Genomic DNA, 56032 nt, shown 5'->3' on the forward strand with positions numbered 1-56032 from the left:
AGGTGTTTCTATTCATCGTCGCTCCTGCAAAACATTTAGAGGTCTGTTAGAGCGCGCGCCAGAGCGAGTGATTCAAACGGCCTGGACCGCTTCGGCTGCTGATCCAGTAGCGAATCAAGAGCAAAAACGGGTATTTCCGGCTGATCTAGTGGTTTCCGGCTTAGATCGTCCTGAGTTAATGCGTGAGTTGTTTGAGATTCTTACTAGACAAGGGGTCCACGTGATTGATCTGCGTAAATCCGCAAAAAAAGGTGTAGCGCAGATCCTTTTGACGGTTGAAGTGAAGGACTCAGAGGTCTTGAGGGCGGTTCAAAATAGTCTTGAAGAGGTCAAAGGGGTCACCCAAGTGCGCCGCCGGTGATAAACTCTAGGGCTGTATAGGCTCGTAGCTCAGCTGGTTAGAGCACCACCTTGACATGGTGGGGGTCGTTGGTTCGAGTCCAATCGAGCCTACCAACGAATAAGACCCAAAAAGGACCTTCATTTAGAGGTTCAAAGAGGCGCGGATGCCACAAAGCTACCGCGCTTTCTTTTTGGGAAAGATGTCATGTATGTAGTTCAGTAAATAAGATGGGGTCATCATGCCTGTAGTTACTCTGCCCGATGGATCAAAACGTGAGTTTGAGGCACCAGTTCGTGTTGCGGATGTTGCTCAAAGCATTGGTAGCGGACTTGCAAAGGCTGCTCTTGGTGGAATAGTAGATGGCAAGATGGTTGATACAAGCTTTGTAATTGATAAAGATAGTCAGCTAGCCATCATTACCGACAAGAGTCCTGAAGCCTTGGAAATAGTGCGTCACTCTACAGCACATCTATTGGCATATGCCGTTAAAGAATTATTCCCAGATGCGCAAGTCACTATAGGCCCTGTGATAGAAAATGGTTTTTACTATGACTTCTCTTATCACCGTCCGTTTACACCAGATGATTTAGTTGCTCTCGAAAAGAAAATGACTGAGCTCGCTAAAAAGGATGAGCCAGTAACCCGCACCGTAATGCCACGCGATGAAGCTGTTGAGTTCTTCAAAAAGCAAGGTGAAAACTACAAAGCAGAATTGATTGCTAGCATTCCACAGGGTGAAGATGTTTCGCTATATGCTGAAGGTAAGTTCACTGATTTATGCCGCGGCCCCCATGTGCCATCAACTGGAAAGCTGAAAGTATTTAAGTTGATGAAGCTTGCTGGTGCTTACTGGCGAGGTGATAGCAAGAATGAGATGTTGCAGCGTATCTACGGCACTGCTTGGTTGCGTAAAGAAGATCAAGATGACTACTTGCATATGCTGGAAGAGTCTGAGAAACGTGATCATCGTCGCCTCGGTAAGCAACTTGATTTATTTCATTTTCAGGAAGAAGCACCAGGATTGATTTTCTGGCATCCAAAGGGTTGGTCTATTTGGCAAGAGGTAGAGCAATACATGCGCCGCGTGTATCAACAAGAGGGCTACCAAGAAGTAAAAGCGCCGCAAATTTTAGATCGTGGTCTTTGGGAAAAATCTGGCCACTGGGAAAACTATAAAGAGAACATGTTCACTACCGAGTCGGAGAATCGTGCTTATGCATTAAAGCCGATGAACTGTCCTGGTCACGTACAAATTTATAACTCTGGCTTGCATAGTTATCGTGAACTGCCATTGCGTTTTGGTGAGTTTGGCCAATGTCACCGCAATGAACCATCTGGGGCCTTGCACGGTTTAATGCGTGTGCGTGGTTTTACACAGGATGATGGTCACATCTTCTGTACAGAAGATCAGATTCAGTCAGAGGTTGCTGCCTTCGATAAGGCTGTGCGCGCTGTTTATCGAGATTTTGGCTTTACTGAGGTGGCTGTGAAGCTGGCTTTGCGCCCAGCTAAGCGAGTTGGTGATGATGCTATTTGGGATAAAGCCGAAGAAGCTCTTCGCGGGGCTTTGAAGGCTTCTGGTCAAGAGTGGGAAGAATTGCCAGGTGAGGGTGCTTTTTATGGTCCCAAAATCGAATATCACTTAAAGGACTCTATTGGCCGTACTTGGCAGTGCGGCACGATTCAGGTGGACTTTTCGATGCCGGCGCGTTTAGGTGCTGAGTATGTGGCGGAAGACAATAGTCGCAAGACGCCAGTAATGCTCCATAGGGCAATTGTGGGCTCTTTAGAGCGTTTTATCGGCATTTTGATCGAAAATCACGCTGGAAACATGCCAGTTTGGCTGGCTCCGACTCAGGCGGTAGTCCTCAATATCTCCGGAAATTCTGCTGCATATGCACAACAAGTGCAGCAATTGCTGAAAAAACAAGGGTTTAGAGTCGAATCGGATTTGCGGAACGAGAAAATTACGTATAAAATACGCGAGCACGCATTACAGAAGATCCCATTTTTGCTTGTTGTAGGGGATAAGGAATCAGAAAGTAATTCGGTGGCCGTTCGTGCCCGTGGCGGAGTGGATTTGGGTGTAATGCCTATTGATGCCTTCGTTGCCCGACTCCAGCAGGATATATCCCAGAAAGTCGGACCCGAGCCTAGCTAGGGTTGGAACGGTTTTTATTGTTTTTTTTAAAGGAATTAAGAAGATCGCTACTGAAAAATTGCAGCGCATTAACCGGGAAATTACTGCTCCTGAAGTGCGTTTGATTGGAATTGATGGGGAGCCCATCGGTGTAGTTAAGTTGAGTGAAGCCTTGGCTGCGGCAGAAGAGAAAGAGACCGATTTGGTTGAAATTGCTCCGACGGCTGTGCCACCAGTGGTCCGCATCATGGACTTTGGCAAATTCAAGTACCAAGAAGCCAAGCGACAGCATGAAGCAAAGCTGAAGCAAAAGGTCATTCAGGTGAAGGAAGTGAAGTTCCGCCCTGGTACCGATGATGGTGACTATGGTGTAAAGCTGCGCAACCTAATCCGCTTTTTGGAAGATGGCGATAAGACAAAGATTACGCTGCGGTTTCGGGGTCGTGAAATGGCCCATCAAGAAATCGGAGCAAGAATGTTGGAACGTTTGAAGTTGGACTTGCAAGAGTATGGCCAAGTTGAGCAGTTTCCAAAAATGGAGGGTCGCCAGATGGTGATGGTGTTAGCCCCCATTCGTAAGGCTAAGTAACTGGGGATTTAATCAGACCTGGTTCTTATGTAGGGAGGCATCAGCAGTGAATAACTGAAGGTGCTGGTAGTTTGAAGTGCTTCTGGGTACAGGAAGAGTAACCGTCGGTTGCCACCTATGTTGCACAAGTAATTGAAGGGGTGCTTTATGCCCAAGATGAAGAGTAAGAGTAGTGCTAAAAAGCGCTTCACGGTCCGCGCAGGCGGAACGATCAAACGAGGTCAGGCCTTCAAACGCCACATCCTCACCAAGAAGACCACTAAGAACAAGCGTCATTTACGTGGTTCCGCTGAAGTTGCGAAATCTGACATTAAGTCAATTCGCTCCATGCTTCCATACGCTTAACCTCAGACTAGATTAGGAGAATTCAATGCCAAGAGTCAAACGTGGGGTTACTGCAAGAGCCCGTCATAAGAAAATTACCGATGCAGCTACAGGTTACCGTGGCCGTCGTAAGAACGTATTCCGTATTGCTAAGCAAGCGGTTATGCGTGCTGGTCAATATGCATACCGTGACCGTCGTAACAAGAAACGTGTTTTCCGCGCTTTGTGGATTGCTCGTATCAATGCGGCGGTTCGTCAACATGACATGACCTATAGCGTATTCATGAATGGTATGAAGAAAGCTGCGATCGAACTCGACCGCAAAGTTCTTTCTGATATGGCCATTGCTGACAAAGCTGCATTTGCCGCTTTGGTTACTCGGATCAAGTCCGTAGTAAACGCTACAGCTTAATTCTTAGTTTCTAAACTAAGCTGCAATGGTTTCTCTCGACCACATTGTCGAGGATGCTAAACGTGATTTCCTCGGGGCTGCCGATGCGGCGGCTCTTGAGGACGCGAAAGCCAAGTATCTCGGTAAGTCAGGTGTTCTCACTGAGCGTTTAAAAGCGCTTGGTGGAATGTCGCCTGATGAGCGCAAGAGTGCTGGCGCCCAAATTAATCAAATCAAAACCCAAGTAGAAGCTGCATTACAAGAGCGTCGCCAGGCATTGGCTGATGCCGTATTGATGCAGCGTTTGGCGGCTGAGTCTATTGACGTTTCTTTGCCTGGTCGTGGCCAAGCAGTAGGTAGCTTGCATCCAGTGATGCGCACCTGGGAACGCGTTGAAGAGATCTTTCGTTCGATTGGTTTTGATGTAGCGGACGGTCCTGAAATTGAAACCGATTGGTTTAATTTCACTGCATTAAATAGTCCCGAAAATCATCCTGCGCGTTCGATGCAGGATACTTTTTATATCGATGGCAAGGATGCTCATGAGAAGCCCTTGTTGCTCCGTACGCATACCAGCCCCATTCAAGTGCGTTATGCGAGTGAGCACGTAAAGAAGTACGCCAACGCCGATGTCATGCCACCGATTAAAGTGATTGCGCCTGGCAGAACCTATCGCGTAGACAGTGACGCTACCCATTCGCCTATGTTTCATCAGGTCGAGGGATTGTGGATTGCTGAATCTGTTTCGTTTGCAGATCTCAAAGGTGTCTATACCGATTTTTTGAGAACTTTCTTTGAAACAAACGAGCTGCAAGTTCGTTTTCGCCCATCTTATTTCCCATTCACTGAGCCATCAGCAGAAATAGATATGGCCTTTGGTAGCGGTAAGCTTGCTGGCCGTTGGTTAGAAATTTCCGGAGCAGGTCAAGTGCATCCAAATGTATTGCGTAATATGGGCATTGATCCAGAACGCTATACAGGCTTTGCTTTTGGTTCTGGTTTAGAACGCTTAACGATGTTGCGCTATGGCGTCGATGATTTACGTCTCTTCTTTGAAAACGATTTACGTTTCTTAGCGCAGTTTCCTGCATAACAACATCAACATTACTGAATTTTAGATCGCGCTATGCAATTTTCTGAATCTTGGCTACGTCAATATGTAAATCCATCGCTTGATAGTAATGCGCTTGGTCATGCCATGACAATGGCTGGCCTAGAAGTTGAAGAGCAACATTCTGTTGCGCCAGCATTTACGAAGATTGTGATTGCGCAGATTCTGTCTGCCGAACAACATCCTGATGCAGATCGATTAAGAGTCTGTAAGGTTGATGCTGGCACTGGTCAAGAATTACAAATTGTATGTGGTGCGCCTAATGCGCGTGCTGGCATTAAGATTCCTTGCGCTATGGTTGGCGCTGAATTACCCCCAGCGGAAGCGGGTGGCAAGCCATTCATAATTAAGGTAGGCAAACTACGCGGCGTTGAAAGTCAAGGCATGTTGTGCTCTGGACGTGAGTTGGGCTTAGGCGATGATCACGAAGGCATCTTAGAGTTGCCTGCAGATGCGCCTGTGGGGAAAGATATTCGTGAGTATCTAGATTTGGATGATCAAATCTTTGTAATTAAATTAACCCCGAATAAAGCCGATTGCCTTTCATTAATGGGTATGGCGCGAGAAGTTTCCGCTATCACCGGTGCTGCTCTTTGTGCTCCAAAGTGGACTCCTCCAGCGGTAACAATAGAAGATAAACGTAAAGTGAACGTAGAGAGCAAAGAGCTGTGCGGGCGCTTTGCTGGTCGGGTCATTCGTGGAGTGAATCCAAAAGCCAAAACGCCTGAATGGATTGTGCAGCGCTTAAATCGAGCAGGTCAAAGAAGTATTTCTGCCTTGGTGGATCTCTCGAATTATGTGATGTTAGAGATGGGGCAGCCAACCCATGTGTTTGACATCGATAAATTAAATGGTGAAATTACTGTTCGTTGGGCTAAATCAGGCGAAACACTTGAGCTTTTAAATGGTCAAACAGTCACTTTGCAAGGGCCAGATTCCGCAGGCAAATTACAAGATGCTGGGGTGGTTGCAGATCAGAATGGTCCAGTAGCACTCGCAGGCATTATGGGCGGCAATCATTGCGCAGTATCTGACGATACTAAAAATATCTATGTTGAAGCTGCTTACTGGTTACCATCTGCGATTCAGGGTCGTGCCCGTCGCTTTAACTTTAGTACTGATGCTGCTCACCGATTTGAGCGTGGTGTTGATCCGCAGAACACGGTTAATTGCCTCGAATATCTTTCCGCCTTAATTCTGGAAGTGTGTGGCGGTCAAGCTGGTCCAGTAGATGACCAGATTCTGAATATTCCAGAGCGTAAGCCAGTAAAAATGCGCTTAAGTAGGGCGGAAAAAGTCATTGGAATTCCATTGACTAGTGAAATTGTTGCAGATGTATTCAAACGCCTAGGGTTTGACTTCAAACAAGAGGGTGATGCTTTTGTTGTGACTCCCCCGAGTTATCGTTTTGATATCGAGATCGAAGAAGATTTGATTGAAGAAGTCGCTCGGATGTACGGCTTTGAAAATATTCCCGATCAGCCACCAGTAGCATCTTTAAAGATGAGTGCTAAAGCGGAAGCGAAACGTGGGATTCATTTAATTCGTCAGCGCTTGGCATTACAAGGCTATCAAGAAGCCGTAAACTTTGGTTTTACTGATCTTGAGAGTGAGCAACGCCTTGCTGGCGCCCAAGAGCAAGATCTGATTAAGGTTCTAAATCCGATTGCAAGTCAATATGGCGTCATGCGCAGCACTCTATGGGGTGGTTTGTTGGGTAACCTCAAGGCGAATTTGAATCGCGGAGCAGGGCGTGTTCGTCTATTTGAGACTGGACGTGTATTTAAGCGTGATGCCGCTGCGCAGGAAGCGGATGGAAAAGTTGCTGGATTTCATCAACCGCAAAAGATTGGTGGCTTAGCCTATGGATCTTTTGTGCCAGAGCAATGGGCTAATGCAAGTAGAGCAGTGGATTTCTTTGATGTAAAGGGTGATCTTGAGCGCGTACTTGATCCACTTCATTTTGTAACTGAGGCCGCACAACATCCTGCTTTACATCCAGGCCGCTCAGCTCAGGTCTTGCTTAAATCTGGAAAAAATACTGTTGCCATTGGTTGGGTTGGTGAATTGCATCCAGGCTTACAGCAAGCATATGAACTGCCACAGGCGCCAGTTTTATTTGAATTGGATTTGGAGCCAATTCGTCAATTGGGTCTACCAGTTCCTGAAGAGCTCAGTAAGTTTCCTGCAGTTCAACGTGATTTAGCGTTAGTGGTGAAGCAAAGTGTTTCTGCACAATCTTTACTAGATGCAATGGCTGCAAGTAAACAAAATTTTGTACGCAATATTGAGCTCTTTGATGAGTTCAAACCTAAGGCCGGCTCTAGTAGCATGGCGGATGATGAAAAGAGCTTGGCATTTAGAGTAACCCTGTTGAATCCTCAGGAAACTTTACAAGAACCTCAAATAGATGCAGTAATGGCTGCTTTATTGAGTGCCGTTGAAAAAAAATGCGCAGCACGCTTGCGCTAGGTTTAGTATTAGATATAAATCAAATAAATAGTTACAAAAGAGACTGGCGATGACTGAATTGATTTCTAACGACACCGTTACAAAAAATGAGCTTTCTGAAGCGCTATTTGATCAGGTAGGTTTGAATAAGCGTGAAGCAAAAGATATGATCGATGCGTTTTTTGATCGTATTGGCGAATCGCTTGAAGCTGGCGTGGAAGTGAAAATCTCTGGTTTCGGCAACTTTCAGTTACGCAATAAATCGGCTCGTCCTGGCCGAAACCCAAAGACAGGTCAGATGATTCCGATTGCTGCTAGACGCGTAGTTACTTTTCACGCAAGTCAAAAGCTTAAAGATGTAGTGGAGTCACATGCTCGAGAAAACCGAGTTTGAAGCATGCTCAGCACTGCTGAGCTCTCAACTTCCTCCCATACCTTCTAAACGCTACTTCACTATCGGTGAGGTGGCTGATTTGTGCGGCGTTCGTTCTCATGTATTGCGCTATTGGGAGCAGGAGTTTTCTCAGTTAAGTCCTCAAAAGCGCCGTGGTAATCGTCGCTATTATCAACACCACGAGGTGGTTTTAATTAGAAAGATTCGTTCCCTTCTTTATGAGGAGGGCTTTACTATCAGCGGTGCGCGTAATCGACTTGAAGAGGCTCGTGGGGATCTTCGTCTACGCGAAGAATTGCAAGCTGTCCTGCAGATTCTCTCCAAATAGTTACTGCTACAATTTTGTCTTTCGTCGGGGCGTAGCGCAGCCTGGTAGCGTACATGCATGGGGTGCATGTGGTCGGAGGTTCAAATCCTCTCGCCCCGACCAATTCAATTCCTCCTACCTCTAAAAACTTTTCTATGGCAAGCACTGATAAATCTGTTGAATATTTTGGTCTCAAGATTCCATTTTTGGCGCATCTAGGTGTGGTTCCTGAGTACGCAAAAGATGGCAAGTCACGTATTAGTCTAGAAATTAAGCCGGAATACGAAAATAGCTTCGGAATTGCCCATGGAGGTGTAATCATGACCCTACTTGATTTTGCTATGGGGGCAGCGGCCAGAAGCACTACCGATATTCCTTTGGGGGCTATGACCATTGATATGACAGTCAGTTTCCTACGCCCCAGTATTGGCAAAATCGTGGTTGAGGGCAGTATTTTGAAGCCAGGAAAAACGATTAACTATTGTGAGGCTATTGTTTTAAACGAAGACGGTGAAATTACCGCTAAATCTAGTGGCACTTTTATGCTCAGAAAATCAAAAACACCTTAAATAAATATAAAATTTATAATGATTATGTATTTTAATTAATATAAATCTTATATCACTAATAACTTAAGGTTAATATCTACGATATAAATTCCTTAATTAGAAAATTTATATATAATATTATGGCGTTATTAATTTTTAATAACCTTAATAAATAAACCATTATTCGGAGAGATAAATTAATATGCCTTCTTATAAAGAGCTTTTAGCCCAACGCGAACAGTTGGATAAACAGATTAAAGAAGCTATTGCCCTTGAAAAGGCAGATGGTATTGCAAAGGCAAAAGCGATTATTGAGCAGTACAACCTCACTGCAGGCGATCTATTTAGTCGAAAAGCAGGAGCCAAAAGCGCTGGCGCTAAGGTAGCCCCCAAGTACCGCAATCCTTCTACGGGCGAAACTTGGACTGGTCGTGGTAAGGCTCCAAAATGGATTGAGGGCAGGGATCGTAGTAGCTACTTAATCTAAGTAATTGTTTTAAATAGATTTAATAAAAAGGCCGCGAATAAGCGGCCTTTTACTTTGAGATATTTTGCGCGTGATTTTTAGGCACATTTTCTGGCTAGTGCCTCAAGGAATAGTGGCTCAAGTAACTCGTGTCTACTCCCATAGGGCCAGCTTTCCGCAGACTCTGGGTTGGTCGCAGGGTAGCCAATAATCAGAGGATTTTGTTCAATTAAGCCGTTTTCAAGCTCTTTTTGGATGCTTTCACTAAATGGGTGATTACTTCCTGAGTTCTCGTCGGCAAGCGCCACTACTCCCGGGTGAAGCTTTATAAAACCTTCATCAACTAGGATAGGTATTCGCTGTGTGTCCTTGTTTTTACTTAAATAATGAATTAAATGAACCTGTTCGACAGGAGGGATTAGGGCGTCCAAAAAGATCAAATCGGGCGCGATAGATACAGCCTTCATGAGACCCTCTAAGCTATCTACCGCCATCTCCATATCCACCTTCAATTGCCAGTCAGCTATAGATTCTAGGAGCTCTTGACCATTTTCCGATCTGCGAAAGATTCCCATTGCTACACAGTTTTGAGTGGTTTTCTGTCTCATCGCTCTTTTTCTGCGCTGTAATTGCTGTTCAAGGGAGCTAGCTAATATTCGCCTATGTCCGCCACGAGTTTTCCAGGCAATTAATTCTCCTAATTCAACCATTTTCTGGACAGTGCCTAAAGATACTTGCAAAATCTTGGCGCTTTGTCTTGTGCTGAGATATTCCATTTCTGGGGTAATTGCTTTCATATTTCCCTTAATTTCATTTATCTGTTTGAAGATTTAGAGAATAAAAATCAAAGTCATTTGAATCTGTCGGGAATGTTTTAAACCAAGGTAGGAAAGTTCTTATTAATTCATGCTTAATAGGGAGATACCCCGAATTGCCTAAAAATCAGGGAAAGCCCTTTATGTGCCAATGGGCATTCGTGTTAAATTACTGTCGTAGTACCAGTATTTGCACAGATCAATTCGTGAGACGGTACAGCCGTTAAGCGGATGGTTATAACCACAGTTTTTATTCGGGAAACCCGATGAAAGGTGAGCATCATGATGCAGGACCAAAGAGATAATTCGTATCTCTTCGGCGGAAACGCCCCATATGTAGAGGAACTCTACGAATCCTACTTGCACGATCCAGCTTCTGTAGCTGATCATTGGCGAGATTATTTTGATAACGTGAAACAGGTTCCAGCGGTCGACGGTTCATCTCGAACTGACATTGCTCATGGACCTATTGTTGCTTCTTTTGCTGAGCGCGCAAAGCAAGGTCCAATCAGAACTATTTCTGATTCGGCTGACTCAGAAATGGGCCGCAAACGCGTTGCTGTTCAGCAATTAATTGCCGCGTATCGTAACGTCGGTAATCGCTGGGCAAATTTAGATCCATTAAAGCGGACAGAGCGCCAGGATATTCCTGAGTTAGATCCCGCTTTCTATGGCTTTACTGATGGCGATATGGATATCGTCTTCAATACAAGTAATACATTCTTCGGTAGAAACGAAATGTCTTTGCGCGATTTGCTGCAGGCATTGCGTGAGACATACTGCGGCACGATCGGTGTCGAGTTCATGTTTATCGCCGACCAGAAGATTAAGAAGTGGTGGCAAGAAAAATTAGAATCCATTCGTTCAACACCACAGTTCAATGTGGATGAGAAGCGTCAGATTTTGGATCGAGTTACAGCCGCTGAAGGTCTAGAACGTTACCTCCAAGCCAAGTATGTTGGTCAGAAGCGTTTTTCTCTTGAAGGTGGAGAGAGTTTCATCGCTTGTATGGATGAATTGATTCGCGATGCAGGCAACAAAGGCGTTCAAGAAATTGTTATTGGTATGGCCCACCGCGGTCGTCTCAATGTGTTGGTAAACACTCTAGGCAAGATGCCAAAAGATTTGTTTGCTGAGTTTGAGCACAAAGGACCAGAAACATTACCAGCTGGTGACGTGAAGTATCACCAAGGTTTCTCAAGTGATATTTCTACTCCTGGTGGACCCGTTCACTTATCTTTAGCATTTAACCCCTCCCATCTTGAAATCGTGAACCCAGTAGTAGAGGGTTCTGCACGTGCTCGTATGGAGCGTCGTGGTGATATGTTGGGCGAGCAAGTGATGCCAGTATTGGTGCACGGTGATGCTGCGATTGCAGGCCAAGGAGTCATGCAAGAAACTTTGGCGATGTCTGAAGTGCGCGGATATTCCACCGGCGGCACAGTACATATTGTGATTAATAACCAGATTGGTTTCACAACATCAGATCCGCGCGATTTGCGCTCTAGCTTGTACTGTACTGACATTATGAAGGTAGTGGATGCTCCAGTTCTGCATGTGAATGGTGATGATCCTGAAGCGGTGGTATTGGCAACCAAGTTGGCTGTTGAGTTCCGCATGAAATTCCACAAAGATGTGGCAATTGACATCATCTGCTTCCGTAAGCTTGGTCACAACGAGCAAGATACGCCTGCGATGACTCAGCCATTGATGTACAAAATTATTGCCGCACATCCTGGTACTCGAAAGGTCTATGCCGATAAGTTAGAGGCTCAAGGTGTATTGCCTGCCGGCACTGGCGATTTGATGGTGAAAGAGTATCGCGCTGCCATGGATGAAGGTAAGCAGACATCTGATCCAGTATTAAGCAACTTCAAGGGTAAGTTTGCCGTGGATTGGTCTCCATTCTTGAACAAGAAGTGGACTGATGAGGCAGATACTGCAATTCCATTAACAGAGTGGAAGCGTTTGGCTGAGAAGATCTCGACCATTCCTGAAGGTTTCAAAGCCCATCCATTGGTTGAGAAGGTCTATAAGGACCGCGCCGCTATGGGTAAAGGTGAAATCAATGTTGACTGGGGTATGGGTGAGCACATGGCTTTCGCATCCTTGGTTGCAAGTGGTTACCCAGTCCGCTTATCTGGCGAGGACAGTGGACGCGGTACTTTTACCCACCGTCATGCGGTATTGCATGAGCAAAATCGTGAGAAGTGGGATACCGGCACGTACATAGCGCTTCAACATGTAACCAAAGATCAAGCGCCGTTTGTGGTGATCGACTCGATCCTTTCTGAAGAGGCGGTACTAGGTTTTGAATATGGTTATGCTGCTGCCGAACCAAATACTTTAACGATTTGGGAAGCTCAGTTCGGTGACTTTGCTAACGGTGCTCAAGTAGTTATCGACCAGTTCATCGCCTCTGGTGAAGTGAAGTGGGGTCGTGCAAACGGCTTGGTAATGATGTTGCCGCATGGTTATGAAGGTCAAGGCCCAGAGCATTCTTCTGCACGTCTTGAGCGTTTCATGCAGTTATGTGCCGATACAAATATGCAAGTGATTCAGCCTACAACTGCATCGCAAATCTTCCATGTATTGCGTCGTCAGATGATTCGTCAGTTCCGCAAGCCGCTGATTTTGATGACTCCAAAATCATTGTTACGCAATAAGGAAGCTGCTTCACCTTTATCTGAATTTACTAAAGGTGGATTCCAAACAGTTATTGGTGAGCGTGATGAGTCAATCGATGCCAAGCAGGTCAATCGTTTAGTGATGTGCTCAGGTAAGGTTTATTACGATTTGGTGAAACAACGTGCCGAGAAGAAGATTGGTGATGTTGCCATTATTCGTTTGGAGCAGTTATATCCATTCCCGCATAAAGCATTGACTGCTGAATTGAAGAAGTATCCTAAGCTAGAAGAGGTTGTATGGTGTCAGGACGAGCCACAAAACCAAGGTGCTTGGTTCTTTGTTCAGCACAATATCTTGGAAAATATGTCTGATGGCATGAAGTTGGGCTATGCAGGTCGTCCTGCATCTGCATCTCCAGCTTGTGGCTACGCTCATCTCCACCAAGAACAGCAAAAGTCTTTACTCAATGCGGCATTTGCCAAATTAAAAGGTTACGTGATCACGAAGTAATCGTCTTCATAACTAAACATACACATATATAAATAGGATTAATCATGGCTATTTTCGAAGTTAAAGTTCCTCAACTCTCTGAGTCAGTTGCTGAAGCAACTTTGTTGCAATGGAAAAAGAAGGTTGGCGACGCTGTTGGTCAAGACGAGATTTTGATCGAAATCGAAACAGATAAGGTGGTTCTTGAGGTTCCAGCCCCTTCAGCTGGCGTGTTGACAGAAATCATCGTTGCTGATGGTGGCACCGTAGTTGCTGAACAGTTAATCGCAAAGATTGACAGTACTGCTGTTGCAGCGGCTGCTCCAGCTGCTGCTGCGCCTGCTCCAGCAGCCGCTCCTGCTGCAGCCCCAGCTACTGCTCCTGCCGCTAAAGCTTCAAGCGCAGCCGCAGCTCCTTCTGCGGCAAAAATTTTGGCAGAGAAAAACATTGATGCCGGCCAAGTTGCTGGTTCAGGACGCGATGGCCGTATCACCAAAGGCGATGCATTGAATGCTACTGCTGGTGGTGCTAAGTCTGCTGCATTGCCAAGCGCGCCAATTCCGACTGGTGATCGCCCAGAAGAGCGTGTACCAATGAGCCGTTTACGTGCTCGTATTGCTGAGCGTTTGCTCGAGTCTCAAGCAAACAACGCAATTTTGACTACATTTAATGAAGTCAATATGGGTCCAGTAATTGCATTGCGTAACAAATATAAAGACCAATTTGAAAAGACTCATGGCGTGAAACTAGGTTTCATGTCTTTCTTTGTTAAAGCTGCTACCCATGCTTTGAAGAAATTCCCTTTACTCAACGCTTCTGTTGATGGCAATGACATTGTTTACCACGGCTACTTTGATATTGGTATCGCTGTGAGCTCACCACGTGGTTTGGTAGTTCCGATCCTGCGTGACGTTGATCAAATGAATTTAGCGGACATCGAGAAGAAGATTGCTGAGTTCGGCGTTAAAGCTCGCGAAGGTAAGTTATCTATTGAAGAGTTGACTGGCGGTACATTCTCCATTTCTAACGGTGGTGTATTTGGTTCCATGCTTTCCACTCCAATTATTAACCCACCACAATCCGCTATCTTGGGTATTCATGCTACTAAGGACCGCGCTGTTGTTGAAAATGGTCAAGTAGTAGTTCGTCCAATTAACTACCTAGCATTGTCATATGACCACCGCATCATTGACGGCCGTGAGGCTGTGCTTGGATTGGTTGCTATGAAGGATGCGTTGGAAGATCCTTCACGTCTTCTCCTTGATTTGTAAGAAGGGAAGATCATGAGCCAAGCTTTTGATGTACTCGTAATCGGTGGTGGTCCTGGTGGCTACATTGCCGCTATTCGCGCAGCGCAACTTGGATTTAAAGTGGCTTGTGCTGAGTCGAATGCCTATGACGATCCTAAAGGTGAGCCACGTTTGGGCGGTACTTGCTTAAACGTGGGTTGTATTCCTTCTAAAGCATTGTTAGCCTCTTCTGAAGAGTTTGAGAAGATTAGTCATCACGCTGCCGATCATGGGATTAAAGTAGGTGCTGTGAGCATCGACTCTAAAAAGATGATTGCTCGTAAAGATGACATCGTTACCAAGATGACTGGCGGTATTCAGTATTTATTCCGCAAGAACAAAGTAACCTTGTTAAAAGGCCATGCGTCTTTTGAGGGTAAGGGCGCTGAAGGCTACCAAATCAAGATTGACGGTAAAGATAAAGAAACTGTTACAGCAAAAAACGTCATCATTGCAACAGGCTCTAAAGCCCGTCATCTTCCAGGTATCACAGTTGATAACGTATTAATCTGCGATAACGAAGGTGCTCTCAAGTTTGATTCTGCTCCTAAGAAATTAGGCGTAATCGGTGCTGGTGTTATTGGTTTGGAATTGGGTTCCGTATGGCGCCGTCTTGGTGCTGAAGTAACCGTTCTTGAGGCAATGCCTTCATTCTTGGCTGCTTGCGATTTAAGCATTGCTAAAGAAGCGCAAAAATTATTTGCTAAGCAGGGTTTGAGTATTAATACTGGCGTAAAAATTGGTGATGTAAAAGCCGATAAGAAAGGTGTTGTTGTTAATTACACTGATAGCGCTGGCAAAACTGCTAAGTTGGAATGTGATCGCTTAATTGTTTCTGTGGGTCGCGTACCAAATACAGACAAATTAGGTTTAGACAAGATTGGTCTCAAAGTCGATGAACGCGGCTTCATTCCAATTGATGACCATACCTGTGCAACTTCAGCGCCTGGCGTATATGCGGTGGGTGATGTAGTGCGCGGCCCAATGTTGGCTCATAAAGCGGAGGACGAAGGTGTCCTCGTGGCTGAAGTCATCGCTGGTCAAAAACCACATATCGATTACAACTGCATTCCTTGGGTTATCTACACTGATCCTGAGATTGCTTGGGTTGGCAAAACAGAGCAGGCACTTAAGGAAGCTGGCGTTGCTTATAAAGCAGGTCAATTCCCATTTGCTGCAAATGGACGTGCATTGGGCATGGGCCGTGCTGATGGTTTCATCAAAGTTTTGGCGGATGCGAAGACCGATGAAATCCTAGGCGTACATATCATTGGCGCTAATGCATCAGACCTCATTGCTGAAGCAGCGGTTGCAATGGAATTTAAGGCAGCAGCAGAAGATATTGCTCGTATCTGTCATGCACATCCAAGTTTGTCAGAAGTGATGCGTGAAGCAGCATTGGCGACAGACTCGCGTGCATTAAATATGTAATTGAAAACCATTGAGTTTTACCAACAAGAGTTAAAAGCGCGCGGGTATCAAAGCGATCCCGCGCAGCTTCGTGCTGTTGAACGCTTGCAGAAATGCGAAGACGAATGGATTGCTTACAAAGAGATCCGCAGCAACAATTTAAAAAAGAAACTCTTTAAACCAACACTTCCTCGTGGCCTATATCTGTGGGGCGGGGTAGGGCGTGGCAAATCATTCTTGATGGACTGCTTTTATGCAGCTTCCCCGCTAGAAAAAAAGATTCGCATTCATTTTCATGAATTCATGCGTGAAGTGCATCGTGAATTGCATGAACTTTCTGGCTTATCCGATCCTTTAGATGAGTTATCCAAGAGAATTGCCAATCGCTATCGCTTAATTTGCTTTGATGAATTTCACATCAACGATATCGCTGATGCCATGATTCTCTATCGCTTGCTGAGCGCACTCTTTGCAGATCGTGTGCAGTTTGTAATGACCTCTAACTATCGTCCAGATCAACTGTACCCCAATGGTTTGCATCGGGATAGGTTATTGCCAGCCATTAAGTTGCTCGAAGAAAAATTAGATGTTCTCAATGTGGATGCCGGCAATGATTACCGTCGTGTTCAAATGGCCCAAGTCGAGGCTTATCTCACGCCAGTGAATGCAGAAACTCAAGCCATCTTAGGTCAAATGTTTCAAACATTGATTGGTAATCAAAAAGAAGCTCGTAATCCAGTGCTGCATATCGAATCTCGTGAGTTGCGTCCTCTGCATATGGCCGATGGCGTAGTGTGGTTTGATTTCAAAACCCTCTGTTGTGGCCCTCGTTCACAAAATGATTACTTAGAGATCGCTAACCAGTTCCATACGGTAATTCTTTCAGGGGTTCCTTATATGCCCCCTAGAATGACAAACGAGGCGCGACGGTTTATTTGGTTAATCGACGTTTTATACGACCATAAAATCAAATTGATCATATCGGCAGAGGTTCCTGCTCCTGATTTGTACACCGAGGGTCAAATTACCGCGGAATTCTCCAGAACCGTGTCGCGCTTGATCGAGATGCAGTCCCGTGACTACTTAGACGCTCCGCGCCGAGTAATTGACACCAGCTTGACCTAAAATAGGGAAATGAGCAGCTTTTCCCCCTTTAACGCCGACTTGCATTGCCATTCAGTGATCTCTGATGGCACCTTAACGCCTGAAGAATTGGCCGAACGAGCAAAGGCGAATGGAGTTCATTTATGGGCACTGACCGATCATGATGAATTAGGTGGGCAACAGCGCGCCCGAGAAGCAGCTAAAGCATTAAAAATCGACTATCTAGCAGGTGTAGAAATTTCTGTTACCTACATGGGCGAGACTATTCATATTGTTGGTCTCGGAATTGACCCACAACACCTAGGAATCATTGAGGGCTTGCGTCGCACACGTGAAGGTCGTGGTAATCGTGCGCATCTTATGGCTGAGCAATTGCTCAAAGTTGGCATTCCTGGAGCATATGAGGGCGCACTCCATTTTGCTGGTAATCATGATTTGATTTCCAGGACACACTTTGCGCGTTTTCTTGTAGAGCAGGGCGTCTGCAAAGATACCGAACATGTATTTAAAAATTATTTAATTGAAGGTAAGCCAGGTTATGTGCCTCATCAGTGGGCTAGCCTAGATGATGCTGTTAAATGGATAAAGGCGGCAGGGGGTGTTGCGGTAATTGCTCACCCTGGCCGTTACAGTAGGCTCAATGCCATGCAGATGGATGAACTTTACAAGCACTTTAAAGATATTGGGGGGCTGGCAATTGAGGTGATTACCGGCAGTCACAGCCCTGATCAATATAAAACCTTTGCTAAGATTGCTCAGCAATACGGATTCTTAGCCTCGCGCGGTTCTGATTTTCATGACCCTAACGAGAGTCATATTGATTTGGGTAATCTGCCACATTTACCTGACCACCTTACACCGGTATGGTCTGCTTTTCATTAAACGATTCATTACATAGAAAAAATACAGATGTTTGCTGAACGTGTTCTCTCTGGCATGCGACCTACCGGTAGCTTGCATCTCGGTCATTACCACGGTGTTTTGAAGAACTGGGTTCGCCTGCAGTCCGAATATCCCTGCTTCTTTTTTGTGGCAGATTGGCACGCCTTAACTACCCATTACGAAACACCGGATGTGATCGAGCAATCTGTGTGGGATATGGTGATTGATTGGTTGGCAACTGGTGTTGATCCAAACCAAGCTACCTTATTTATTCAAAGTAAAGTTCCAGAGCATGCCGAACTTTTCTTATTGCTTTCCATGGGAACCCCGCTGGGCTGGCTTGAGCGGGTGCCTACCTACAAGGATCAAATTGAAAAGCTAAAGGAAAAAGATCTCCAAACTTATGGTTTCTTGGGTTATCCATTGCTTCAGGCTGCAGATATTCTGATTTACCGTGCGCAGTTTGTACCAGTTGGCGAAGATCAAGTTCCGCATGTGGAAATGACTCGAGAGGTTGCTCGCCGTTTTAATTATTTATATGGACGTGAACCAGGTTTTGAAGAAAAGGCTTTAGAGGCCGTCAAGAAGCTTGGTAGCAAGCGCGCCAAGATGTACACAGAGTTGCGCGTTGCTTTTCAGGAACGCGGTGATGATGAGGCCTTAGAGCAAGCAAAAGCCTTACTTCAAGAAGCGCAAAGTTTGTCCATGGCCGATCGCGAGAGACTTTTTGGGTTTTTGGAGGGGGCTCGCAAAATCATTCTTCCAGAGCCGCAAGCATTGCTGACTACTGCATCGCGTATGCCAGGAATAGATGGTCAAAAAATGTCGAAGTCCTATGGAAATACGATTAGCATTCGTGAAAATCCAGAAGACGTGATGAAAAAAATTCGGACCATGCCAACGGATCCTGCGCGGGTTCGTAGAACAGATGCTGGAGATCCCGCTCGTTGCCCTGTGTGGCAGTTACATACCGTCTATTCCAATGAAGAAACTAAGCAATGGGTGGATAAGGGTTGTAAATCAGCCGGGATCGGTTGTCTTGAATGTAAGCAGCCAGTAATTGATGCCATTTTGGCGGAGCAACAGCCTATGTTTGAGCGTGCCCAAAAATACTTGGATGACCCAAGCCTATTGCGATCCATTATTGCTGATGGTTGCGACAAAGCTCGTAAAGTTGCTCAAGAAACTATGCGCGAGGTCCGAGAATCAATGGGTCTTGCCTACGATTAAGGAATCATCTTGTCTGAAGCGCATGAAGTGATTCAGAATGCCTCCGCTTGGGTAAAGCGTTTTGCACCGCTAATACCTCAGGATGGGTTGGTTCTTGATCTTGCATGTGGCTCTGGGCGTCATGCCTTGCTATTGGCTGGTATGGGCCACCGAGTGTTAGCGGTTGATCAAGACGTAGGGGCGGTTGATGCTTTAGGAAATCCTTTAATTGCTTCAAGAAAGCTCGATCTTGAAGGGGAAGAATGGCCGCTTTGGGATTGTGAATTTTCCGCTATCGTGGTGACCAACTACCTATATCGGCCCCATATTGACCGGCTTCCCAAAATGCTTCAAATAAATGGTGTTTTGATCTACGAAACCTTTGCTCAGGGCAATGGTGATTTTGGCAAACCCTCAAACCCCAATTTCCTCCTAAATCCTGGGGAATTGCTAACTTTTGCCTCCCGCCATGACCTCAAAGTGGTGGCTTTCGAGGATATTTATGTTGACCACCCCAAACCAGCCATGGTTCAGCGCCTGTGTGCTGTAAAAGGTGAGTTAAAACAGCGCATTCCGTTACAATTTCAAGGTTAAGACAGCTAATAATTGGTGCATATTCAGTGACAAATACAGCGCATTCCAAAGGTAGTAAAAAGCCTATTGCTGGCAGCATGCCGGCTATCGTTACGCCGATGTTTGAGGATGGCAGCTTGGATTACGCCAGCTTGCGTTCTCTATTGGATTGGCATGTAGCCGAAGGTACTGACGGAATTGTGATTGTTGGAACCAGCGGTGAATCTCCAACAGTATCAGTTGAGGAGCATTGTGAGCTTATTCGTGTCACTGTAGAGCAGATCGCCGGACGAATTCCAGTAATTGCGGGTACAGGTGGTAACTCAACGATTGAAGCTATTGAACTAACCCAGTTTGCTAAAAAAGTGGGTGCTGATGCCAGCTTGCAAGTGGTTCCGTATTACAACAAGCCAACTCAAGAAGGCATGTTTGCTCATTTCAAAAAGATTGCAGAATCAGTAGACTTGCCGGTAATTTTGTACAACGTACCAGGCAGAACAGTTGCGGATTTGGCTGGGGATACTGTTGTGCGTCTTGCTGGCGTTCCAGGCATTATTGGAATAAAGGAAGCAACGGGCTCTTTGGAGCGTGGCACTCTATTAATTAATGATCTGAAGCGCGCTGGTCACGAAGAGTTTTCAGTGTTCTCTGGAGATGATTTAACCGCGGCGATGTTGATGCTGATGGGTGGCAAAGGAAATATTTCTGTTACTGCGAATATCGCTCCACGCTTAATGCATGAGTTATGTGTGGCCGCTATGTCTGATGATGTGAAAAGAACCCGCGAGATTCAATATCAGTTAATTGCAGTACACAAGGCGATGTTTACAGAGGCCAATCCAATTCCAGTGAAATGGGCTCTGCATGAAATGGGCAAGATCACTGCAGGTATCCGTTTGCCATTAACACCCTTAAGCAATTCCCTACGTGAGCCCCTCAAGGCAGCGTTGAAACAGGCCAACTTATTATGATGAATTTGCTTCAATTCTCCCGTCGATACTTATCGATTTTGGCATTGGTCTTTCTTGCTTCTAATTTCTTGGTGGCCTGTAAGTCTGTAACTAGTAACGATACTGTGGACTATAAGAGTGCTGGCGCGGTACGAGGACCTAATTTAGCCTATCCCCCCGATCTGATTACTGCTCAGGCGGATCGCCGTTATATCGTCCAAGATGGCACAGCAACAATGTCTGAGTACAACGCGGCTGTTAAGAAATCTGCTCAGATGAGAAGTAATGTCATGACAGGTATTCCTGGCATGCGTATTGCCCGTGATGGTGAGCGCCGCTGGTTGGTGGTTGAAAAGCCAGCGCCTGAGTTATACCCACAAGTCAAAGACTTTTGGCAAGAGAATGGCTTTTTGTTGGTTGTAGATTCACCATCTACTGGCATTATGGAGACTGATTGGGCTGAGAATCGCGCGAAAATTGCGCAAGACTGGATTCGGTCAACCCTAAATAAGGTTCTAGATTCGATTGCCGATACTGGTGAGCGCGATAAATATAAAACCCGTCTTGAGGTTACAAAACCTAATGAGACAGAAATTTATATTACGCAAAAGGGTGCATTAGAGAAATGCGTCTCAGACACCACTGGAAACTGTTTATATACCATTTGGACCCCTCGGCCAAATGATCCAGAGTTAGAGGCGGTATTTTTGGCTCGCCTTATGGAGCGTTTGGGTATGACTCAAGAGCAGGCAAAGGCAATGGTTGCTGCTCCATTAGGGCCTAAAACACCTAAGGCAAAACTTGTTGATGATGGACCCAATAAAGCACATATTGATTTGTTAGTTGGTTTTGATCGCTCATGGCGTGATGTTGGTTTAGCCTTAGATCGTTCTAACTTTACTGTCGAAGATCGTAATCGCTCAAATGGCGTTTACTATGTACGCTATGTCAATCCAAAGGATGTGGGGGACAGCAAAGGTTTCTTCTCAAACTTGTTTAGTAGCAAAGATGATTCCAGCCTGAAGGCGAAGAAGTACCAAGTGGTACTGAAGAGCACTGGCGAGAATTCTGTAAGCGTGTATGTGCAGGATGCAGATGGAAAGCCTGAAAACACGCCAGCTGGAGTGCAGTTGTTAACTATCCTAACTGAGCAGCTCTCTAGATAAGTGAAATTTAATAAAGAGCTTAATTAAGGATTAATTACAGATCTTGAGCAAATAAAAAAGCCGCTTAAAAGCGGCTTTTTTATTGAGCATGAAGAAGATTACTTCTTAGCGTCGGCAGCTGGAGCAGCAGCAGGAGCAGCTGGAGCAGCAGCAGGAGCTTCGGCAGCTGGAGCAGCAGCAGGAGCAGCTGGAGCAGCAGCAGGGGCTTCAGCAGGTTTTGCTTCTTCTTTTTTACCGCAAGCGGCCAAAGCGATTGCTAACATTGCAACGAGTACGAGTGACTTCTTCATTTGTAAATTCCTTTAAAAAAATTAACAACAATTACCGGTAATTGTTTTTTTGGACCAACCAAGGGATTAACCCTAGGTGATTTCCATTAAAGATTATATCCATCTCTGCATTTAGTCGTGAAAAATTAGCCAGCCAGCCAAATAAGCCTCAAAGAGTGTCGAATTTTCAAGGTTTTTTAGATTCTTAGCCTTAAGTTGTTTGCGCCCAGCTAAGATCTGCCACGCCTTGACGCTAGGTAAATCTTGTTCTTCGCACATATTCTCTCCGTTGCAATAGACTTTTTTCCCAAGGCTCAAAATGCGGGTTTGTGGGTGGGGGATTAGCATTTGGGATTGCAGCATTTTTTTAAATTCTTCAGCGCTGCAGGGTGTCGCTGGGGGGCTAAAGATCGCTTGTTGTTTAGGTTCGGAAAGATAAGCGGTAATGCCTGGCAGAAAGCTGTCTATGCGGTCTAATTTCAAATCTTGTAGCTTTAACTTGAGCTGCTTGATAAGCTCATCAGGCAATTGCTCTGCGAAATGGGTTGCCTTTTGTTTGGGGTCTGCAAATTTGTTTTCTAGCTCTGGGATGTCCTCTAGAGATTCAGCGAGGCGCCATAGACCCTCTTGAAGCAATTCTTTAAAGCTGGGCGAGCGAAACCCAACGGACCAAGTTTGACAGCCTGCATCAAGAGCAACGCCATCATGGGCCACATGTGGGGGCAGATAAAGCATATCGCCAGGCTCGAGAATCCACTCTTGTTCGGGTTTAAAGTTCTGCAAAATCTTGAGTGGTAGGTGGGGATTTAGGCTGAGATCCTGTTGTTCTGAAATCCTCCAGCGCCTTCTGCCAGACATTTGAATCAAGAAAACATCGTAGGAATCAAAGTGCGGGCCAACACCGCCTCCAACGCCTGCAATACTGACCATCAAATCATCTAGGCGTGCATCTGGAATAAATCGAAACCAAGAAAGAATTTTTGCCGCAGCAGGGTGATGCGCTTCCATGCCCTGAAACAGCATTGTCCAGTTAGGCTTTTCGATGTTGGGGATTTGTTTTTTAAAGAAGGGACCGCTTTCAAAACTCCAAGGTTTGGATCTTACTAAGCGCGATTCGACCTCATCTAGTAGAGCAAATTTGAGTAATTCCTTTGCGGGAATAGGGCTATCCAATAACGCTCCCTGCGAGGATGAGAGCTTAAATGCCGGTACTGCGCCGCGAACGAGCAAAGGCTTTTTATGCCAATAACGCGCCATGAACTGATTGGGGCTAATCTCCCCAAATAAGGCCCAGGGTTCATCCAAAGGGAGTTTGAACGGGGCTTGAGGTGGCTCGTAGGGTGTGCTCAAGTAAAATGAGGTCATAAAGAAGTAAGCGCTTAAACTGATTAAAAAAGAATGTTCGACAAATTCCGCATGAAGATTGAAAAAAATACCATCGTATCCCTTCGCTACAAGTTAACCGATGCGCAAAATAATGTCATCGAAGAACCAGATTCTCCGATGGTATACCTGCACGGTGGATATGAAGGCACTTTTCCTAAGATTGAAACCTTGCTTGATGGTCAAGATGTTGGGTATGAAGCCACTATTCAGTTGGAGCCAAACGAGGCATTCGGAGAATACGACCCTGAGCTATTAAAGATTGAGCCGCGGACGCGTTTTCCAGAGCCGCTAGAGGTTGGTATGCAATTTGAAGGTGTACCTGATGCTGAAGACGATGCAAATGCCGATGACGCCGATGCAGAAGATGAGCCTTTGATATACACAGTTACCGATGTCGCGGACAACCAAGTGGTATTGGATGGCAACCATCCATTGGCAGGTATGGCACTACGTTTTTGGGTTCAAGTAGAAGATGTTCGCGCTGCCACTGAAGATGAAATTGAAAACCGTCATCCAGAAGGTGGCGAGAGTTTTTCCTTTGGCATGCCCAATGATGATGGCGACGATGAGGATGATTTCCCTAGTAACTCAATTGGGTCGGGTGATGCAGGGCCACGCACTCTGCATTAATAAAAACTTAAACTGAATTCAAAACTAATCTAAAGTTAAATAAGACTCAAAACTAAAAAGGAATAGCAAATGCTATTCCTTTTTTATTTACACTTTGCAGAATTTTATTCCTCAGTTCCTTTATTCCTTCAGCCATTCCTTAATAGCATCTAGATCTCGCTTCGTATCGCTAGATCCTTCGTCAGTGCTCGCAGGTGTGTTGCTGAGCTTTGCCAAAGCTTTCTCAAGAGCAGCAATTTTGGCCTCTTGCTCGATGGTTGCATCTATTAGACCTTTAAGGGCCATAGACACCGGATCATCTACGTTTGGTGTTACACCATAAGCCTGAAAATATTCTTTGGCTTTAATGTCGGCGCTTTGAGGTAAGTCTGGGTGCAAGATACGTGCTGGAATACCAACAGCAGTTGCGCCTGCAGGAATTTCTTTAAGTACAACCGCATTCGAGCCAACGCGAGCGCCGTCACCTACAGTAAAGCCACCGAGGACTTTTGCGCCAGCACTCACCACCACTCCCTTACCAAGAGTGGGGTGGCGTTTAATGCCTTTATAGAGTGAGGTTCCGCCCAAAGTGACGCCTTGATAAATCGTGCAGTCATCGCCAATCTCAGTGGTTTCACCAATGACGATTCCAAGGCCATGGTCTAAGAAAACTCTGCGACCGATCTTTGCTCCAGGATGAATTTCAATACCCGTCAGAAAGCGTGCAAACATGGAGAGTAAGCGAGCAATCCATTTGAGACCCATGTTCCACAGAAAGTGAGAGATGCGATGCAACCACACTGCATGAAGACCCTGATAGCAAGTAATGACCTCTAGGCGATTTCTCGCTGCGGGGTCTCTGGCAATAATGGAGTCGACTTGATCGAAGATGGAATTAGACATGACTTGATTTTAACGGGATGTGTCTATTTTCTCAGGAGCATCTGCTTGGCGATGCCGCGCAAAAGGTCAATTTCTTCTTTATGAAGGCGACTGCGAGCAAAGAGGGCTTGGATGCGGGGCATTAATTTTTTGGGATTTGCAGGGTCTAAGTAGCCGATTGCCTCTAAACCTTGGCGCCAATGTTCCAACATTGCGCTGACGGCTGCGGGATCAGCAAAATCAGCCATGCTTTCTTGTCTAGGCGCGGCATTGTGATTGTCTAGGCTTTGGCAAAGCGTTGATCTGAGGGTATAGGCGCACACCATGAGAGCCTGGGCTAGATTTAAGGATGGATAGGCGGGATTCGCCTCTAACCAGACTCGGTGGGTGCACAAAGATAGATGCTCATTCTCTAAGCCAGTTCTTTCAGGTCCGAAGAGGAGGGCAACCTTTTTGTTTTCGCCAACCATTTCAGCGATTAAAGAACGGGCATCCTCCCAATTAAGAGCAGGGGGACCAAATTCTCGATCTCGGCTAGTGAGACCCAATACTAGCGAGCACCCTTTAACTGCAGCGGCCAAAGATACGTCTTCGGTCGCGCTTTCTAAGATGTCTGCGGCACCACTTGCTAGGGCGATAGCCTCATCGTGGGAAGCAATTCCCTTGATCTTGGGGTTAATGAGGCGTAAGTCACTAAAACCCATGGTTTTGAGGGCGCGCGCTGCCGATCCAACGTTGCCAGGATGGCTGGTTTCCACCAAAGTCCAGCGAATTAATTGAAATTGTTCGATATTCATCAATGCCTAGAGGGTTCAGCGTGGCGGAAAGTGGAGAAGATATAAATGGTGGGTAATGGGGTTATTGGCCCTAATCGTTTAGAATCAACCTGTTAGCTTCGTATTGTCATGCAATTTACCTCAATTGTTGGCGTTACAAGGGGCTTGTTCTTATTTAATTTGTCCATCAATACTATGCATCCCATGTTAAATGTGGCCGTGAAGGCCGCCCGTCGCGCAGGAACGGTCATCAATCGCGCCTCTTTAAATCTAGAGCGTCTGCAGGTAGATCGTAAGCAACATAATGATTTTGTAACCGAGGTGGACAAAGCTGCAGAAGCAGCCATTATTGAAACGCTCAGCGAAGCCTATCCAACGCATGGTTTTCTAGCTGAAGAGACTGGTGAACGCAATGTTGATGCAGAAAACGTTTGGATCATTGATCCCTTGGATGGCACAACCAATTTTATTCACGGCTTTCCGCAATATGCAGTGTCCATTGCGCTGTCTGTTAATGGAGTCACCCAACAAGCTGTTGTCTATGACCCAACACGCGATGAGCTGTTTACGGCTACACGTGGTGCCGGTGCGTATTTAGATCGTCGGCGTTTGCGCGTTGCCACCCAAGATCGATTAGCAAATGCCTTGTTGGGCACTGGTTTTCCTTATCGCGATGATCAGGACTTAGAAAAATATTTAAAGATTTTTGGTGAGATGTCACGGCAATGCGCAGGCTTACGCCGCCCTGGCGCTGCATCTTTGGACTTGGCTTATGTGGCTGCTGGTCGCTACGATGGATTCTTTGAGAGCGATCTTAAGCCTTGGGATATGGCTGCTGGTGCCTTATTGATTACCGAGGCTGGAGGGCTAATCGGTAATTATCGTGGAGAGGAGGGTTACCTTAAGAGTGGTGAGGTGATGGCGGCAAATCCACGCATCTTTGCTCAGATGGTGCAGACGCTCTCCAAATATTCAGCTCGCTAACGAGTTTATAAAAGCTTGTAAATTCAGCAGGTGGTCTGATTTAGTTAGTGTTTAATCAGATCGAGATAGCGAACTCCGTCACCATTAATCAGCAGGGCGCTGGCTCTGGGGCGCCCACTTTCTGGATGATCCAAATCCCAGTCAGACAAAACCCAACGTTGCCATACTTGTGCGCCTAGAGATTCTTCATGATGGGCTGGTAGATGTGTATGGCCATGGATCAATCGATCGCCTGATTGATCTCTTAATACAGCAGCGCAAGCAGCACGTGTGACATCCATTTTGTGGAGATGACCTGGAGGCTGTTGTTGGTATTGATTGTGGCTATTACTTCGGAGGTGCTGAGCAACGCCACGGCGCCAATGCAGTGGCAAGCTTAAAAAGATTCTTTGTATCCAAGGCTTTCTGACCCAGCTACGAAATATTTGATAACCAATATCTGCGGTGCATAAAGCATCACCATGAGCCAAGACCCATTTTTGCTGTGCAATTTCTACGGATGAGGGATCGCTTAGTAGTGTCATCCCAGTCTTTTTAATAAAGCTGTGACCGATTAAAAAATCCCGATTGCCGTGAAGGTAATAAGTTTTTACTTTAGTAGAAAGATTGGCGATCGCACGCTGAACCTCTTGCTGAAAAGGTGAGTGCATTACAGCATCATCACCTACCCAATACTCAAATAGATCACCCAAAATAAATACAGCCTCTACTGTGGGCGCCTCTTTTTCGCAGAAGTCAAAAAAACGTTGCGCCGTCAAGGGCATTGACGGCGTCAAATGTAAGTCTGAAATGAGCAGTGCGCTCGCGTATTGCGGAATCATTCCTCGAGGACGGTAGCTTTCTCGATGACAACATCTTCTGTGGGAACGTCTTGATGAAATCCAGAACTTCCAGTTTTTACTTTACGAATGGCATCAACCACATCCATACCATCAGTCACCTTGCCAAAAACCGCATAACCCCAGCCTTGCGCATTCGGTGCCGTGTGATTTAAAAAATCATTGTCATTCACATTGATAAAGAATTGTGAAGTGGCAGAGTGAGGATCGCTAGTGCGTGCCATAGCCACTGTGTAACGATCGTTCTTCAAGCCATTATTAGCCTCATTTTCAATTTGAGTGGCAGTAGGCTTTTGTTTCATGCCGGCTGTCATGCCGCCACCCTGAATCATGAAGTTATCTATGACGCGGTGGAAAATCGTACCATCGTAATGACCGCTTTTTACATACTGCAAAAAGTTAGCAACACTTTTAGGTGCCTTCACTGCGTCTAGGTCGAGGGTGATATCACCCTTATTAGTTTTTAAGAGTACTTTCGCCATTGTTAGATTTACTTTCTAAAGGGTTGGTGGATGGATTATTGCTTGATGCTGAATCTGAATTTGTGCTTGATACGACAGGGCGCTTTGCAGGAGGCTTTAAAACATCTAAGAGAGCCTTGGCGCGATTTGAATACTGGCGTTGATTGAGCTGAGCATTCTTGGCGGCATCCTCATATGCTTTAGCCCCAAGACGAACATAGATCTCGCCCAGATTTGCAGAGGCAATGGCATAGGTGGGGCGCAGTTTTAATGCCAGCTCTAAATAATCTCGAGCCTCAATCCATTGACCTTGATTTGCGGCAATCGCAGCAAGATTGTTATAGGGCTCAGGTAGCTCTGGGAACTGCTGGGTAATTTCAACCAATGTTTTTTTGGCTTGATCAAACTGTCGTAACTCGATTTGCAGTCGCGCTTTAACAAAACGCAATTGCACATTACGCGGATTCTTTTTGAGTTCTACATTAATTTGAGTGATCGCATCTTGATATTTGCGTGCCTTGACCAATTTTTCTACATCCGATGGCACGCCATTCTTGGTGATGGGGTTGGGTTCGATGATGAGGAATGAGAGAAACGGCACGCCAACAGTCTCGGATAGCTCGGGATTAAGGGGGTCATTGCCCATGTCTGCGGAAAGCCGAGGGGGATCAATTGGGCTATAGCCCCCCAAATAAGGCTGAGGGGCTGCCTGAGTAGACTTCATCTCCTGAGTATTTAATGACTGAATTTCACTATCTGCACGCTGTTGAGAGGGGGTGCTACACCCCGTCATCAAGGTTAGCGCTGCTAAAGCGGTCAAAGCAGGAGCAAGGGCAAAATGAAGGGCTGGACGCGGCTCTAGGGGGTTGTAGGACATAGGGGATGGGGTGTGAAACGGGCTCATTCGATATACTCAGCGCTCAGTCTAACAAATTGGCGCTACTTGCCCCACCTTTATAGCCATATGCTGCAAATCTATAACACTCTTACTCGTTCAAAACAGGTTTTTAAGCCCATCGAGCCTGGCAAGGTGAAGATCTACGTCTGTGGCATGACTGTCTATGATTTTTGCCATATTGGCCATGCTCGGGTCATGATTGTGTTTGATATGGTGGTACGCTGGCTTAGGGCCAGTGGATATGAAGTCCAGTATGTGCGCAATATCACTGATATTGATGACAAGATCATTAATCGTGCAATTGAAAATGGTGAGCCAATTTCCGCCTTAACCAATCGCTTTATCGATGCAATGCATGCAGACTCGGATGAATTGGGTTTAATGCATCCAGATCAAGAGCCACGCGCAACAGATTTTATAGAGCAGATGCAAGGCATGATCGGCAAACTCATTGAAAAAGAATTGGCCTATCAAGCGAATGATGGCGATGTTAATTTTGCAGTGCGTTTATTGCCGCGCTATGGACAACTATCTGGCAAGACTTTAGATGAATTAAATGCTGGTGAACGCGTTGCAGTTGGTGATGGTAAGCGTGACCCACTGGACTTTGTTCTTTGGAAAAGCGCCAAGGCTGAGGAACCTGCCGATACTCGTTGGAAGTCTCCATGGGGCGAAGGTCGTCCTGGATGGCATATAGAGTGTTCAGCAATGTCATGTGATTTATTGGGTGAGCACTTTGATATCCATGGTGGCGGCGCAGACTTGCAGTTTCCGCATCACGAAAACGAAATCGCCCAAAGCGAAGGTGCTTTGTATGGCAAGGATCGCAAAGAAGAAGATGCACCCTTTGTAAATTACTGGATGCACAACGGGCATATTCGGGTAAATGAAGAGAAGATGTCAAAGTCTTTGGGAAATTTCTTTTTAATTCGAGATGTTCTCAAGAGTTTTGACCCTGAAGTTATTCGCTTCTTTATGCTGAAGGCGCATTACCGCAGCCCAATTAATTACAGCGATGCACAATTAGAAGAAGCACGCTCTGGATTGGTACGCTTATATACCGCTTTGTCGCAAGCTCCAAAAGCGCAAGCATCTGCACTCGACCCAAATAATGCTTGGGTTAAACGTTTTACGGATGCTATGAATGATGATTTCAATACACCAGAGGCGATAGCCGTTTTATTTGATCTGGCAACTGAATTAAATCGCGCGCAGGGTGAAGAAAAGCAATTGCTTGCTAATACGATGAAAACCCTTGGTCTTTCATTAAATTTCTTGCAACGTGATCCAACCGCATTTTTGCAAGCAGGTTCCAAAGATCAAGACGGCTTAAGTCCTGAGCAAATAGAAGAGCAAATTGCAGCGCGTATTGCCGCTAAGCAAGCAAAAGATTTTTCTCAAGCAGATGCAATTCGAAAAAATTTGCTAGAGCAGGGTATTGTTTTGGAAGATAAACCAGGCGGCATAACAGAATGGCGTAGAGCTTAATGGCAGCAGCAAAAGACAAAACAGAAGTCGCTCCCGAGTACTGGGAGCAAGCTTGCCGAGAACTCATGAAGCAAGATCGCATTCTGAAAAAGTTGATCCCAAAATATGGATCAGGATTTTTGGTGACGCGTGGGGATCCATTTAATACATTGGCTAGAGCAATTGTTGGTCAGCAAATTTCAGTAGCGGCCGCGCAATCGGTTTGGAATAAAGTGGTTGCCGCTTGTAAAAAGAAGGTAAATCCTAAAAATATCCTGGCACTCTCCGTCGAAGAATTACGTGCGGCAGGTTTATCTGGGCGAAAGGTTGAATACATCCGAGATTTGGCCGATCACTTCGATTCGGGTCGTCTTCACGAAAATCAGTGGAAAGACATGGATGATGAGAGCGTCATTAAAGAATTAAGCTCAATTCGGGGTATTGGGCGCTGGACCGCTGAAATGTTCCTCATTTTTAATATGGTTCGCCCTAATATTCTGCCATTGGACGATGTTGGTCTAATTAAGGCGATTTCCCTCAATTACTTCAGTGGAGAGCCTGTTAGCCGCCATGAAGCCCGTGAAGTGGCTGCCAATTGGGCCCCATGGCGTACAGTTGCCACCTGGTATATGTGGAGAAGTATCGACCCAATCCCAGTTGAATATTAAAATCAGACTATGAAAACGACTTTCCTGGATTTTGAGCAACAAATCGCCGAATTAGAGTCAAAGATTGAAGAGTTGCGTTTTGTGCAAGATGAGTCATCGGTAGATATTTCCGATGAGATAAAAACGCTCTCTGAGAAGAGTCTGCAACTGACTAAAGACGTATATGCCAATCTCACCCCTTGGCAAGTTTCTCAAGTAGCGCGTCATCCCCAGCGTCCATACACCTTAGATTATGTGAGTGGCTTGTTCACTGATTTTCATGAGCTTCATGGTGATCGAACTTTTGCGGATGATCAATCGATTATTGGCGGCCTCGCTCGTTTTGAAGATCAACCTTGTATGGTCATTGGTCATCAAAAAGGTCGCGATACAAAAGAACGTGCTCTCAGAAACTTTGGCATGAGTCGCCCTGAAGGGTATCGAAAAGCAATGCGTTTGATGCGTCTCGCAGAAAAGTTTGGTATTCCCGTGTTTACTTTTGTGGATACCCCCGGGGCATTCCCAGGGATTGATGCGGAAGAGCGCAATCAGTCAGAGGCGATTGGTCGTAACTTATATGTGCAAGCAGAACTAGAAGTGCCTATCATTGCCACCATTATTGGTGAGGGTGGTTCTGGTGGTGCTTTAGCAATTGCGATGGGCGATGTAGTGTTGATGTTGCAAAACTCTACATACTCAGTGATTTCGCCCGAGGGTTGCGCTTCTATTCTATGGAAGACTGCTGATAAGGCGCCAGAAGCTGCCGAACAACTTGGTTTGACTGCTCAACGACTGAAGGCATTAGGTCTGATTGATAAGATTGTTGCTGAGCCTATTGGCGGTGCTCACCGCGATTACAGCACGATGATGAGCAATATGCGTAAAGCACTTGCCGAGTCTTTAAAAACCTTTGATGGCATGAAAGTAGATGCTTTACTGGAGCGTCGTCATGAGCGTTTGATGAGTTATGGCAAGTTCAAGGAAATCACAGCAAAGTCCTAAATCAGGAAAACGAATTGCGGTTGCCCTCAGTGGCGGCCTCGATTCGGTTGTTTTGCTCGATACGGTTTGCAAGGCGCAAACTCAGTCAAAAACCCAATCTACAAAAACAAAAAACCAAAATCAAATTTATGCCTTCCATGTGCATCATGGCTTGCAAAAGTCTGCTGATGAATGGCTAACCTTTTGCGAGAAGCTAGCAAAAAAATATCAGATTCATTTTGATTTTCGACTCTTACATTTGGGTAACCCTAAAGAGCAAGGAAATGTAGAAGCAAGAGCTAGGGCGGGGCGCTATGAAGCGCTCGCCGAGCTTTGTGAAGAGCACGGTATTGAAGATTTATTGTTGGCGCATCATCAAAACGATCAAGCTGAAACGGTGTTGCTACAACTTCTGCGGGGATCGGGTGTAGCGGGATTGTCTGGTATGCCACAAAGCAGAGAGCTCCAGATCAATCAACACACCATTACTCTTTGGCGACCACTGCTCAATATGGGTAGATCAGAGTTAGAGGCTTATGCAAAAGAGCGTAAGCTCAAATGGATTGAAGATCCAAGTAATCAAAACACGGAATACCGTCGTAATGCGATCCGCCAAAAAATTATTCCGATCCTAAAAAATATTCAACCAGAATCACTAACGAATATGGCACGCAGTGCGCAGTTGCTTGGTGAAGCGCAAGGGTTACTCAATCGCTTAGCAAAACAAGATGGTAAAAATATTCTTAAGAATGATCGGTTAAAAGTGATGCCTATGCTTGCATTGGCTAAAGTAGATTTGCCAGCCGCAAATAATCTCATCCGATATTGGTTGCAAACCCAGCAATTAGCAATGCCATCACAAGAGCGTTTGCAATCTTGGTGGCATGACTTAGAGAAGGTCAAGGCAGATGCCCAATTGGAGTGGCTTCATGATGAAAGAAAAATTCGTTTATGGCGAGGCGCACTACAGGTAGCAGGTAAGGAAGAGGGAAAATGGGTTTTTAAAACGTTGCCAACAAATTCCAAGCAATTAGGCCTGCCCGCTGATTGGGTCAAGAATGCCCAAGAAAATAATCAAATTAGCCTAAAAGAGAGGGTGGGTTCGGAAAAGATCCAGATTAAGCCGAATAGCCCTCGAAAAACCCTCAAAAATCTCTTTCAGGAGGCGGATATCCCACCTTGGGAACGCCAGGCTCCCTTACTTTATATCCATGATGAATTGATTGCAGTTGCTGGGATTGGCACTAGCTATCCACATCTTATTTCTAAAGGTAGGCGCATAGTCCCGGAATGGATACAAAACCCTGTAAAATAAGCCTTTTTTAGAACCTCAGGGCATAACAACCCTGTTTCAGACAGTTAAATAAACGGTTTTTATGGCTCTTATCGTTCATAAATATGGTGGCACCTCAATGGGCTCAACCGAGCGCATTGCTAATGTCGCCAAACGCGTTGCTAAGTGGATGCGTGCAGGTCACCAGGTGGTAGTAGTGCCTTCAGCTATGTCTGGCGAGACCAATCGCTTGCTAGGCCTTGCAAAAGAAATCAATCCTGAAGCCCATCCAAGAGAGCTTGATCAAATTGCCTCAACTGGTGAGCAAGTCAGCTCCGGTTTATTGGCATTGGCCTTAATGCGAGAGGGCATTGACGCAGTGAGTTATGCCGGCTGGCAAGTCACGGTGCATACCGACTCCTCTTTTACCAAAGCTCGCATTAAGAGTATTGATGATCAAAAGATATTGAAAGATCTCAATGCTGGTCGTGCAGTAGTGGTTACTGGTTTCCAAGGCGTAGACCCAGAAGGCAATATCACTACATTAGGTCGTGGTGGTTCCGATACTTCAGCAGTAGCCATGGCAGCCGCACTTAAAGCAGATGAGTGCTTAATCTATACCGACGTTGATGGCGTCTACACAACAGACCCACGTGTTTGCGAAGATGCGCGTCGTTTAGACAAAATTACTTTTGAAGAGATGCTAGAAATGGCAAGCTTGGGTTCAAAGGTATTGCAGATTCGTTCAGTAGAGTTTGCAGGTAAATACAAAGTTAAAACTCGGGTGCTGTCTTCGCTGACAGACCCATTGATGCCTTTAGCTGAAGAGATGAGCTCAGGCACCTTGATTACATTTGAAGAGGACAGCACTATGGAAGCCGCAGTTATTTCCGGCATCGCCTTTGCGCGTGATGAAGCGAAGATTACCGTTCTAGGAGTTCCTGATCGCCCAGGTATTGCATATCAAATTTTGGGGCCGATTGCAGATGCCAATATTGATGTGGATATCATCATCCAAAATCAATCTGTTGAAGGTAAGACCGATTTCACCTTTACCGTGCCACGCGCTGATTACCAAAAGGCATTGGATATTCTCAAAGGCACTGTACAAGCTCACATTGAAGCAAAAGAAATCTCTGGTGATCCAAAGGTCTCTAAAGTTTCCGTGGTTGGCGTTGGTATGCGCTCTCATGTTGGTATTGCAAGCAAGATGTTCCGCACTTTGTCAGAAGAGGGTATCAACATCCTCATGATCTCCACAAGCGAGATCAAGATCTCCGTAGTGATTGATGAGAAATATATGGAGTTGGCAGTACGTGCACTGCACAAAGCATTTGAGTTGGATCAGAAGTAAGTACGGAAGTAAAAGCAGGAATAAAAGGATCAAAAAGCAGTAAACCCCCAGTAAGACAGTAATCCGTTAAACTGTGGGGCGTTGTAGAAGTAGTAAGGAGACGTGGCCGAGCTGGTCGAAGGCACTCCCCTGCTAAGGGAGCATCGGGGCTAAAACTCTGATCGGAGGTTCGAATCCTCTCGTCTCCGCCAGTACTTTCCGCAAAGCCCCTAACCACGGGGCTTTGTTTTTTCTAGGGTTCTCTACCCACCAGCCTACCCACCACTAAAACGATGCTCGGGTTTCAAGTTTTAGTTGGATCTTGGGTGCGGGGCTTGGGGCGATATGTATGTTTTTGGTCACTTAGGGTCATAAATAGCCCGTTGGAGCTCGGTTAAGTGAGGGTGGGCTGGAATGGTTTCCCTTCAGCATAGCGCTAATAAAGAATTATGATTAACCCATGGGTAGCCAATTAATTGGGTGACTGATTTGTCGAAGACCCTTAAATTAGGGCATAAACTGCTATAAAAACCATTAGAAAGCCTTGGATGAAAAGCCTGTGGATTACAGTGTTACTGCTATTCAGCCTAGCAGGCTGTCAAACAACCGAGGATATTGATTTCACCTCTAAAGATTATGAGTGCACTACAACATGTAGAAATAGATATGACACATGTCAGAGTGCCATAACCATGATGCCTATTCGTAAGAATAATGACTGTGTGGATAATTTGCGATTTTGCATTGCTCAATGTCCGCCAAAGGGGGCTAAGGCGATGGCGCCCAATAGTGCCAACTCAGCCTTAAATCAAACTTCATTCGATGAGGCAAAGAAGATGTGTGCAGAGATAGGCTTTAAATCTGGAACCGAAGCCTTTGGTCAGTGTGTTCTTAAGCTAAATAAATAGCCGGTATAAGCGATTTTAAATATGAATCTATTTATTAGGATCTCTATTCTTGGGCTATTGGTATTACAAGGCTGTGCCTCGGCTCCTCCAGTGCAAAATGCGGCTACGACAAAATCTTATTTTGATGGCGCAGCATATCCAGGTCAGATTTATAACCTATCGGATGATAAGACTGGCGCCGAACAGTATCGTGTGTTTTCTCAGGGGTCTACAGGTTTTGTTTCCATCGCCTCTGTTCAGTCTAATGCCGAGGGTAGGGCCAAGGATTTCTGTTCAAGAGAGCAAAAGACTATAAAGGTGTTGCAGCAGCAAACCTCAACGCCGCCACATGTCCTTGGTAACTTTCCCAGGGTTGAGCTTGTTTTTATTTGTGTGGATAAGAGCGTTTTATCTGAGCAGAAAGCTAGGATTTCTTCTGATATCAAATCATCCCAGGGCGATGTTTCCGCGACCATGGATCAAGGAAAGCAAAAATGTTTAGATCTTGGTTTTAAGGTGGGAACTGAATCGTTTGGTCAGTGTGTCCTTAGGGTTTCTAAATGAAAGTTCTTGCAGCAATCTCCATTTTATTTGCATTAGTTGGCTGTGCTACACCTGCAGAATTGAGATCACAAAAGCCACTGCTTGATTTGAAAAGTACAAAGCCAGCAAAAGATGTTGCTATTTGTATCGCCGATAAGTGGGAGGGTTTGGGTGGATTTGGTGGTGCATTGACTGTCAATATGCGAGTAACTACCAGTGGATACGTAGTGTCATTACCGCTGAATGGTCAAACAGGAATGCTTGTTGATATAGATAATGACGGGACTGGATCTACAACAAAATATTACAAAGGTTTAGTGCTCTTGGAGCAAAAACTTGTCCAGGCAATAAAAGATTGCCAGTAATTTAATCGCTCTTTTTCTTTTCAGTTAAATGGTTGTGGACCTAGGGTATTCCTGTACATCCCGGAGTAGGTATCCCTAACATTTATAATCAAAGAATAATAATATTTTCGGGTAAAAATGAGCAATATCGCGCTAGAAACAATGCAAAGCCTTCTTCAGGAGCGCCTGGGAATCGATAAAGAAAAGGTTACGCTAAATGCCTCTTTGGAGGATCTTGGTATTGACTCATTAATGCAGATCGAACTCCTTTTTGATTTTGAAGATAAATACAAAATCAAAGTACCTGATGTAACCACTAAACCAGTGACGATTGGCGATCTTCTTGCAATTGTTGAGCCATTTATTCCCAAGAATTAACTAGCTGAGATCTTCACCATGAAGAGACGTGTTGCAATAACTGGTATTGGTTTAATTGATCCTCTTGGCGAGTCAATGGGTAGTTTCTTTGACCGTACGGTAAAAGGCGAGTCGTCGATTCGTCATTACGCTACAAACGATATTCCAGTTCCAGTTTCAATCCCTGCAGTTTTTTGCCAGAACTTTAATGGCGATGAGATATTGGGCAAGCCAAGAACTATATCGATGGATAAGTTCTCGCAGATGGGTCTTGTTGCTGCATTTGAAGCCTGGACTAATGCTGGATTTGATATTAGCGATAAGTCACACAAACCAAATGCAGGTGTTTCATGGGGTACCGCCCTTGGCGGCACCAGGATCTATGAACAGGGCTTGAAGGAGATGTGGCAAAACGGTCGAGAGCGCCTGCCGCCATTGGCTGTTGTCATGGGCATGAATAATGCTTGCTCATCGCATATCGCAATTCAATTGGGTCTTGGTAACTCCTCTTTAAGTTACACGGTTGCTTGTTCCTCGGCTTCTGCTGCAATAGGTGAGGCTTACAGAAGAATTCGTGATGGCGATGCAGATGTCATGGTTGCTGGCGGATCAGATACGCCGCTAATTTATGGCGTTATTAGAGCTTGGGATGGAATGCGTGTGTTATCGCCTGGCAATGAAGAAACATCGCCAAATGCATGCCGCCCATTTGATAAAAGTCGCTCTGGCCTTGTATTGGGTGAGGGTGCCGCAGCACTTGTTCTAGAAGATTGGGATCATGCAGTTTCTAGGGGTGCCTCCATCATTGCTGAACTGGCTGGATACGGAGCAAATTGCGACCATACCAATCTAGTTAAGCCCGATCCAACTGGTCAGGTAGCGGCAATGTCTTTGGCCCTAGATGATGCTGATGTAGTAATCGAAGATGTTGGTTATATCAATGCACATGGCACTGCCACGATAGAAGGCGATCCAAGCGAAATAGAAGCCCTAAGGCAGGTTTTTGGGTCTCACGCAAAGGATCTTGCTGTGAGCTCCACAAAATCAACCCATGGGCATCTAATGGGTGCATCAGGTGCTATTGAGGCCGTTATTACGATTCTTTCGATCAAGAATGGCGTTGTTCCCCCTACAGCTAATCTCAAGGAGATTGATCCTTTATGTGAGGGCGTCAATCATATTAAGGTGGGCGATCAGAACAAGATAAAGCTTAGGGCTGCAATCTCAAATTCATTCGCATTTGGTGGCAGTAACGCAGTTTTAGTATTTAAATCTGCTCAATAGTTTGACGTTCCAATGAGCCAATCTTCTTCATTTGGAATAGAGTCTTGGGCTGCTTGGAGTCCTTCTTTAAAAACATCCAGTGATTGGTTATCTTGGGTTAAGAATCCTTCTGCTTTGGTTGGTGAAGAAAAGCCAAAGGTTGAAGGCATGCAGCCAATGAATCGCCGGCGCTTGAAGCAGCTTGGTGGAATGGCTTTAGAAACAGCCTATAGCCTTCCTGAGACAGGCGCGCCAATTATTTTTTGCAGCCAACAAGGTGAGTCGACTAGGTGTTACGAGCTCTTGCAGGAGTTAACAGAAACTGGAAAGCTATCACCCCAGTCTTTTAGTTTGGCTGTACATAATGCAATTCCAAGCTTGTACACAATTGATAAGAAGTTAAATTCCAACGTAATTGCAATTTCGTCTAATGCCGGTGTATTTTCAGCATTAGCAGAGGCGATTGGATTGCTTGCTGATGGCGAGAAAAGGGTGCGCATCATTGTTGCTGCAGAACCAACGCCAGATATCTATAACTCATATTGCGATTTCCCTGGCGAAGCATACGCATACTCTGTAGATCTGATTTCTTCAGGAGATCTTTCTCTCAGCATTTCCGCTGCTAAAGAAGCTAAGTCTAACGATGCAAATATCTCTATAAACCTTGAAGTCCTTAGGTTTTTACTTTCTGAAGATCAGAGTTATGAGGCTGCGATAGACAATACCTCTTGGCATCTGAAGAGGGGTTAATGTTGAATCGTTATTGGCGAATCTTCGCAACAGGACTCTCATTTGCAATATTTGGAATCTGTGGAACGATTCTTACGGCGCTATTGCTTCCAGTTTTATTTCTAACTAATGACACACCAGCTCGCAGAAAGTTTGGAAAGCTATTGCTTAAGCTTTCCTTTCGAAGCTTCTTGTGGGGGATGCAATTCCTTGGTGTGATGGATTTGCAAACCAAAAATTTAGGCCGACTCAAATCTGGTGGGCGCCTAGTTTTATCAAATCACCCAAGCTTGATTGATGCGGTCATATTGATTGCACTTATCGATAACCCTAACGGAATCATTAAGTCCAGCCTATTTAATAACCCAAGCATGTATGGCTTAGCAAAGATAGCGGGATTGATGCGCAATGTTGAAGGCCCAGAGCTAATACGCAAATCTATAGAATCTATAAGTAGTGGCGAAAATTTGATAATATTTCCTGAGGGAACCAGGACAAAGGTATTGGGTCAGGTGACTTTCAAGCAGGGTGCTGCCTATATTGCAATCAAAGGCGGAATTAATATCACCCCCATATTGATAGTTACCTCTGAGCCAGTACTGAGAAAGGATCACAGTTGGTACAAGGTTCCTTCGAAAAAGCCGGTATTTACTGTTTCCGTATTGGACGAGGTTAATGTTGCCACTAAGGTAAATCCTCGTGGTGATTTGTTGATTGAAGCAGCTGAACTAACAGAATATTTAGAAGAATACTTTACGCATGAGCTTAGAGAGCATGAACAGTCTTGAACAAGAAATCAAAGAATTAATTATCAGCAGCCTAAATCTCGAAGATTACTCACCTGCGGATATTAAGTCTGAGGACTCTTTATTTAACGATGGTCTTGGATTGGACTCCATAGATGCATTGGAGCTTGGTGTGGCGCTTCAAAAGAAGTATGGCCTGGAGATGACTAATATTACTAAGACGGAAGGCAAGCATTTTTATTCAGTAGCAACGTTAGCCAAATTTGTAGCAGAAAACAGAACAAAATAAATGCCGCGGTCCGAGCGTATTTGCTCGATCTATAAATTGGTAGGGTAAATGAAAATCAATGGAAGTCTTGCTTGCGGTACTGCTACCAATATCTATCTGGGTATTTAAATTTCTAGACATTCCGTTTTGGGTGGCTGGCATATTCTTTGTGCCACTTGTCTTTCTTAAAAAGAATCCTTATTGGGGCAGAGCACTGTCTATAGTGGCACTAATTCTTGGCATTGCGTCACTTTTGCTTAGAAATGCTGAGTTCGTATATTTGTATCCCGTGCTGGTCAATTCAGTGCTATTCACAGTTTTTGTTTCCAGTCTCTTCGGCAACCAAACAATCGTCGAAAAAATTGCCAGACTGAAAGATACAAGATTTACTGATCAGCAGATTCCTTATGCACGCAAGGTAACTATCGTATGGGCAATATTTTTCTTGCTTAATGGCTGTATAGCGCTTCTGACCATATTCATTGACGATAAAGCATATTGGTCGCTATATAACGGCGCCATTTCCTATGTGCTCATGGGATTGATGTTCGCTGGTGAGCTTTATTGTCGTAAGAGACACATTGAGAATGCTTAGCAACAAGCTTTCGAATCTCCTGTTAAGCAAGCAGGACAGCTCATTCATTACGAATGATGGAGTAACTCTTGCTCAGCTAAAGAATGACGTAGCAAGGGCGCGATCCTCTTTTCAAAGCATTGGCGATGTCGAAATAGCTGTATATGACTCGGATGCATATAAGTTCTTAGTTTGGCTTCTTGCTGCATGGCAAGAGGGGCGCAAAGTGCTAGTCCCAGTCGATATGAATATTGCCCTAAATTCCAGCTTTTCAAATTGGTTCAAGATTGGTGAGTTTGAGAGCTCACAACTCTCTGCCTGGGGTGAAGATATAGACCCTGCGAATGAGCTGTTTCATGAATTAAATTCCGACTTCGATGCCATAGGTGTCTTTACTTCTGGATCAACGGGTAATCCAGTGAGAATCGATAAGAAGATATGGCAGCTTGAAAATGAAGTTGAAGCACTTGAACATACATTCGGTGAGCTGATACCAAATGATGTTTCTTTTATTAGATCGGTTAGTCACCAACACTTCTTCGGCATGCCGTTTGCTCTACTTTGGGCAATATCTAGGGGCTCCAAAATCACCAGGCAATCCATAAAAGGCGGTCATGAATGGAATACTCTAGAGTCACAAGTCTTAGTTACTAGCCCATCTTTTTTGAAGAGTATCGTAGAGTTAGATGCACAACATAAAAATATTGGACCAGGAGTTAAGTCAATCTTTTCAGCTGGCGGTGTATTGGATGAGCTCGTATATAGAGTTATCAATCAGATTACGAACACACGAGTTGTTGATATATACGGCAGTTCAGAAACAGGCCATATAGCCTGGAGAGATTCGCCTGATACACCATGGTTGCTTCAAAAGGGCGTTGAATTTAAAAAACCTATAGATGCTGTTCTTGAGATCAAATCTAATTTCTGTCCAAATGATGATTGGTTTTCAACTTCAGACCTCGCTCGCCAAACAGGCAATTCCTTTGAAATTCTAGGTAGGGCCGATCGCATTCTAAAGATCGAGGGAACAAGGGTCTCGCTAAGTCAGCTTATTAATTCAATTAAAGAGTCTGATCTAGTCGAGGATTGCCATATTTCTGATCTTGATAGCGGTAGAAGATCTCAATTGGGTTGTGTAATTAAGTTGAGTGCTAAAGGCAATAAGTTTATAACGATAGAAGGAAAGTTGCCGCTAGTGAACCAGCTTAAGAGCTCACTCAAAGGAAAGATAAATTCCATAGCAATACCCAGAAGGTGGCGGTTCGTAGATCAATTTCCCCAAAATGCCATGGGCAAGGTAGTCAAAAAAGATTTAGATGACTTATTTTCAGAGAGCATTAAGTCTCCAATAGTTGTAAGCAAAAAGGTTGAGGAGTTATTGATGGAATTGGTTTTGGATATGTCTAAAACCTTGGCTTGTTTTAATGGACATTTCGATGGCTTCCCAGTTGTGCCTGGAGTGGCCCTAATTGAGTGGGCCATTAAATTCGCTCAACAAGGATTTGGGGGTGGTCCCGCATTTGTGGGAATGTCTCAGGTGAAGTTCCAGCAATTTATTAAGCCCAACCAAATAGTTCACCTGCAGTTAGAGCGCAATATAGATTCAAGCAATATTAAGTTTCAATATCGCAACTCGGATACCATCCTTTCAAGTGGAACTTTAAAGTTTAAATAAACCAGCATGAATATTTGCGCATTAATTCCCTATTACAACCATCCAGAGGCTATAGGTCATGTGGTTAGGCAGCTATCGGCTTACAACTTGCACATCATCATTGTGGATGACGGTAGCGATGAAAAGTCCAAATTAGGCCTTAAACCTTTATTAGGCTCACCTAATGTAACTTTAGTTACGAGAGAGGTAAATGGCGGGAAGGGCGCTGCCGTAATCACTGGAATGCGTGAAGCGCTTAAGAGGGGTTACACACACGCACTTCAGGTGGATGCGGATGGGCAGCATGATCTGGAAAAGATCCCAGAATTGCTTAGGTTGAGTGAACGTCATCCAGACAAAATTATTTCAGGGATGCCTGTATATGATGAGTCCGTTCCAACCAGCCGGAAGTTATGGCGGTATGCCACCCATATTTTGGTTTGGATTCATACGCTTTCATTTGAAATTCGAGATTCAATGTGTGGATTTCGTATCTACCCACTAGAGAAGACTTTGAAGGTCATAGACTCAAGAAAAGAGTTTGGCCAGAGGATGGATTTTGATATTGAAATTCTTGTGAGATCTCTTTGGGATAACTTGCACATAGTTCAATTGCCGGTTGGGGTTAAGTACCCAATTGATGGTGTGTCGCACTTTCAGTTATTTAATGACAACTTTCTAATAACCAAGCTTCACATACGATTATTTTTTGGAATGATATTTAATTTCCCTAAATTGCTCTTTAGAAAGGTATTTGCTTGATTCACTGGGCAGATCTCAATGAGGTTTCCGCATCCTTAGGCATAAGGTTGTTGTTCCTCGTCTATAGGGTATTCGGTAGGCTGCCAGTTCTTTTGATTCTCTATCCAGTTATTTTCTGGTTTCTCATCTTTAGCAAGGTTGCAAGAAGGTCATCTTATGACTATTTAGATCGCCTATATCAATATAGCGGTGGAGCTACGCCAAAACCTACATGGCTAAATGTATACAGACATATTTATGCATTTGGCGAATGCATTCTAGATAAGCTAATCATCTGGAGTGGAAGCATTGATGATCTAGAGTATTCGCTTGATCAGATAGAAGCATTTAATGAGTTAACAAAAGAGGGCAAAGGTGCAATTATTGTTGTATCGCACCTAGGCAATTTAGATTTTTGCAGGGCTATTGCTAAATTCCACCCCAATATCGATTTGACTGTTTTGGTTCACACTACGCATGCCGTGAAGTTCAACAAGCTTCTCAAGGCTATTAACCCAGATAGCGCTTTAAATATTATTCAGGTATCAAAATTTTCAATGCAAGATGCAATGCTTTTATCTGAAAAGATTGAAAAGGGTGGGTTGATTGCAATTGCAGGTGATAGGGTCCCATTAATGTGGGGCAACACTATACCGTTAAGTTTTCTGGGGTCTAAGGCCGATTTCCCTTTGGGGGCCTATTTGCTGGGAAAAACTTTGGGCTGCCAATTACTTTCCTTAATGGCCATAAAAGTAAATGGACGGTACGAGGTATCTAGTAAGCAGATCGCCGATTTCAGTGATCCAGAGAAACGGGATTCCATGGACCTGGCTGCGCAAAAATTTGTAGAAACTCTTAATGATGGATGTTTAAAGTCTCCATTTCAGTGGTTCAATTTTTATCCGTTCTGGCAAAAGATTAATCATGAATAATTCGATTACCCGAGTATTGCTGGCATGTTTACTTTGTTTTTCAGGCCATGCTTTCGCGGACTCTTTGCTAAATCAAATTGAGGGTATGGTCGGATCCGCCCAAACTGTTCGGGGTAAGTTTGTTCAAACAAAGGTAATGACGGGAATAAGTAAGCGCCTTGTATCGGATGGAAATTTCATTGTTGACAAGACTCAGGGAGTTCTCTGGGTAACAGAGAAGCCAATCTATCAAAAGCTAAGAGTTTCGAACTCAAGCATCAAGATTGACAATAAGAGCGGCAATTTAATGGCCCTAGATGCACGTAGCGAACCATCCGTTAGGTATATCAATGAGTTAGTTCTGGCAGTCTTTTCTGGGGATTTGAATGCCTTAGATAGACTCTTTAGTTACACAGGTGAGGCATCCTCAAGGGGTTGGGCAGTAGAGCTCACGCCTAAATCCGCGGCTTCAGCACCTTTTAAGAGAATTACGATGGCGGGTGGCTCCACGATAAGTCGTATTACATTCATATCCAAGGATGGGGACTCGACTGAGATTTCGTTTAGCGATGTTCGACCTGCGGCTAGCCTAACAAAAGATGAAGCGCTTCAATTACAGTAAATCTCTTGCTGCGGGTTTTCTTGCCATTACGCTAGGTTTATTGGCGTGGACAATTTTTAATTTCAGCAATATCGCAAGCCATGTTGATAGCAACATCTTTTCTTTGCTTCCTAAGTCCGATAGAAATCAGATCGCAAAAGAATTTATTGAGCGCATTGGCAAAAATGGGGAAAAATCATTAGTTATCCTCGTGGGGTCAAATAGCCTTGAGACCTCATTAGCCGCAGAAAAACGCCTTAGAGATTTAATTAAAGAGCTACCGGTTGTTAGCGCCTCTTCTGAAAACTACTCAGAGTTTCTTGCTAAGCTAACCGCCCACAGGTCAGGGCTGTTAACGTCTGATGATATTGCCCATTTAAATACTGAATCCTCAAACTTCTGGGTTGAGAGGTCAAATGCCTTAGCTTATGCATTGGGGAGTTCTGTAGTTCCATGGAAGGATGATCCCTTTGGCCTCCTTAATGATTGGTTATATAAGTTAGGTAAGACAAGCAAGGTTCGACCATATGGCGATAGCTTAGTTGCGCAGGGGTCAGATAGAAGTTACGTTGTTGTGCCGCTAAGGGTAGATGATTCAGTGAATTCTATGAATTCTCAGATCCATCTTGCGGATAGCTTAAATATCGCAATTAATAGCACCAAGGATAAATTTCCCGAAGTTGAAATTGTGAAATCGGGAGTCATTTTCTTTGCTGCAGCCACCTCTAAGTCGGTGGAAAAAGATATATCACTTATTGGTTTGGTCTCCGGTACCTTGGCCTTGACCCTGATTCTTCTTGTTTTCAGGAGTTTGTATGCCGTTGGGGTTGTTTTAATAACGGTTTCGATCGCATTTTTATATGCCGTTCTAGCAGCCTATCTTTTCTTTCCAAAAATTTACATACTGACCATCGCTTTTGGAATAAGCCTTATTGGCATGTCTGCAGATTACTGCTTGTATTGGCTGACTGCATCTATGGGTGATCACAAAGATACATTTGAAAGAAGGCGTTATTTGTTGCCGGGTATGTCATTAGCGCTAATTACAACTGCGCTGGGTTACTTATTGATGATTGCAACGCCTTTCTCGGTACTTTCTCAGATGGCAGTCTTTTCAATAGTTGGAATTGTTGCTGCATGGCTGACAGTCGTCTTGCTATTCCCATTTATAGAAGGGCTGGATTTTAATGACAGTAAAGCAGTTAATCTGATCAAGAACTTGCAGTTACTTGTATGGGGTGCCTCTACTAAGTTCAAAGTGCTAGCCACTATTGGAATCATTGCGCTTTCTTTTTACGGATTACAGGCCACAAAGGTTGATGATGATCTGAGATCTATGGCAAGTTTAGATGGCGGGCTTGTTGCTGACCAACTGAAGGCGTCAAGTATTTTGGGTATTCCTAGCCCATCTCAGTTCTTTGTTATTACGACGTCATCAGAACAAGAAACTCTGGAGAAGACGGAGAATCTAGCTGCAAAGCTAGATAAATTGGTTGCCGATGGGTTGATAACTGGATATCAAGCAGTTACCTTGTATGTGCCTTCAATCGCAAGTCAAAAGATCGCAAGTCAGGCATATGCATCTTCGAATAAGGGGTCTGCATCTAAGTCGCTTGCCAAAGAGTTTGGAATAGACGGGACCTGGGCGACAAATCAGAGCAGGGTTGACCCACCATTAACAATTGGCGATATCAAAGATTTGCCGATATATCAAAAGCTTTCATATCTATGGTTTGATTCTGAGAGCTATGCTGGTAAATCTTCTGCAGTATTACTGACAGGAGTGAGTAGTTCGGCGGCAGTTCAAGCGCTATCTGGGGTTGCTGACCACGAAGTATCTTGGGTTAACAAGACCCAAGAAATTTCGGAATTGTTTGGTAACTACAGGACTTTATTTAGTTATGTAATTGCCGTGGGGTACTTGCTGACCTTTGTTGTTGTGTCTATAAGGTATAGAAGGGATGCTTGGCGAGCCCTTGTGCCGCCAATATTCGCGACATTGCTTACGCTGGCAATACTTTCTCTATTGGGCGAGACAATATCGCTTTTATCCGTTGTCGCCTTTGCGCTATTGCTTGGTGTTGGTACGGACTATGGGATATTTCTGCTTCAATATCCAAGCGATAGAAGAGTGCTGCTTTCGATTTCAGTTGCCGCCTTAATGACTTTAATCTCATTTGGCAGCCTTGCATTTAGCAGCATTCCTGCGCTCCATAGTTTTGGAATAGCGCTTTTATTTGGCGTGTTCCTATCTTGGTTGTTAACTATTTTCTTCGCAAAACAGGCATCAGAACATGCTTAGATTTAAGATCTTCAGTATCTGTTTGGCTGCCTCGCTTTTGCTGTCTGGCTGCGCAACGGTTTTTCTGAATGACTCCAATGACAAGAGCTTGAGTGGATTGGGTGAACCAAGAACATTAGAGATGCAGATGCAAATTACTAGAGGCGATACTTCATTTGCAATGGATCTAGTGGCTGATGTACATAATCAAGGTTTAACTGTTATAGGTTCAGCATTTGGCGCTCGTATCTTTACGCTTTCCTTTGATGGAAATCTAATTTCCGAGGGGGTGGGCTTGGGATTGCCAATTACAGTGTCCAATAGACTGATAGTAGACGATGTTATTTTGACCCTCGCTACTCTAAAGTCCTTAGAGGTAGGGTTGCCTAAGGGATGCGCAATATCCGTAGATGGTGATTGGCGAAAGATATACTGTAACGAACAGCTAATTGTGAAAATCAAGCATCAAAAAATGGCTGATAAGAATGAGCTAGTTTCTATTGAGAGACTTCAGCCAGAATATAAAGTGAATTTTGTTATAAGCGAAGCAAAGTGACGATTTATATTAACGATTACGCAATTACTAGCCCTCTTGGGTATGGGGTTGACGAGACTCGTAAGAATCTTTTTTCAGGCATTAGCCCAGGGATGGGTCCGACTGATAAATATAGCCCTGGCAGAGCCCTATATTTAGGGCAGGTTAATGACGCACTTCCCGATTTGGCTCAAACGCCGATTAAGCATCGCTCCAGAAACAATCAACTGCTCTCAGCGTCCTTTAATCAAATTGAAGATAGGTTTTTTCTTCTTTCGAGTGGAATTGAAAAAAGCCGTATTGCAGTAATTATTGGGTCAAGCACGTCAGGTATATCTGACGAGGAGGAGGTCTTTCCTTATGCTTTGGAGAATCAGAAGTTTCCGGAGTCATTTGATTTGGCTCAAAGACTATTTTGTTCGCCCGCACATTTTTTGGCAGATAGACTTGGGATTTCTGGTCCAACGTACGGAATCTCAACTGCTTGCACCTCTAGCGCTAAGGCCATCATTAGTGGGGCTAGGTTACTAAAAAGCGGAATGGTCGATTTAGTCATCGCTGGTGGCGTAGATACGTTATGCAAATTTACTGTTGCTGGATTTACTTCAATAGAATCAGTTTCAGAAGGGCGTTGCAACCCGCTTTCAGTAAATAGATCTGGAATCAATATTGGAGAAGGTAGTGCACTCTTTATTTTGAGTCGCGAACCTGGTGGCATCTCTATCTCAGGATGGGGAGAGAGCTCTGATGGTTATCACATATCTGCGCCAGACCCCGATGGCAAGGGCGGAGAGATTGCCATTAAGTCTGCTTTAAGCATGGCTAACAAGCAATGTAATCAGATTGAATACATCAATCTTCACGGCACCGGCACAAATCACAATGACTCAATGGAGTCCAAGTTAATTGACCGACTTGGGTTTGGGTGCCCGGTAAGCTCTACTAAGGCATTAACTGGTCACACGCTAGGTGCTGCTGGTGCAATTGAGGCTGCAATCTCATGTTTAACTCTCGATGGCGATGGACATTTGCCCCCGCATATATGGGATGGGGCCCAAGATCCTGCATTACCCCAGCTTAATCTTGCCTCAAGCTTGCCTGACTCACCAAAGGTCGTGATGTCGAATAATTTTGCATTTGGTGGGAATAACACATCCTTGATATTGGAGAAGGCGTGACCTCAGCGCTAGAGCAAATGCTTCCCCACAAGCCCCCGATGGTATTGGTTGATAGGCTGGTATCTAGCGATGATCACTCGGCGATAGTTGAGGCAATCATCAAGGATGACTATCCATTTACAGGTGAGTCTATTGGCACATGGATTGGTCTTGAGTTGATGGCTCAATCTGCCGCAGTCTTGGCTAAATTAACAAAGCAAGCCGGCTCAGATAAGGCTTCGTTGGGTTTTTTATTGGGAAGCAGAAGCTTTACTGCTCATGTACCTGAGTTTGTGCCTGGTCAAAAAGTGACAGTGGAGATCGAGCTTGATCCCGCAAGCGAAGGGCAGGTCATGGTTAATGCTCGCGGCAGGATTAAGGGTGTAGCTGGGCAAGTAATTTGCGAAGGTACGTTAACGTTGTATGAGCCTAACGATGATGCTTTATATTTACCCAAATGAAGCTAAATAAAACTGTTCTGATTACTGGTGCCAATAGGGGTATTGGTAGGGCTATTGCCTGCAGACTGGCCTCTGAAGGCTATGATCTGGCACTGCATTGCAGATCAAACATTGGTGAGTTGGAATCAGTTGCCCAATCGATTGAAAAAGAGTTCGGTATCAAAGCCTCTCTTTTGCAGTTTGATGTTTCTGATCGAGTCGGCACTAAAGCGGCTCTGGAAAAATATCTTTCTGAGTTTGGTGCGCCATATGGAGTTGTTTGTAATGCCGGAGTTACTGCAGATAATTCTTTTCCCGCAATGTTGGGCGAAGAGTGGGATGGCGTCATAAATACCAATCTGGGATCTTTTTACAATGTACTGCATCCATTGGTAATGCCTATGGTGTCTAGTAGAAAGCCTGGAAGAATAGTCACCATGTCTTCTGTTTCTGGGGTAATGGGAAATAGGGGGCAGGTAAATTACAGTGCCTCTAAAGCAGGCGTTATTGGGGCAACTAAAGCGTTGGCTCTGGAGTTGGCCAAGCGAAACATTACAGTGAACTGTGTGGCCCCGGGGTTAATAGAGACCGATATGGTTTCAGAAGACGTTGTCGAAAATGCTCTAAAGGTAATTCCGGCGCAAAGAATGGGGAAACCGGAGGAGGTAGCTGCAACAGTCAGCTTCCTGCTAAGCGAAGGTGCTGCCTACATAACAAGACAGGTAATCTCTGTTAATGGCGGAATGATTTAAATCTAGAAATAAAAAAGAGAAGGCTCATCCCTTCTCTTTTGGTTTGAAATAAAAGCTAGTTATTGACCAGAAGCTTTCTTCTCATCCTTTTTCATTTCTTTCATAACCTTCTGACCATATTCAGAGCTTACAGCACCCTTACATTTGAAGTCGAGGTCAATGATGCCCATGGTGGCAGTCGCTGGGTCGGGACGTAGATTCTCTTTAACAACCTCAACTCCATTGGCGCTTTTCTCAGCACAGAATTTTTCAGCATGCTGATATGCGCGTAACTTAACTTTGGCCATATCTCCGCGGGAAACATTAATTGTGTATAGGCCATCGCCTTTTGGAAGAACGCCGGTAGTAGTGGCGCAGGCGGCTAAAAATAAGCCAGCAGATAAAACCGCGATTTTCTTAGCATTTGATAACTTCATACTTACCCCTTGTGAGTCATAGTTTTACAGAGCTACATACCAACATTCTATGCTAAATTCATCATAATTTTTATAGAAATTAGGCAGTTTTAGTGACAATTTTATTAACAGGCGCCACCGGATATATAGGCTCTCATGTATGGGTAGAGCTACTACAGAGATCTTTTGATGTGGTGGGTATAGATAACCTCTCGAATTCAAAAATCGAGGTTTGCAGTGCTGTCGAAAGAATCTCGGGCAAAGGCGCAACCTTTGTTAAGGGTGATATTAGGGATTCAGCCTTTCTATCCCAAGTCTTTGCAAAACATTCGATCACCCATGTCATTCACCTAGCTGCTCTAAAAGATGCTCAAGAGGCGCTACGTAATAAAGATGAGTACTTTGATGTAAACGTGAATGGCGTGAAAACATTGTTAGCCGCTATGCGAGCAAGTGATTGCCATAAAATTATTTTCAGTTCGTCAGCGGCGGTATATGGGGGCAAGGCAATTTCCCCTATGGGTGAGTCAGCTGAAACATCTCCTGCAAACTGGTATGGAGAAACCAAGTTGAAGGCTGAGCAACTACTGCGTGATGAGGCATTTAAGTTACCGCCAATGCATTCTGTAAGTCTTAGGTATTTCAATGTGGCAGGCAGGCACCCGTCAGGATTGCTCGGAAGCAGCTCAATCGTGGCATCGTTGTCTTTGTTTGACCAGATTGAAAAAGCCTTGAAATCTAATGACGCGCTATGTGTTTTTGGTGACGACTGGCATACCCCTGATGGAACATGCGTGCGAGATTATGTTCATGTATGCGACATTGCCAAAGGGCATATAGATGCATTAAAGCTCTTAGATGAAGGGAAGGGCTTTAGCGCTTTAAATCTTGGTTCTGGAACAGGAAGATCCGTTAAAGAGGTCATATCTGCATTTGAGGCCATTACCGAGTGTTTATTGCCAATAAAGGTAGTTGGGAAAAGGGTTGGAGATGTTGCTGTTAGCTATGCCGATTGCAAGAAGGGTGAGGAGCTAATCGGCTGGAACCCCACAAGAACCCTTGCTGATATATGTGGGGGCTACCTTCAGGGGCTCTAATTTTGGCTCCATTTCTATATGGGTCTCCTAAGGATTTCATGGTGGCCATGCATATACCCAGAAGGTGCCCATGATTCAATTGCAGGATTGGCCCGTTCTTTCTCGAAGGTAGTTCTGTACCTGCTCAATCGTCCAGAACGATGACCTACCAATCTTGGTTGGTTTGGGAAATTCACCTTTCTGAACCATTAACCAAAACTTGGATTTAGAAACAGGCATTACCTCCAAAATTTGCGGAATTCTCATCAAGGTGATTGGTGAGCTTTGTGAAGAATTATTCATGATGGCCTCCATGACGGATGCGTTTCATATTTTTGCGATAAACCTGTAGCGCCATTTTTGCCGAACTCATCTTCGTATAACCATATGAGCGATACAGACTATAAAGCCGAATTGCAACCATCAAAAATCTCCTTCAGTGTTTTGTTGTACATCGTAATGTGTGCTGCTGAAGAGCAATGTAGTCAATGAAATTTGGATGGTCAATCAAAAGTCAATACCCACTTTAACAACGCAAATTATTTTTTAGCTATAAAAAAATATTTAATCATAAAAGTGATACAAGCCATATAAATAAATGGCTACAGCCGTGTCAGTAATTTCTGATAACGAAAATATGAAAGTGGATTTATATGGATTGAAAAACACCTTTTGCTCAGAAAAATATTTTTAAAAAATTTACGGAAATAGATTACAAGGAGCTGATAGATAAATAAATTTCAGAAAAATACAAAATAAAGTGGTTTGACGATAGCCTTTTGCATTGATAGATTCATTGTTTAGTAAAGCTTTAAGCAAGAACAAAAACACAATGGAGGGCAGGCAATTTATGAACTACTACGAGCATCACATAGGCGATTATGCGGAAGCTACGGCGCATCTCACATTCACTGAGGATGCCACTTATAGTCGTTTAATTAGAAAGTATTACGCGACCGAGAAACCGCTGCCCGTCGATGTAAAGCTAGTTCAAAGATTGATTAATGCTAGAACAAAAGAAGAAAAAAATGCCGTGGTCTCGGTCCTCAATGAATTTTTTAATCTAAGGGATGACGGGTGGCGACAAGAGCGCTGTGACCATGAAATAGCTCGTTTTAAGGACAAGCAACTCAAAGCCAGGCGGAGCGCGGAAGGCAGGTGGCAATCACCATCGACCGATGAGTCGGCACCTGAAAACTCGCACAACAAGGTATGCGTTCGCAATGCGAACGCAATGCCAACGCATTGCTCACCAGTCACCAAACACCAGTCACCAGACACCAATCTCCATACACCAGACAAACAAAACAATGGGGCAAATACGAAAACTTCTCAAAGCAAAACTCTGGATCTAAGTCAGATTACTCAGCTATTTGTTCAAGAGGGCGTCAACATTTCTGCAGAAGACGGGCGCGCTCAAGAGATAGTCAAACTTCATGTTTCAGAAAAGGAGTTTAGAGAGGCGGTTAGCCAGGCAAAAGATACGCGCAAGAGAGCATCAAGCAATACCCCGATAAATGCGGGATTTGTATTGGCAATACTCAAGGGCATGCATAGGAAGGCGTCGACTACCGATCCATCGGAGGTTGTTTGGTGGAAAACCAACCAAGGCATAGATGCCAAAGCGCGCGAACTCAATATGAAAGCTCAGGGCTCTGAATGCTATGACTCCTTTAAAACCAGAATCTTTGCCGAGTTACGAAGGCGCGAGCATCAAGACGTATGTCCTTCAAAGGAGGTGCCTCATGCAGGCTAACCAGGCTATTGCGGGCGTGATTGATCGTCTTGATATGGAGGACTTTCCAATTGGATCGATTGTCAAAACTCCTAGTGGCCGCGTAGGCACGGTCGTAAAGCATCGAGGTGCCCAGAGTCGGTATGACTTATTTCAACGAATCATCATTGAGTTCGAAGAGCCAATGGGTGATTCAGTGGCATTGCAGCCACATCTGCTCACCATGATCAAAAGCTCAGCAACATCATGATTGAAATTAATCAAAAGAAATCAAAGGGTGGGGCAAGACCAGGTGCAGGACGCAAGGAGGGTAGCCTTACCAAACGCACTCGCAAGATCGCTGAAGTAGCAGCAAGCCAGGGCATAACGCCCTTAGAGGTGATGATGAATACCATGATGGCACTCTACAAGGAGGCGGAAAGTTGCACTCATCATGATGATCATGCCCATAAAGATGGCGATCATGATCATGATCCCGATAGGGTAACCATGATAGAAAATCGCATTAAGCTTTTAAACATGGCGGCAACAATTGCAAAACATGCAGCGCCATATGTTCACCCAAGGCTTTCTGCTATCGAGCACACAGGCAAGGATGGTGCGCCACTTCAAAGCGGTGTCTTAGTGGTGCCTAGTGCCATGAGTGTTGAGGATTGGGAGCGATCTGCCCAGGCAAAGCATTAACGCATAACCGATGAAAACCATCTGGGCCCCGCTGCCTGGAAGCCAGACCTTGTTTCTGACTTGCCCTGTATATGAGGTATTGCTGGAAGGCACTAGGGGAGGGGGAAAGACTGATACCTTGCTTATGAGTTATGCCCAGCATGTGGGTAGAGGCTTTGGTGATCATTGGCGCGGAACTCTCTTTCGCCTAACTTATCCGCAGTTAGCAGACGTCGTAGCTAAGAGCAAACGTTGGTTCTATCAAATCTTCCCGGGCGCCAAGTTCAATGAATCAGACTATGTCTGGAAGTGGCCTACGGGAGAGATGCTGTACTTTCGGTATGGAGCTAATGAAGACGACTACTGGAATTACCATGGCCATGAATACCCCTGGCTAGGCTTTGAAGAATTAACTAACTGGCGCAATCTTTCGTTCTATGAAGCCATGCATTCCACCTGCAGGTCATCACACCCCGGAATGCCAAGGATGGTGCGGGCTACATGTAATCCTTTTGGTATAGGGCATGCATCTGTAAAAGAGCGATTTCAGATTGGAGTTGTTCCGGCAGGACAAATAATCAGACAAGAAGGCGCGCTACCTAGGGTGAGAATTCATTCGACGATTTATGAGAACACCCATCTTCTCAAAAATGATCCTAATTACCTCATGAACCTAGAGTCCCTAAGTGATCCAAACAGGCGCAGGGCATGGCTAGAGGGCGATTGGGATATCCATGTGGGAAGTTTCTTGGAGGGCGTGTGGCAGTCCTCTAAACACATTGTAGAGCCCTTCGCAATTCCGCCAACCTGGAAGATTTGGCGATCTATGGATTGGGGGTATGCCAGACCCTATGCTATCTATTGGTTTGCTTTATCCAGCGATGGAGTCTATTACCTATGGCGAGAGCTCTATGGATACGGAGAGAAAGAAAACACGGGAACAAGAGAAGACGCAACGGTAGTCGCAGAAAAGATCAAGAAGATCGAAATACACGACCAACGTCTTGGCTATGAATACCGCATGAACCTAGCTGACCCATCTATCTTTTCAAAGATAGGCGCAGAACGATCCATCGGACAAATCTTCCGAGACAAGGGTGTCAAATGGACCGAAGCCTATAACGCCCCTAGAAGCAGGGTAAATGGTGCACAAGAAATCATCCGATTATTAGCCGAAGATAGACTCAAAATCTTCTCTACCTGCAAGCATTGGCTTAGAACCATCCCGCAATTACCGCCAGACTCGTTAAATCCGGAGGATGTAGACACTGATGCCGAAGATCATGCTTGGGATGCTACGAGGTATGGGGTGATGAGGGCAAGGAGGGTAACTGATGGCTAGAAAGGGATGCGTAAAAAACACCATTTTCATAGACATTGATTCGGTTATTAATCAGCCTTTTTGCTGCTATTTCATGAACAGGCTTCAGAGCCGTTCCTGATCCCTCTGCAACCAAGGCAAAATTGCAACCCGCAGCAACTGCCAGGGCTACTAGATCTTCATCTGTAAAGATATGTCCTGGTTGTTCCTGTATACATGCCGCAATACCCATCAAGCGCCTAATTTCTTTTTGGATTGGTGTGATCTCATTCATGAGATCTTCTGCTTGGGTTGCATTCTCTTGTGCTGCTTTAATCAAAAGCTCGGAGGTCGGCAATAAATTAAGTATTGCTGTCACACCCATGCTTGCAATGAGCCCAGATATAAATTCACGTCGACTGGCAATCATAGCCAGCGAGGGAAAAAGTGTGTTTGTAGGCGCCATATTATGGAGTTTCTATCAATGCAAGGCTAATTACCGATGGCTATCTTAGTGTAAACATTTATCAAGAATATATCCGGTGGCTTCCTAAATCAATTTTATAAATTACATGTGCCCCAAGACTCCAAAGCCCTTCAACAAAAATGGACCGCCCGTATCACGCATGCGCGCGCTCACTGGGCGACATTTCATAAGCGTGTAAGACACAACCGCAGTACCGTAGCAGGCTTCAATTGGAATGCCGACCCTACAGGCAAAGACTTCTACAGTCTACGAGCCAACCTCATTCACGGCACTATCTCTGCAGTTCTGCCTAACGTCTATGCGCGCAATCCAGAGATCTCAATAGCACCAGCTCATGCGGGCGCGGACATCAAGCTCTTTTGCAATACGCTAGAGAAGGTCACCAATAGAGCTCTAGAGCAGGCACAGCTAAAGAATCGAGCAAAGTCCACTGTAAGGGCGGCGCTTACTTGTAGCTTTGGCATTCTCAAAGTGATGTACCAAAGAGATCTAAGTGAAGATGGATATATCCAGAGTCGTATAAACGATGTCCAAGAAAACCTCTTGGCTATCCATGATCTACAGAAGGATCTCCATGACGAAGACCAAGCCCATCATCATGATGCCAAGAGGGTGGAGCTGGAAGAGCTCATCAAATCACTGCAAGAGCAATCAGAAGTACAGTCTGCTCAAGGCTTGGTAATTGATAGGGTGCTCACTGAGAACCTTCTCATCGACCCCTCGGTTTGTGAGTTCTGGGATTACACGGATGCAGATTGGATCTGCCAAGTCATTCCCATGAAACGTGGCCAAGCAGAGGCTCTGTATAAAAAGAACCTAGCTAGTGCCAAGATCTACCAACCAAGCCAAGGCGAACCATCGCATAAAAAAGCTAAGCGTCTTGCCTCAATGCAATTAGATGCTAGAAGTGGATCTGTCGTAGATGATCAGCAAATAGCAGTTCTAGAAATCTGGGACAGATCAACTCAGCGTGTTTACACCATGGTGGAAGGTGCAACGGAGTGGTTGCGCGAGCCTTATTCACCAGCAAGAGCGGGAGAGCGGTGGTACCCGTTCTTTCTATTGCCGTATCAAGTGGTTGATGGTCAATTTATAGGTCCAAGCTTGGTAGATCTAACTGAGCGTTTACAGGATGAGCATAACGAAGCAAGGGATCGATTCAATCAGCATCGAGACCTCTGTATTCCAGGATGGGTTGCATCTGCG

63 protein-coding genes and 3 tRNA genes (2 of these 66 cut by a window edge) are annotated in these 56032 nt (G+C 44.9%); 54 read left to right on the plus strand and 12 right to left on the minus strand.

Annotated elements, in window-relative coordinates; all coding sequences use genetic code 11:
• The 13 genes from FD973_RS04480 to FD973_RS04540 form a co-directional block, all read left to right on the plus strand.
• Window positions 1-361, plus strand: partial view of a bifunctional (p)ppGpp synthetase/guanosine-3',5'-bis(diphosphate) 3'-pyrophosphohydrolase gene (locus FD973_RS04480; protein ID WP_215324425.1) — the 3' portion only. Its footprint begins 1667 nt before the window's first position; the window shows 361 of its 2028 coding nt (coding positions 1668-2028); its start codon lies off the left edge, out of view; its stop codon occupies window positions 359-361.
• A gap of 18 nt (window positions 362-379) precedes the next feature.
• Window positions 380-456, plus strand: a tRNA-Val gene (locus FD973_RS04485).
• 125 nt (window positions 457-581) lie between these two features.
• Window positions 582-2504 (plus strand): threonine--tRNA ligase, encoded by a 1923-nt coding sequence (gene thrS, locus FD973_RS04490; RefSeq protein WP_215324426.1) that lies wholly within the window; start codon window positions 582-584, stop codon window positions 2502-2504.
• Window positions 2505-2547: 43 nt separating this feature from the next.
• Complete coding sequence (gene infC, locus FD973_RS04495) at window positions 2548-3072, plus strand: translation initiation factor IF-3 (protein WP_251368870.1); 525 nt, start codon at window positions 2548-2550, stop codon at window positions 3070-3072.
• Between the two features lie 147 nt (window positions 3073-3219).
• A complete protein-coding gene (gene rpmI / locus FD973_RS04500; RefSeq protein ID WP_215324428.1) occupies window positions 3220-3417 on the plus strand; it encodes a 50S ribosomal protein L35 in 198 nt (65 codons plus the stop codon).
• A 25-nt stretch (window positions 3418-3442) separates the two neighbouring features.
• The gene (rplT, locus tag FD973_RS04505) at window positions 3443-3808 is read left to right on the plus strand and encodes a 50S ribosomal protein L20 (RefSeq protein WP_215324429.1); all 366 of its coding nucleotides are present in this window, start codon (window positions 3443-3445) and stop codon (window positions 3806-3808) included.
• Window positions 3809-3833: 25 nt separating this feature from the next.
• On the plus strand, window positions 3834-4880 hold the full coding sequence (gene pheS / locus FD973_RS04510; protein ID WP_215324430.1) for a phenylalanine--tRNA ligase subunit alpha: 1047 nt from the start codon (window positions 3834-3836) through the stop codon (window positions 4878-4880).
• A gap of 33 nt (window positions 4881-4913) precedes the next feature.
• Window positions 4914-7370 (plus strand): phenylalanine--tRNA ligase subunit beta, encoded by a 2457-nt coding sequence (gene pheT, locus FD973_RS04515; protein WP_215324431.1) that lies wholly within the window; start codon window positions 4914-4916, stop codon window positions 7368-7370.
• 49 nt (window positions 7371-7419) lie between these two features.
• Window positions 7420-7743, plus strand: coding sequence for an integration host factor subunit alpha (locus tag FD973_RS04520; protein ID WP_215324432.1), 324 nt, complete (start codon window positions 7420-7422; stop codon window positions 7741-7743).
• Window positions 7721-8071: a MerR family transcriptional regulator gene (locus tag FD973_RS04525; RefSeq protein WP_215324433.1), complete on the plus strand. Its 351-nt coding sequence runs from the start codon at window positions 7721-7723 to the stop codon at window positions 8069-8071. The genes FD973_RS04520 and FD973_RS04525 overlap by 23 nt, the downstream gene beginning before the upstream one ends.
• Before the next feature lie 25 nt (window positions 8072-8096).
• Window positions 8097-8173 (plus strand) — tRNA-Pro (locus tag FD973_RS04530).
• 32 nt (window positions 8174-8205) lie between these two features.
• Window positions 8206-8619 (plus strand): PaaI family thioesterase, encoded by a 414-nt coding sequence (locus FD973_RS04535; RefSeq protein WP_215324434.1) that lies wholly within the window; start codon window positions 8206-8208, stop codon window positions 8617-8619.
• Between the two features lie 181 nt (window positions 8620-8800).
• Window positions 8801-9085: an H-NS family nucleoid-associated regulatory protein gene (locus FD973_RS04540; RefSeq protein ID WP_215324435.1), complete on the plus strand. Its 285-nt coding sequence runs from the start codon at window positions 8801-8803 to the stop codon at window positions 9083-9085.
• A 77-nt stretch (window positions 9086-9162) separates the two neighbouring features.
• Here FD973_RS04540 and FD973_RS04545 read toward each other — a convergent pair whose 3' ends face one another.
• The gene (locus FD973_RS04545; protein ID WP_215324436.1) at window positions 9163-9861 is read right to left on the minus strand and encodes a helix-turn-helix domain-containing protein; all 699 of its coding nucleotides are present in this window, start codon (window positions 9859-9861) and stop codon (window positions 9163-9165) included.
• A 300-nt stretch (window positions 9862-10161) separates the two neighbouring features.
• Between FD973_RS04545 and FD973_RS04550 the strand changes: the two genes are divergently transcribed.
• The 9 genes from FD973_RS04550 to bamC all read left to right on the plus strand — a co-directional run bounded on the left by FD973_RS04550 (window position 10162) and on the right by bamC (window position 21579).
• Window positions 10162-13017, plus strand: coding sequence for a 2-oxoglutarate dehydrogenase E1 component (locus FD973_RS04550; RefSeq protein WP_215324437.1), 2856 nt, complete (start codon window positions 10162-10164; stop codon window positions 13015-13017).
• Window positions 13018-13061: 44 nt separating this feature from the next.
• The gene (gene odhB / locus FD973_RS04555; RefSeq protein ID WP_215324438.1) at window positions 13062-14267 is read left to right on the plus strand and encodes a 2-oxoglutarate dehydrogenase complex dihydrolipoyllysine-residue succinyltransferase; all 1206 of its coding nucleotides are present in this window, start codon (window positions 13062-13064) and stop codon (window positions 14265-14267) included.
• 12 nt (window positions 14268-14279) lie between these two features.
• On the plus strand, window positions 14280-15716 hold the full coding sequence (lpdA, locus tag FD973_RS04560; protein WP_215324439.1) for a dihydrolipoyl dehydrogenase: 1437 nt from the start codon (window positions 14280-14282) through the stop codon (window positions 15714-15716).
• On the plus strand, window positions 15717-16820 hold the full coding sequence (gene zapE / locus FD973_RS04565; RefSeq protein ID WP_215324440.1) for a cell division protein ZapE: 1104 nt from the start codon (window positions 15717-15719) through the stop codon (window positions 16818-16820). It abuts the gene before it with no gap.
• A 9-nt stretch (window positions 16821-16829) separates the two neighbouring features.
• Complete coding sequence (locus FD973_RS04570; protein WP_215324441.1) at window positions 16830-17681, plus strand: 3',5'-nucleoside bisphosphate phosphatase; 852 nt, start codon at window positions 16830-16832, stop codon at window positions 17679-17681.
• Between the two features lie 27 nt (window positions 17682-17708).
• On the plus strand, window positions 17709-18911 hold the full coding sequence (locus FD973_RS04575; protein WP_215324442.1) for a tryptophan--tRNA ligase: 1203 nt from the start codon (window positions 17709-17711) through the stop codon (window positions 18909-18911).
• A gap of 9 nt (window positions 18912-18920) precedes the next feature.
• Window positions 18921-19484, plus strand: coding sequence for a bifunctional 2-polyprenyl-6-hydroxyphenol methylase/3-demethylubiquinol 3-O-methyltransferase UbiG (locus FD973_RS04580; protein ID WP_215324443.1), 564 nt, complete (start codon window positions 18921-18923; stop codon window positions 19482-19484).
• 77 nt (window positions 19485-19561) lie between these two features.
• Window positions 19562-20434 (plus strand): 4-hydroxy-tetrahydrodipicolinate synthase, encoded by an 873-nt coding sequence (gene dapA / locus FD973_RS04585; protein ID WP_215324709.1) that lies wholly within the window; start codon window positions 19562-19564, stop codon window positions 20432-20434.
• Window positions 20431-21579, plus strand: a complete 1149-nt coding sequence (gene bamC, locus FD973_RS04590; RefSeq protein ID WP_215324444.1) for an outer membrane protein assembly factor BamC — start codon at window positions 20431-20433, stop codon at window positions 21577-21579. The genes dapA and bamC overlap by 4 nt, the downstream gene beginning before the upstream one ends.
• 98 nt (window positions 21580-21677) lie before the next feature.
• Here the strand turns inward: bamC and FD973_RS04595 are convergent, their stop codons facing one another.
• Entirely contained in the window at window positions 21678-21869 is a 192-nt protein-coding gene (locus FD973_RS04595) for a hypothetical protein (protein WP_215324445.1), read from the minus strand.
• Window positions 21870-21980: 111 nt separating this feature from the next.
• The gene (locus FD973_RS04600) at window positions 21981-23213 is read right to left on the minus strand and encodes a cupin domain-containing protein (protein WP_215324446.1); all 1233 of its coding nucleotides are present in this window, start codon (window positions 23211-23213) and stop codon (window positions 21981-21983) included.
• A 51-nt stretch (window positions 23214-23264) separates the two neighbouring features.
• On the opposite strand from FD973_RS04600, the gene FD973_RS04605 reads away from it, so the two are divergent.
• On the plus strand, window positions 23265-23864 hold the full coding sequence (locus tag FD973_RS04605; RefSeq protein ID WP_215324447.1) for a peptidylprolyl isomerase: 600 nt from the start codon (window positions 23265-23267) through the stop codon (window positions 23862-23864).
• 120 nt (window positions 23865-23984) lie between these two features.
• On the opposite strand, the gene cysE is transcribed toward FD973_RS04605, so the two are convergent.
• Both cysE and FD973_RS04615 read right to left on the minus strand, forming a co-directional pair.
• Window positions 23985-24746, minus strand: a complete 762-nt coding sequence (gene cysE, locus FD973_RS04610; RefSeq protein WP_215324448.1) for a serine O-acetyltransferase — start codon at window positions 24744-24746, stop codon at window positions 23985-23987.
• Between the two features lie 23 nt (window positions 24747-24769).
• On the minus strand, window positions 24770-25522 hold the full coding sequence (locus tag FD973_RS04615; RefSeq protein ID WP_215324449.1) for an RNA methyltransferase: 753 nt from the start codon (window positions 25520-25522) through the stop codon (window positions 24770-24772).
• Between the two features lie 174 nt (window positions 25523-25696).
• Here FD973_RS04615 and FD973_RS04620 point away from each other — a divergent pair, with 174 nt between their 5' ends.
• Window positions 25697-26485 (plus strand): inositol monophosphatase family protein, encoded by a 789-nt coding sequence (locus FD973_RS04620; protein WP_215324710.1) that lies wholly within the window; start codon window positions 25697-25699, stop codon window positions 26483-26485.
• Window positions 26486-26529: 44 nt separating this feature from the next.
• On the opposite strand, the gene FD973_RS04625 is transcribed toward FD973_RS04620, so the two are convergent.
• From FD973_RS04625 to FD973_RS04635, 3 genes are read right to left on the minus strand one after another with little or no spacing between them, the layout of a single operon-like run.
• A complete protein-coding gene (locus tag FD973_RS04625; RefSeq protein WP_215324450.1) occupies window positions 26530-27306 on the minus strand; it encodes a UDP-2,3-diacylglucosamine diphosphatase in 777 nt (258 codons plus the stop codon).
• Complete coding sequence (locus FD973_RS04630) at window positions 27303-27806, minus strand: peptidylprolyl isomerase (protein ID WP_215324451.1); 504 nt, start codon at window positions 27804-27806, stop codon at window positions 27303-27305. Before FD973_RS04630 ends, FD973_RS04625 begins: the two co-directional genes overlap by 4 nt.
• Window positions 27781-28689: a M48 family metallopeptidase gene (locus FD973_RS04635; protein ID WP_215324452.1), complete on the minus strand. Its 909-nt coding sequence runs from the start codon at window positions 28687-28689 to the stop codon at window positions 27781-27783. The genes FD973_RS04630 and FD973_RS04635 overlap by 26 nt, the downstream gene beginning before the upstream one ends.
• A 60-nt stretch (window positions 28690-28749) precedes the next feature.
• On the opposite strand from FD973_RS04635, the gene cysS reads away from it, so the two are divergent.
• The 24 genes from cysS (at window position 28750) to fabG (ending at window position 49170) form a co-directional block, all read left to right on the plus strand.
• The gene (gene cysS, locus FD973_RS04640; protein ID WP_215324453.1) at window positions 28750-30171 is read left to right on the plus strand and encodes a cysteine--tRNA ligase; all 1422 of its coding nucleotides are present in this window, start codon (window positions 28750-28752) and stop codon (window positions 30169-30171) included.
• A complete protein-coding gene (locus FD973_RS04645) occupies window positions 30171-30818 on the plus strand; it encodes a DNA-3-methyladenine glycosylase (RefSeq protein ID WP_215324454.1) in 648 nt (215 codons plus the stop codon). The genes cysS and FD973_RS04645 overlap by 1 nt, the downstream gene beginning before the upstream one ends.
• Window positions 30819-30827: 9 nt before the next feature.
• Window positions 30828-31799, plus strand: coding sequence for an acetyl-CoA carboxylase carboxyltransferase subunit alpha (locus FD973_RS04650; RefSeq protein WP_215324455.1), 972 nt, complete (start codon window positions 30828-30830; stop codon window positions 31797-31799).
• Complete coding sequence (tilS, locus tag FD973_RS04655; RefSeq protein WP_215324456.1) at window positions 31765-33093, plus strand: tRNA lysidine(34) synthetase TilS; 1329 nt, start codon at window positions 31765-31767, stop codon at window positions 33091-33093. Before FD973_RS04650 ends, tilS begins: the two co-directional genes overlap by 35 nt.
• A gap of 61 nt (window positions 33094-33154) precedes the next feature.
• On the plus strand, window positions 33155-34405 hold the full coding sequence (locus FD973_RS04660) for an aspartate kinase (RefSeq protein WP_215324457.1): 1251 nt from the start codon (window positions 33155-33157) through the stop codon (window positions 34403-34405).
• A 96-nt stretch (window positions 34406-34501) separates the two neighbouring features.
• Window positions 34502-34596: transfer RNA gene (locus FD973_RS04665), tRNA-Ser, on the plus strand.
• A gap of 480 nt (window positions 34597-35076) precedes the next feature.
• Complete coding sequence (locus tag FD973_RS04670; protein ID WP_215324458.1) at window positions 35077-35292, plus strand: hypothetical protein; 216 nt, start codon at window positions 35077-35079, stop codon at window positions 35290-35292.
• Window positions 35293-35313: 21 nt separating this feature from the next.
• The gene (locus FD973_RS04675; RefSeq protein ID WP_215324459.1) at window positions 35314-35835 is read left to right on the plus strand and encodes a hypothetical protein; all 522 of its coding nucleotides are present in this window, start codon (window positions 35314-35316) and stop codon (window positions 35833-35835) included.
• Complete coding sequence (locus FD973_RS04680) at window positions 35832-36179, plus strand: hypothetical protein (RefSeq protein WP_215324460.1); 348 nt, start codon at window positions 35832-35834, stop codon at window positions 36177-36179. The genes FD973_RS04675 and FD973_RS04680 overlap by 4 nt, the downstream gene beginning before the upstream one ends.
• A gap of 117 nt (window positions 36180-36296) precedes the next feature.
• A complete protein-coding gene (locus FD973_RS04685) occupies window positions 36297-36536 on the plus strand; it encodes an acyl carrier protein (RefSeq protein ID WP_215324461.1) in 240 nt (79 codons plus the stop codon).
• An 18-nt stretch (window positions 36537-36554) separates the two neighbouring features.
• A complete protein-coding gene (locus FD973_RS04690; protein ID WP_215324462.1) occupies window positions 36555-37799 on the plus strand; it encodes a beta-ketoacyl synthase in 1245 nt (414 codons plus the stop codon).
• A gap of 12 nt (window positions 37800-37811) precedes the next feature.
• Window positions 37812-38528 carry a beta-ketoacyl synthase chain length factor gene (locus tag FD973_RS04695; RefSeq protein WP_215324463.1) on the plus strand — a complete coding sequence of 239 codons (717 nt, stop codon included), beginning with the start codon at window positions 37812-37814 and terminating at the stop codon, window positions 38526-38528.
• Complete coding sequence (locus FD973_RS04700; protein ID WP_215324464.1) at window positions 38528-39295, plus strand: 1-acyl-sn-glycerol-3-phosphate acyltransferase; 768 nt, start codon at window positions 38528-38530, stop codon at window positions 39293-39295. Before FD973_RS04695 ends, FD973_RS04700 begins: the two co-directional genes overlap by 1 nt.
• Window positions 39282-39542, plus strand: a complete 261-nt coding sequence (locus FD973_RS04705; protein WP_215324465.1) for a phosphopantetheine-binding protein — start codon at window positions 39282-39284, stop codon at window positions 39540-39542. Before FD973_RS04700 ends, FD973_RS04705 begins: the two co-directional genes overlap by 14 nt.
• Before the next feature lie 58 nt (window positions 39543-39600).
• Window positions 39601-40116 carry a hypothetical protein gene (locus tag FD973_RS04710; protein WP_215324466.1) on the plus strand — a complete coding sequence of 172 codons (516 nt, stop codon included), beginning with the start codon at window positions 39601-39603 and terminating at the stop codon, window positions 40114-40116.
• The gene (locus FD973_RS04715; RefSeq protein WP_215324467.1) at window positions 40109-41773 is read left to right on the plus strand and encodes an AMP-binding protein; all 1665 of its coding nucleotides are present in this window, start codon (window positions 40109-40111) and stop codon (window positions 41771-41773) included. Before FD973_RS04710 ends, FD973_RS04715 begins: the two co-directional genes overlap by 8 nt.
• Window positions 41774-41779: 6 nt before the next feature.
• A complete protein-coding gene (locus tag FD973_RS04720; protein WP_215324468.1) occupies window positions 41780-42514 on the plus strand; it encodes a glycosyltransferase family 2 protein in 735 nt (244 codons plus the stop codon).
• Window positions 42511-43425: an acyltransferase gene (locus FD973_RS04725; RefSeq protein ID WP_215324469.1), complete on the plus strand. Its 915-nt coding sequence runs from the start codon at window positions 42511-42513 to the stop codon at window positions 43423-43425. Before FD973_RS04720 ends, FD973_RS04725 begins: the two co-directional genes overlap by 4 nt.
• Window positions 43418-44026 carry an outer membrane lipoprotein carrier protein LolA gene (locus FD973_RS04730; protein WP_215324470.1) on the plus strand — a complete coding sequence of 203 codons (609 nt, stop codon included), beginning with the start codon at window positions 43418-43420 and terminating at the stop codon, window positions 44024-44026. Before FD973_RS04725 ends, FD973_RS04730 begins: the two co-directional genes overlap by 8 nt.
• Window positions 44004-46307, plus strand: a complete 2304-nt coding sequence (locus FD973_RS04735; RefSeq protein ID WP_215324471.1) for an MMPL family transporter — start codon at window positions 44004-44006, stop codon at window positions 46305-46307. The genes FD973_RS04730 and FD973_RS04735 overlap by 23 nt, the downstream gene beginning before the upstream one ends.
• Complete coding sequence (locus tag FD973_RS04740; RefSeq protein WP_215324472.1) at window positions 46300-46842, plus strand: DUF3261 domain-containing protein; 543 nt, start codon at window positions 46300-46302, stop codon at window positions 46840-46842. The genes FD973_RS04735 and FD973_RS04740 overlap by 8 nt, the downstream gene beginning before the upstream one ends.
• Window positions 46839-47999, plus strand: a complete 1161-nt coding sequence (locus tag FD973_RS04745) for a beta-ketoacyl-ACP synthase (RefSeq protein WP_215324473.1) — start codon at window positions 46839-46841, stop codon at window positions 47997-47999. The genes FD973_RS04740 and FD973_RS04745 overlap by 4 nt, the downstream gene beginning before the upstream one ends.
• Entirely contained in the window at window positions 47996-48439 is a 444-nt protein-coding gene (locus FD973_RS04750; protein WP_215324474.1) for a hypothetical protein, read from the plus strand. Before FD973_RS04745 ends, FD973_RS04750 begins: the two co-directional genes overlap by 4 nt.
• Complete coding sequence (gene fabG / locus FD973_RS04755; protein ID WP_215324475.1) at window positions 48436-49170, plus strand: 3-oxoacyl-ACP reductase FabG; 735 nt, start codon at window positions 48436-48438, stop codon at window positions 49168-49170. Before FD973_RS04750 ends, fabG begins: the two co-directional genes overlap by 4 nt.
• Window positions 49171-49229: 59 nt before the next feature.
• Here the strand turns inward: fabG and FD973_RS04760 are convergent, their stop codons facing one another.
• Window positions 49230-49586, minus strand: a complete 357-nt coding sequence (locus FD973_RS04760; RefSeq protein ID WP_215324476.1) for a hypothetical protein — start codon at window positions 49584-49586, stop codon at window positions 49230-49232.
• 92 nt (window positions 49587-49678) lie between these two features.
• Here FD973_RS04760 and galE point away from each other — a divergent pair, with 92 nt between their 5' ends.
• Window positions 49679-50662 carry a UDP-glucose 4-epimerase GalE gene (galE, locus tag FD973_RS04765; protein WP_215324477.1) on the plus strand — a complete coding sequence of 328 codons (984 nt, stop codon included), beginning with the start codon at window positions 49679-49681 and terminating at the stop codon, window positions 50660-50662.
• Between the two features lie 75 nt (window positions 50663-50737).
• Here galE and FD973_RS04770 read toward each other — a convergent pair whose 3' ends face one another.
• A complete protein-coding gene (locus tag FD973_RS04770; protein ID WP_215324478.1) occupies window positions 50738-50944 on the minus strand; it encodes an AlpA family transcriptional regulator in 207 nt (68 codons plus the stop codon).
• Window positions 50937-51065: a hypothetical protein gene (locus tag FD973_RS11100; RefSeq protein WP_256442841.1), complete on the minus strand. Its 129-nt coding sequence runs from the start codon at window positions 51063-51065 to the stop codon at window positions 50937-50939. The genes FD973_RS04770 and FD973_RS11100 overlap by 8 nt, the downstream gene beginning before the upstream one ends.
• 426 nt (window positions 51066-51491) lie before the next feature.
• Here FD973_RS11100 and FD973_RS04775 point away from each other — a divergent pair, with 426 nt between their 5' ends.
• Genes FD973_RS04775 through FD973_RS04790 form a run of 4 tightly spaced genes read left to right on the plus strand, consistent with a single transcriptional unit; the run spans window position 51492 to window position 54381 of the window.
• Complete coding sequence (locus FD973_RS04775) at window positions 51492-52397, plus strand: YdaU family protein (protein WP_215324479.1); 906 nt, start codon at window positions 51492-51494, stop codon at window positions 52395-52397.
• Window positions 52387-52626, plus strand: a complete 240-nt coding sequence (locus tag FD973_RS04780; protein ID WP_215324480.1) for a hypothetical protein — start codon at window positions 52387-52389, stop codon at window positions 52624-52626. The genes FD973_RS04775 and FD973_RS04780 overlap by 11 nt, the downstream gene beginning before the upstream one ends.
• Window positions 52623-53060, plus strand: coding sequence for a hypothetical protein (locus FD973_RS04785; protein WP_215324481.1), 438 nt, complete (start codon window positions 52623-52625; stop codon window positions 53058-53060). Before FD973_RS04780 ends, FD973_RS04785 begins: the two co-directional genes overlap by 4 nt.
• A 10-nt stretch (window positions 53061-53070) precedes the next feature.
• Window positions 53071-54381 carry a terminase family protein gene (locus FD973_RS04790; RefSeq protein ID WP_215324482.1) on the plus strand — a complete coding sequence of 437 codons (1311 nt, stop codon included), beginning with the start codon at window positions 53071-53073 and terminating at the stop codon, window positions 54379-54381.
• Here the strand turns inward: FD973_RS04790 and FD973_RS04795 are convergent.
• A complete protein-coding gene (locus FD973_RS04795; protein WP_215324483.1) occupies window positions 54335-54805 on the minus strand; it encodes a hypothetical protein in 471 nt (156 codons plus the stop codon). The two genes, FD973_RS04790 and FD973_RS04795, sit on opposite strands and share 47 nt — an antisense overlap.
• Window positions 54806-54913: 108 nt before the next feature.
• On the opposite strand from FD973_RS04795, the gene FD973_RS04800 reads away from it, so the two are divergent.
• Window positions 54914-56032, plus strand: the 5' portion of a protein-coding gene (locus FD973_RS04800) for a hypothetical protein (RefSeq protein ID WP_215324484.1). The gene runs 834 nt beyond the window's last position; the window shows 1119 of its 1953 coding nt (coding positions 1-1119); its start codon is at window positions 54914-54916; its stop codon lies off the right edge, out of view.

Origin of the sequence: Polynucleobacter sp. MWH-Braz-FAM2G (genome assembly GCF_018687635.1) — a bacterium.
Lineage (GTDB): Bacteria > Pseudomonadota > Gammaproteobacteria > Burkholderiales > Burkholderiaceae > Polynucleobacter.

Excerpts from the sequence above, each read along its gene's own strand:
- FD973_RS04775 (WP_215324479.1), top strand. The coding sequence starts at position 51,492 with ATGAACTACTACGAGCATCACATAGGCGATTATGCGGAAGCTACGGCG.
- FD973_RS04780 (WP_215324480.1), top strand. The coding sequence starts at position 52,387 with ATGCAGGCTAACCAGGCTATTGCGGGCGTGATTGATCGTCTTGATATG.
- FD973_RS04545 (WP_215324436.1), bottom strand. The coding sequence starts at position 9,861 with ATGAAAGCAATTACCCCAGAAATGGAATATCTCAGCACAAGACAAAGC.
- FD973_RS04715 (WP_215324467.1), top strand. The coding sequence starts at position 40,109 with ATGCTTAGCAACAAGCTTTCGAATCTCCTGTTAAGCAAGCAGGACAGC.
- FD973_RS04720 (WP_215324468.1), top strand. The coding sequence starts at position 41,780 with ATGAATATTTGCGCATTAATTCCCTATTACAACCATCCAGAGGCTATA.
- FD973_RS04525 (WP_215324433.1), top strand. The coding sequence starts at position 7,721 with ATGCTCGAGAAAACCGAGTTTGAAGCATGCTCAGCACTGCTGAGCTCT.
- FD973_RS04730 (WP_215324470.1), top strand. The coding sequence starts at position 43,418 with ATGAATAATTCGATTACCCGAGTATTGCTGGCATGTTTACTTTGTTTT.
- FD973_RS04785 (WP_215324481.1), top strand. The coding sequence starts at position 52,623 with ATGATTGAAATTAATCAAAAGAAATCAAAGGGTGGGGCAAGACCAGGT.
- odhB (WP_215324438.1), top strand. The coding sequence starts at position 13,062 with ATGGCTATTTTCGAAGTTAAAGTTCCTCAACTCTCTGAGTCAGTTGCT.
- thrS (WP_215324426.1), top strand. The coding sequence starts at position 582 with ATGCCTGTAGTTACTCTGCCCGATGGATCAAAACGTGAGTTTGAGGCA.
- FD973_RS04535 (WP_215324434.1), top strand. The coding sequence starts at position 8,206 with ATGGCAAGCACTGATAAATCTGTTGAATATTTTGGTCTCAAGATTCCA.
- FD973_RS04615 (WP_215324449.1), bottom strand. The coding sequence starts at position 25,522 with ATGAATATCGAACAATTTCAATTAATTCGCTGGACTTTGGTGGAAACC.
- FD973_RS04540 (WP_215324435.1), top strand. The coding sequence starts at position 8,801 with ATGCCTTCTTATAAAGAGCTTTTAGCCCAACGCGAACAGTTGGATAAA.
- FD973_RS04770 (WP_215324478.1), bottom strand. The coding sequence starts at position 50,944 with ATGAATAATTCTTCACAAAGCTCACCAATCACCTTGATGAGAATTCCG.
- lpdA (WP_215324439.1), top strand. The coding sequence starts at position 14,280 with ATGAGCCAAGCTTTTGATGTACTCGTAATCGGTGGTGGTCCTGGTGGC.
- FD973_RS04740 (WP_215324472.1), top strand. The coding sequence starts at position 46,300 with ATGCTTAGATTTAAGATCTTCAGTATCTGTTTGGCTGCCTCGCTTTTG.
- FD973_RS04635 (WP_215324452.1), bottom strand. The coding sequence starts at position 28,689 with ATGAGCCCGTTTCACACCCCATCCCCTATGTCCTACAACCCCCTAGAG.
- FD973_RS11100 (WP_256442841.1), bottom strand. The coding sequence starts at position 51,065 with ATGGTTGCAATTCGGCTTTATAGTCTGTATCGCTCATATGGTTATACG.
- cysS (WP_215324453.1), top strand. The coding sequence starts at position 28,750 with ATGCTGCAAATCTATAACACTCTTACTCGTTCAAAACAGGTTTTTAAG.
- FD973_RS04710 (WP_215324466.1), top strand. The coding sequence starts at position 39,601 with ATGGAAGTCTTGCTTGCGGTACTGCTACCAATATCTATCTGGGTATTT.
- bamC (WP_215324444.1), top strand. The coding sequence starts at position 20,431 with ATGATGAATTTGCTTCAATTCTCCCGTCGATACTTATCGATTTTGGCA.
- FD973_RS04685 (WP_215324461.1), top strand. The coding sequence starts at position 36,297 with ATGAGCAATATCGCGCTAGAAACAATGCAAAGCCTTCTTCAGGAGCGC.
- FD973_RS04650 (WP_215324455.1), top strand. The coding sequence starts at position 30,828 with ATGAAAACGACTTTCCTGGATTTTGAGCAACAAATCGCCGAATTAGAG.
- FD973_RS04680 (WP_215324460.1), top strand. The coding sequence starts at position 35,832 with ATGAAAGTTCTTGCAGCAATCTCCATTTTATTTGCATTAGTTGGCTGT.
- tilS (WP_215324456.1), top strand. The coding sequence starts at position 31,765 with ATGGCAAGTTCAAGGAAATCACAGCAAAGTCCTAAATCAGGAAAACGA.
- FD973_RS04620 (WP_215324710.1), top strand. The coding sequence starts at position 25,697 with ATGCATCCCATGTTAAATGTGGCCGTGAAGGCCGCCCGTCGCGCAGGA.
- FD973_RS04600 (WP_215324446.1), bottom strand. The coding sequence starts at position 23,213 with ATGACCTCATTTTACTTGAGCACACCCTACGAGCCACCTCAAGCCCCG.
- FD973_RS04625 (WP_215324450.1), bottom strand. The coding sequence starts at position 27,306 with ATGATTCCGCAATACGCGAGCGCACTGCTCATTTCAGACTTACATTTG.
- fabG (WP_215324475.1), top strand. The coding sequence starts at position 48,436 with ATGAAGCTAAATAAAACTGTTCTGATTACTGGTGCCAATAGGGGTATT.
- cysE (WP_215324448.1), bottom strand. The coding sequence starts at position 24,746 with ATGTCTAATTCCATCTTCGATCAAGTCGACTCCATTATTGCCAGAGAC.
- FD973_RS04790 (WP_215324482.1), top strand. The coding sequence starts at position 53,071 with ATGAAAACCATCTGGGCCCCGCTGCCTGGAAGCCAGACCTTGTTTCTG.
- rpmI (WP_215324428.1), top strand. The coding sequence starts at position 3,220 with ATGCCCAAGATGAAGAGTAAGAGTAGTGCTAAAAAGCGCTTCACGGTC.
- FD973_RS04595 (WP_215324445.1), bottom strand. The coding sequence starts at position 21,869 with ATGAAGAAGTCACTCGTACTCGTTGCAATGTTAGCAATCGCTTTGGCC.
- FD973_RS04630 (WP_215324451.1), bottom strand. The coding sequence starts at position 27,806 with ATGGCGAAAGTACTCTTAAAAACTAATAAGGGTGATATCACCCTCGAC.
- FD973_RS04690 (WP_215324462.1), top strand. The coding sequence starts at position 36,555 with ATGAAGAGACGTGTTGCAATAACTGGTATTGGTTTAATTGATCCTCTT.
- FD973_RS04705 (WP_215324465.1), top strand. The coding sequence starts at position 39,282 with ATGAACAGTCTTGAACAAGAAATCAAAGAATTAATTATCAGCAGCCTA.
- FD973_RS04675 (WP_215324459.1), top strand. The coding sequence starts at position 35,314 with ATGAATCTATTTATTAGGATCTCTATTCTTGGGCTATTGGTATTACAA.
- FD973_RS04760 (WP_215324476.1), bottom strand. The coding sequence starts at position 49,586 with ATGAAGTTATCAAATGCTAAGAAAATCGCGGTTTTATCTGCTGGCTTA.
- FD973_RS04575 (WP_215324442.1), top strand. The coding sequence starts at position 17,709 with ATGTTTGCTGAACGTGTTCTCTCTGGCATGCGACCTACCGGTAGCTTG.
- dapA (WP_215324709.1), top strand. The coding sequence starts at position 19,562 with ATGCCGGCTATCGTTACGCCGATGTTTGAGGATGGCAGCTTGGATTAC.
- FD973_RS04605 (WP_215324447.1), top strand. The coding sequence starts at position 23,265 with ATGAAGATTGAAAAAAATACCATCGTATCCCTTCGCTACAAGTTAACC.
- pheS (WP_215324430.1), top strand. The coding sequence starts at position 3,834 with ATGGTTTCTCTCGACCACATTGTCGAGGATGCTAAACGTGATTTCCTC.
- FD973_RS04735 (WP_215324471.1), top strand. The coding sequence starts at position 44,004 with ATGAAGCGCTTCAATTACAGTAAATCTCTTGCTGCGGGTTTTCTTGCC.
- FD973_RS04570 (WP_215324441.1), top strand. The coding sequence starts at position 16,830 with ATGAGCAGCTTTTCCCCCTTTAACGCCGACTTGCATTGCCATTCAGTG.
- FD973_RS04795 (WP_215324483.1), bottom strand. The coding sequence starts at position 54,805 with ATGGCGCCTACAAACACACTTTTTCCCTCGCTGGCTATGATTGCCAGT.
- pheT (WP_215324431.1), top strand. The coding sequence starts at position 4,914 with ATGCAATTTTCTGAATCTTGGCTACGTCAATATGTAAATCCATCGCTT.
- FD973_RS04670 (WP_215324458.1), top strand. The coding sequence starts at position 35,077 with ATGATGCCTATTCGTAAGAATAATGACTGTGTGGATAATTTGCGATTT.
- FD973_RS04550 (WP_215324437.1), top strand. The coding sequence starts at position 10,162 with ATGATGCAGGACCAAAGAGATAATTCGTATCTCTTCGGCGGAAACGCC.
- FD973_RS04645 (WP_215324454.1), top strand. The coding sequence starts at position 30,171 with ATGGCAGCAGCAAAAGACAAAACAGAAGTCGCTCCCGAGTACTGGGAG.
- FD973_RS04700 (WP_215324464.1), top strand. The coding sequence starts at position 38,528 with ATGTTGAATCGTTATTGGCGAATCTTCGCAACAGGACTCTCATTTGCA.
- FD973_RS04520 (WP_215324432.1), top strand. The coding sequence starts at position 7,420 with ATGACTGAATTGATTTCTAACGACACCGTTACAAAAAATGAGCTTTCT.
- FD973_RS04695 (WP_215324463.1), top strand. The coding sequence starts at position 37,812 with ATGAGCCAATCTTCTTCATTTGGAATAGAGTCTTGGGCTGCTTGGAGT.
- FD973_RS04660 (WP_215324457.1), top strand. The coding sequence starts at position 33,155 with ATGGCTCTTATCGTTCATAAATATGGTGGCACCTCAATGGGCTCAACC.
- rplT (WP_215324429.1), top strand. The coding sequence starts at position 3,443 with ATGCCAAGAGTCAAACGTGGGGTTACTGCAAGAGCCCGTCATAAGAAA.